The organism is Rhodopila sp., assembly GCF_965277165.1.
Lineage (GTDB): Bacteria > Pseudomonadota > Alphaproteobacteria > Acetobacterales > Acetobacteraceae > Rhodopila.
The window spans coordinates 2,085,347-2,140,398 of record NZ_CBDICE010000005.1; the positions used below are offsets into that span (position 1 = coordinate 2,085,347).

Genomic DNA, 55,052 nt, shown 5'->3' on the forward strand with positions numbered 1-55,052 from the left:
TCCGGTTTGGTTTGGGCGCAGCCGGCGGACGGGGCGCCTGAGGCGGACGGCACACGTTTGCCGAAACAGGTGACGACGCATCAGGTGCTTGGGCTGGCCGGAGGTGCGCTGCGGTTCGACGCCACGGCGGGCGGTATCCGGCTGCGTGACGACCGGAACGCGGTGCTGACCGACGTCGCCTTCATCGCCTACCAGGTCGAGGGCGCCGCGGTGGCAACTCGTCCGGTGACATTCGTCTTCAATGGCGGTCCGGGGATGGCGTCGGCGTGGCTGCAGATGGGGGCGGTGGGACCATGGCGCGTGCGGGTGGATCCGGCGACAGATGGCCCTTCTGCATCGCCGGTGCCGGTTGCGAACGCCGACACCTGGCTTGATTTCACCGACCTGGTGTTCATCGATCCACCGGGGACCGGATATTCTCGGATCGTTACGACTGACGGAGCGGCTCGGCGGCGGCTGTTGTCGGTGGGTGGCGATGTCGATGTGCTGGCCCAAGCGATCCGGCGGTGGCTGGATCTGAGCGGCCGCGGACTGTCGCCAATCTATATCCTGGGCGAAAGCTATGGCGGTTTTCGCGGACCGCGGCTGGCGCGCAAGCTGGAATCGGATGAGGGCGTGGGCGTCAGTGGGCTGATTCTTTTGTCGCCCTTGCTCGATGCGCACGTGATGAGCGGCTATGCCGACCCGCTGACCTGGGTGGATCTGCTGCCGTCGGAGGTGGCGGCGACACGGGTTCGGCATGGACCGGTGACGCGGGCCGATCTGTCCGATGTCGAGGCTTACGCGGCCGGCGATTATCTGCGGGACGTGCTGCGCGGTGGCGACGATGCCGCTGCGCTGGATCGGTTAACTGAGCGGGTCAGCGGGCTGACCGGGCTGGATCCCGGGCTGGTCAGGCGCATGGGCGGGCGTATCGACCGGTCGGTGTTCCAGCGGAAACTGACGCCGGGGCGAGTCAGCAGCGCCTATGACGGGTCGATCACCCGCGCGGACCCGGAGCGGCGGGCGCTGGAAAGCGAGTTTCCCGATCCGCTGCTGAGCGGGCTTCAGGCCCCGGTGACCGCGGCGATGGTGGCGATCTATTCGGGCAAGCTGAATTGGCATCCGGATACCGTCTATCACCTGTCGAACGATGCGGTGTTTGCGGCATGGGACTGGGGCCATGGCATGGGGCGGCCGGAGTCGTTGAGTGCGCTGCAGGCGGCACGTTCCGTGGATCCGCATCTGCGGGTGCTGATCGCGCACGGGATGTTCGACCTGATCACGCCGTATTTCACCACGGTGCGGACGCTGCGGTTGCTGGGTCGGATGCCGGGGTCAGCGCCGATCGAATTGCGGGTCTATCCGGGTGGTCACATGTTCTATTTCGACGACGCCTCGCGCGCCGCATTGCACAGTGATGTCCGCGCCGCGTTGCGCGGCGACGCCAAAGCGGTGTTCGATTCGGCCGACGCACACGGAGGATCGCAATGAACATCGACTTTACCGGCCGCAAAGCCATCATTTGTGGTGGTAGCCGCGGCATCGGGCGCGCCATCGCGCTGGGGCTGGCGGCCAGCGGCGCCGACGTGTCGATCTGCGCGCGTGGGGCGGAGACGCTGGAACAGACGCGGGCGGAGATCGCCGCGTATGGCCGCACCGCGCACGCCGCCTCGGTCGATTTGGGCGACGAGGGTTCGGTCAGGTCCTACATCGCCGAGGCGGGCGCCGCGCTGGATGGCATCGACCTGCTGGTGAACAACGCGTCGGCGTTTGGTGCGGCGGATGACGAGGCGGCATGGGTGGCCAGCCTGGCGATCGACATGCTGGCGATCGTGCATGCCACGCAGGCGGCGCTGCCGATGCTGAAACAGTCGAAGGGCAGCGTGGTGAACACGTCGTCAATCTCGGCGTTGCGGGCGGCGGCGCGGCAGCCGCCGTATGGGGCGATCAAGGCGGCGGTGATGCATTACACCAACACACAGGCGGCGATGTATGCGCGGAGCGGGATCCGGGTGAACGGGGTAGCGCCGGGGTCGATCGAGTTTCCCGGCGGGGTTTGGGACCGGCGCAAGACGGAGAACCCTAAGCTTTACGCGGCGGCGCTGGGCTCGATCCCGTTCGGGCGGATGGGGTTGCCGGACGAGGTGGCGAACGTGGTGCTGTTTCTGGCATCGCCGTTGGCGTCGTGGGTGACCGGGCAAACCATCGTGGTCGATGGCGGGCAGTTGCTTTAGCCGGCGGTCAGGTCGGCCAGCAGCGGCAGCGCCTGTTGCGCGAACCAGGTGATCTGATCGGTTTTTTGTTCGTACGGGCCGAGCATGTCGAGGATGACGTGGCGGACTCCGGCGGCGTGGAATTCGCGGATGCGTTCGGCGACCATTTCCGGTGTGCCGAGCGCGCAGTAGCGCTGGGCGGCCTTGCGGAAGTCCATGGCATAACGGACGCTGAGGGTTTCGGTGGCGCGATCCAATGCTGCCTCGTAGGTGTGATCGAGGCGGGTGAACAGCAAGTGGCCGGTGCCGAACGGGATCTGGCCGCGGCCGGCCTGTGTCGCGGCCTGGTCGATCGTTACTAGAGCGGCGCGATACATCTGCGGCGAGACGACGTAGGCCAGATAGCCGTCGCCGAGCCGGCCGGTGCGGCGCAGGGCCGGGTCCTGACGGCCGCCGAACCAGATCGGCGGGCCGCCCGGCTGGCGCGGCGGCGGGTTCATCGGAACGTCCTGGAACGGGCCGTAGAACTTGCCATGGTGGGTGACCGGCGTGCCGGTGAAGAATTTGCGCAGTACCGTTACGCCCTCGGCCAGGCGGGCGCCGCGTTCGTTGTGGGGGATGTCGCAGGCTTCATATTCGCGGGGGAATTCGCCGCCGACGCCGACGCCGAGGATGAGGCGGCCCTCGGTCAGGTGATCCAGGGTGGTGATTTGCTTGGCGACCGGCGTGGGGTGGCGCAACGGCAGCAGCAGCACCGAGGTGCCCAAGGTGAGGCGGCGGCTGACGACGGCGGCCTGGGCAAGTTGCAGCAGCGGATCGAGGATCGCGACCGGGAAGGAGATGTGGTCGCCGGTCCACAGCGAATCGTAGCCGCAGTCATCGACCAGCTTGACCAGGTCGGCCAGTTCGTCGATCCGCGGCAGCCACGGCGCGTCGGCCGGTTCGGTGCGGCGATGGATGGTCTGGATGCCGACGCGCAGGCGGCTGTCGAGGGTCAGGGTCATGCGGCGGTCGCTCCGTTGGGTTGCCGGGCGGAGTGTTGCAGGCGACGGCCTGCCACGCCAAGCTGGGATCTTGTTGTTTCGGCGCGCCGACCCTGCGCGCATCTCGCGGAGAAACGTCCATGCCCGATCTGATCGAGACCGTCGAAGACGGCGTCGCCACGCTGACCTTGAACCGGCCTGAGAACCTGAACGCGCTGTCGGACGAGATCCGGCTTGGGTTGTTGGAGTCGATCGCGCGGCTGGGGGCGGACACCGGGATCGGCTGTATCGTGCTGACCGGGGCGGGGCGAGGGTTCTGCGCCGGCGGTGACGTCAAGACGATGGGCAGCCGCTCGGTTCGGCCGTTCGAGGAGCGGGCGGGGGGGATCCTGCAATCGGGCCGGGTGCCGATGCTGATGCATAATACGGCGAAGCCGATCATCGGCATGATCAACGGCGTGGCGGTCGGTGCGGGACTGGGCATGGCGATGGCGTGCGATGTGCGGGTGGCGGGGCGGTCGGCTCGTTTTGGAACCGGATTTATCAAGATCGGTCTGTCGGGCGACTGGGGCGCCACCTGGACGCTGACCCGGCTGGTCGGCACCGCCAAGGCCAGGGAACTGTTTTTCACCGGCGACATGATCGACGCCGAGGAGGCGTTGCGGATCGGGCTGGTGAACAAGATTGTCGATGACGTCGAGCTGATGACGACGACGATGGCGATGGCACGGCGGATCGCCTCGATGCCGCATGTCGCGCTGGGTTACACCAAGCGGAACCTGGCGGCGGCGGAGACCGGCGATTTCGTCGGCTGCATGGACATCGAGGCGTTCAATCAGGCGCGGTGCTCACAGTTGGAGGACCATCGCGAGGCGGTGGCCGCGTTCAAGGAGAAGCGCCGTCCGGTGTTCACCGGGCGCTGAGAGATGCGGGTGCTGAACACGCTGCCGCAGGCCGATCTGCGGTTGACCGCGGCGTCGGCGATCGGTTCGGAGGCGGCCGGGTATGACGGTCTGCTGACGATGGAGAACAAGCACGATCCGTTCCTGGCGCACGCGATTGCCGCGGTGAACACGAGACGGGTGGAGCTGGGGACGTCGGTGGCAATCGCGTTTCCGCGTAGCCCGATGGTCGTGGCGAATGCGTGCTGGGATTTGCAGAATGCATCGCTGGGGCGGTTCGTGCTGGGGATCGGGCCACAGATACGTCCGCATAACGAAAAGCGGTTCAGCGTGGGGTGGACCGCGCCGGCGCCGCGGCTGCGCGAATACGTGCAGGCGCTGCGGGCGATCTGGACTTCGTGGCAGCAGGGCGAGAAGCTGGATTTTCGCGGCAAGCATTACACCTTCACGCTGATGCCGCCGTATTTCGTGCCGCCGTCCAGCGGACAGCGGATGGTGCCGATCACGTTGGCGGCGGTGGGCGAGCATTCGTTGCGATTGGCCGGGGAAGTGGCCGACGGGGTGCGCCTGCATGGGTTCTGCACCAGGCGCTACATCGAGGAGGCGATCATCCCCAGGGTGCGCGAGGGCATGGCGCGAACCGGGCGGGTGCGGGAGCATTTCGAGATCACCGGCGGCGGTTTCGTTGCCACCGGCAAGGACGCCGAGGCGGTGGCGAAGGCGTTCGAGATCGTGCGCGGGCGGGTGGCGTTCTACGGGTCGACGCCGGGCTATTGGGGCGTGCTGGAACTGCACGGATACGGCGATCTGGGACGCGAGCTGAATGCGATGTCGAAAGCGGGGAAGTGGGACGAGATGGCCGGTCGGGTGTCGGACGATCTGGTGCATCTGTTTGCCGCCGTCGGCACTCACAAGGAGATCGCGACGCGGATCGATGAGCGGTTTGGCGGCCTGAGCGACGCGCTGAATTTGCGAGCGGATTCGTCCGCTGCCGGGGGCGATGTGCCGCCGGGTGTGATCGCGGAGATCAAGCGGATCGCGACGCCGTTCCGGGGCTATCGGACGGCGTGGTAATCGCGGTCATGGTCGTTTCCACTGCAACCAGTCGGTGACGGCCTGTCCCATGACCTTTTCCTGGTCCTTGGGGTTGAGCCAGGGCAGTTCCTCGGTGAAGAACGTTACGCATTGCCTGTAGCTGCATGGCATCCGGGTCAGGTCGGTGCCCCAGAAGAAGCGGTCCGGGCCGAAGGCGTCGAAGATGCGGTGGAGGCCGTCCTGGATGTCGCGGAATGGATAGGCCTGTTGAGAATATCCGGGCGCTCCGGTTGCCTTGATGGCGACGTTGGGCAGCTTGGCCAGCGGCAGCAGCTCATCGAGGGTGGCGAAGGCGTCCTGGCCCTGGGCTGAGCGCACCAGGCCGAGGTGATCGACGATCAGTTTGAGATGCGGATGGCGCTCAGCGATCTGCTTGAATAGCGGCAGGAAGCGCCAGGCCATGGTGGCGATCGGGGTGCCGGCTTTTTCGGCGGCCGGCCATAGCCAGTCCATGGTGCCGTCCTGGTGCCATGTTTCCTGTCCGTCGCGGGTCAGCGACCAGCGCAGGCCGACCATGCCGGGCTGCTGTTTCCAGGTCTCGATCCGTTTGCGCTGCGACGGATCATCGAGCGGGAACCAGCCGAGGCTGCAGAATTTGTCGGGGTATTTGACCGCTGCGTCGATCGCCATTTCGTTTGAGTGCGGGTCCCAGCTTGGCGGATGCAGCACCGCGCCGTCGACGCCGGCGGCATCCATTTCGCCGATCAGTTCCTGGGCGGTGTAGACCGAGGTCTGGCGGTGGTGGCCGCTGGGTTTGCCGCTGCCCCAGATATGCGCCTGGGCGTCGATGATCCGCATGGGCGTTGCTCCCTATCGTTGTGGCGGATGCTGGCCTCTTGCCGGGTGGGATGCAACCGGGCCAAACAGGGACTGCAACAGGGAGTGTGTTCGGTGCTGGATCGGGTACTGTTGACAAACGATGACGGGATCGACGCGCCGGGCATGGCGGTGATGCAGGAGATCGCTGCGCAAATTGCGCGTGAGGTCTGGGTGGTTGCGCCGGAGCACGACCAGAGCGGGCAGTCGCACGCGATCAGCCTGCATCATGCGTTGCGGATCAGCGAGCGCGGCGAGCGGCGCTTCGGGGTGACCGGCACGCCGGGTGACTGCGCCGCGATCGGGCTATGCCATCTGATGAAGGATACGCCGCCACAACTTCTGCTGTCGGGGGTCAATCGCGGGCTCAACCTGGGGATGGAGACGGTGTTTTCCGGAACGGTGGGCGGGGCGATGACGGCGATGATGCTGGGCTGCCCGGCGCTGGCGCTGAGCCAGGCGTTCAGCAACCGCGATGCGGTGCCGTGGGACACCGCGCGGACGCTGGGACCTGACACTATCCGCCGGCTGTGGGCCATGGGGTGGGGCAAAAGCGCTGTGCTGAACATCAACTTTCCACCGGTGCCGGCGGCCGAGGCGGGGCCGATGACATTGGCTAGGCAAGGCGAGGGCGCGGTGGCGGGGATGGATGTGGAGACCAGGGTCGATCCGCGCGGGATGACGTATCACTGGCTGAATTTCAAGCGCGGCAACATCCAGCAGGGACCGGAGAGCGACTATCGGGCTTTGCGGGCGGGCAAGATCGTTGTGACCCCGTTGCGATATGATCGCACCGATGATGAGGCGTATGGCGAACTGGCGGCGCATCTGCCGCGGCTGGTGGATGGCGGATCAGCCTGACTGACCGCCGGTGACGTCGATCGTCAATCCGGTGACGAAATCGGCGTCCGATGATGCCAGGAAGCAGATTACCCTGGCCTGGTCCGACGCTTCGGCAACCCGGCGCAGCGGGGTGGCCTCGAGCTGGGCGGCCTGCGCCTGGGGCGAGCGCTGGTTCCAGTGCGGGCGGATGCGTTCGGTCAGTGTCAGGCTTGGCGCGATGGCGTTGATGTTGACGCCGAACGGGCCGAGTTCGAAGGACAGCTTGCGGGTGAAGGCGATGATGCCGCCCTTGGCGGCGGCATAGGCGCTGCCGCTGGCGACGCTGACGCCGCGACCGGCGATCGAGGCGAGATTGACGATCTTTCCCGATCGCTGCTGTTTCATGACCGGCACGACCGCATGGGTGAACAGGAAGGTGCCGTCGAGGTTGAATTTAATCACTCGTTGCCAGTCGTCCAGCGAGTGTTCCTCGACGTTGGCGGATGGTTTGTCGATGATGGTGCTGCCGCCGACCGCGTTCACCAGGATGTCGATGCGGGAAAATTGCTTGACTGTGTCGGCGACGATGGCATCGACCTGGGGCTGATCCAGCGCGTCGCACAGACGCGGATGGGCACGATCGCCGAGCGCGGCGATGGCGGCATCGAGTCGTTTCGGGTGGTTGTCGACGCAAATGACGGTGGCGCCCTCCCGCACCATGATCTCGGCGGTTGCTCGGCCGATGCCGTTGGCCGCGGCGGTGACAAGGGCGATCTTGTTTTCAAATCGCATGAAGCTGCCTTGGGTTTTCAGTTCAAGCGGGCGGCTTGCGCCATCACTTCGATGGCCTCGGGCTGACGCGAGCGGACGGTGAGGCTGGTGGCGCCGGATGATTCCCAGGCGCGGAAGCGGTCGCGGATGCGCGCGGATGGCCCGACCAGCGATTTCATGTCCACCCATTCATCGGGCACCGCGGCGATGGCTTCTTCCTTGTGGTGGGCGAGGTAGAGTTCCTGGATGCGGTCGGCGGCTTCGGCGAAGCCGCGGCGGATCATCTGGTCCTTGTGGAAGTTCTTGTCCTTGTGACCCATGCCGCCGACATACAGCGCGACCTCGGGCTTCAGCTTGGCCAGGGCTGCCTTGACGTCGTCGGCGATCTCGACATGGATCGAGGCCTGGATCTCGAAATTCTTCAGGCTTTTGCCGTTGCCGGCGCGGCGGAAGCCTTCCTGCAGCCAGGGTCCGTATTCCTCCATGCAGCCGGGGACGAAGCCCATCGGCAGCCAGCCATCGGCGATTTCCGCAGTCAGCTTGACGGTAGATTCGCTGCCGGTGGCGAGGTAGATCGGGATATCGGGGTTCATGTGCAGGATGGATTTCAGCGGTTTGCCGACCCCGGCGGCGCCTTCGCCGGTGTATGGCAGGGTGATTTCGCGCCCGGTATGGGTCAGCGGTTCCTGGCGCCGGAAAATCTTGCGCATGATGGCGACGTAGTCCTTCAGGCGGTAGTACGGGCGTCCCCACGGCTGTCCATACCAACCCTCGACTATCTGCGGTCCAGAAACGCCGAGGCCGGCGATGAAGCGGCCGCCGCCGGCCATCGCATCGATAGTTGCCGCCGACATCGCGGCGTTGGCCGGGGTGCGTGCTGCCAGTTGCATGATGCCGGTTCCGAGGCGGATTTTCTGGGTGACCGCGGCCAGGAATGCCAGCGGGGTCACGGCATCCGATCCATAGGCTTCGGCCGACCAGACCGAGTCGTAGCCGAGTTGCTCGGCGCGCTGGACGAGTGCCACCGGCAGATCCATTTGGGCTTTGGAATATCCTATCGACAGACCCAGCTTCATGGTGCGCTCCCCACTGCTTAACCGGCGGCGGCCAGTCGTTCTTTTTCCGCCATGCGCTGTTTGAGTTGTTCCGGGGTCATCCGGACGATGTCTTCGTTCTGGTGGGCGTAGAGGTCGTATCGATCGGTATCCAGATCCTCCAGCACGATGCGTCCGGACAGCACGTCCTGCTTCCATGCATCCTGGGCGTCCTGTCGGGCGTGAAATTCGGGCATTACCTCGCGGGCGAACAGGTCGAGGCTTTCGCAAATGTCCTGATGGCTGGTCTTGCCGGCCTGGTTGAGCAGGATCACCTGATCGACATGGGCGGCTTCGAATTGGCGGAGGCGTTGGCGGATGGTTTCGGGCGATCCGATCAGGCCGTTGCGCAATGCGGCCTGGGCTTTCTCGGTGTGGCGCCAGTCCTGGTATTCACGCCACAAATCGCCCTTGCCCGGCGCATCGACACCTTTTCGCCCGTAATAGGACAGCGCGAATATGAAGAAGGTCCAGCCGGCAGCCTTTTCCAGCGCTTCCTGATCGGTGGGGGCGCACATGAAGCCGTTGACGATCGCGACGTTCGGGTTTGTCGCGTAGTCGGCCAGGCGGCGCGGCTGATGCAGGAACATGTTGTAGTATTTGTGCACCCAGGCCTTGGCGGCATCGGGGGAGACGAAGCTGAAACCGAGCGCACCCATGCCCCACTGTCCGGCCTCGCCGATGGTGCGGATGTTGGAGCATGCGACCCAAAGCGGCGGGTGGGGTTTCTGATACGGTTTCGGTACAACATTGCGGGCCGGGAAGTCGTGGTACTTACCATGAAATTCCCAGCTGTCCTGGGTGAACATCGGGACGATGGCCTGCACCGCTTCCTCCCAGCGGTCGCGTTTTTCGCGCACGCGGACGCCGAACGGGTGCAGTTCGGCGGGGCCGGCGCCCTCACCCATGCCGAGTTCCACCCGTCCGCCGGAGATCAGGTCGAGCGTTGCCACCCGTTCGGCGACCCGGTGCGGTTGATTGGTGGTGAGTTGGACGATGCCGTGGCCGAGGCGGATACGGTTGGTGCGCTGACTGGCGGCGGCGAGGAACACCTCAGGCGCCGGGGAGTGGGAATATTCTTCCAGGAAGTGATGCTCGACTTCCCACATGTAGTCGTAGCCGAGTTGGTCCGCGAGTTCGACCTGGGACAGCGAATTCTGCAACAGTTGATATTCGCTGTCCGCCGTCCATGGGCGGGGCAACTGGTGTTCGTAGAAAACTCCGAACTTCATTGACGTCTGCCTGTCATATGGGTTGATCGACGCTTGCACTCGACCCGGCGAGCGTCAAGGTTGTGCTGGCACCGGGTTGCACTGGCACCAGCGCGCGTCTAGCGTTCGCGGAACGATAAAGGCGGGGGAGGCGAACAATGAACACGCGCGCGGCGCTGATGCTATCCGGTGGGCTGATCTTCTATCGGTTGATGGCGGCGACGCCCGCGTTTGCCGGTGTCCATGACTTGCTGATCGGGTTGGACCAGAAGGTAACCTACGGGGCGAATGGTCCGGTGACCGGGCCGTCCGGCAAGGATGCGGTGCTGGTGATGGACGTCTCCGATCCCGCCAAGCCGCGAATCAGAGCGTCTTTGCCGCTGATGAATTCGTTGCTGGGGCCGCCGACCAATCTGCAGATCACGCCGGACGGCAAGTTGGGGCTGGTGGCGAGCTCCGTGGTGACGCAACAAGAGGGCAGCGTTTGGAAGACCGCGCCGGACGACAAGCTGTTCGTCATCGACCTGAATGCCACTCCGCCGAAGCTAGCCGATACTGTAACGGTAGGAAAACAGCCATCGGGGCTGGCGATTTCCCGTCAGGGCGACCTGGCGCTGATCGCCAACCGAGCGGGCAAGAGCGTGTCGGTGCTGTCGATCGAGAACGGGGTGGTGAAGTCACTTGGCGATGTGCCGCTGGAGCAAGAGGCCGCGGCGGTGGTGATCACGCCCGACGGCAAACGGGCGTTCGTCTGCCTGAACCTGGTCAACAAGATCGCTGTGCTGAGCATCGACGGCCAGAAGGTGACCTATGACAAGACGATGGACATTCCGTCCGCGATCTTTCCGTACAACATCGACGTCACGCCGGACGGCAAATATGTCATTGCGTCCAATATCGGTGCGATGAAGAACAACGGCGACGCCGAGGTGGTGATCGAGGCCACCGGGGCGCACCCGCACGTCATCGGCATCATGTCGCCCGGTAACTCACCCGAGGGTTTTGCGATTGCCCCCGATGGCAAGACGGCGGCGACGGCGATGGCGATGGGGTCGGGCGCGAAGCAAGGCGACTGGTTCAAGACCAAGGGCGGCGAATTGGCAGTCATGGCGATCGAGCCGAATGGCGGTCTGACGGTTTCCGGCTTCGCGTCGCTTGGGGCCTTGCCCGAGGGCATCGCATACAGCGCTGACAGCCAGTATCTCTACGTCGGTAACTACATCGACGAGGACCTTCAGGTGTTCCGGTTGGCCAGGGGCAAGCCGACCCAGGTGGGGCCGGCGATCAAGCTGCCCGGTCAGCCGGCGTCGATGCGGGGTCCGGCGCGCTAGACTATCCCGGGTGGTGGTTTAGGGTGGCCGGCAAAGTTCGGGAGGACAGTCATGAAGCTGGCATTTTTCGACGAGTTCAAGCTTGGCGTGGTCAAGGGCGACGCGATCCATGACGTGTCCGCGGTGGTGAAGGACATCCCACACGCGGGACCGGGCGATCTGATGAACAGCCTGATCGGAGAGTTCGACCTCTATCGGTCCAAGCTGGAGGCGGCGGCGACCGGGTCCGGCACGAAGCTGGCGAGCGTTCGCATCCGGGCGCCGCTGCCGAAGCCGGGCAATATCGTCTGCATGGCGGTGAACTACATGGAGGACGGGACGCTGGCGAAGCCGGCGCCGATCAACGCGTTTCACAAGGCACCGAGCGCTATCATCGGCCCTGGGGATACGATGGTGCTGCCGGATGTGCCGGCGACCATCTTCGAGGGCGAGGCGGAGATGGCCGTGGTGATCGGCAAGCGCGCTAGCGTGGTGTCGGCCGCCGATGCGATGGATCATGTGTTCGGCTATATCAACTTCATCGACGGGTCGGCGCGCGGCCTGCCGCCGCCCGGCAACGTTTTCTTCCAGATGAAGTCGCGCGATACGTTTGCTCCGATCGGTCCCTACCTGGTGACCAAGGAGGAGATCGAGGACCCGCAGAAGCTGCCGATCAAGTTGTGGGTCAATGGCGATCTGAAACAATCGTTCAACACCGACGACATGGCCCACAACATTGCCCGGTGCATCGAGTGGGTGACGTCGATCCATACGTTGGAGCCGGGCGACATTCTGGCCACCGGCACCAACCATCGTGGCCTGTCCAGTTTCATGGATGGCGACGTGGTGGAACTGGAAACCCAGGGTCTTGGGCGGCTGCGCTTCAACATTCGCGACCAATTGAAGCGTACCTGGTCACGCGAGACTCGGTTGGATCGGCAGAAGAAGAACGAGGAAGGCCCGACGCATCAATTGACCGGAAAACACGCCAAGACGGCCTGAGGGGCCTTGAAAGCAGGAGCCATGGCCGATCCCGAAATCGCCAAAGTGCGTGAGATGCTAGCTGCTCGGCCGCGGGCGACCGAAGTCGCGCAGATGCGCATCGATGCCGATGAACGTTCGAAGGCGTTCGGTCTGCCGGACGATGTGACGGTGCAGGCGGTGAACGCCAACGGTGTCAAGGCTGAATGGACATCAACGCCGGATGCGGATGCGTCGCGCGTGATCCTGTATCTGCACGGCGGCGGCTATGTGATCTGTTCGCTGCAGAGTCATCGGCACCTGATCGCCGAGATCGGGCGCGCGGCCGGCGCGCGAACCCTGGGGATAGATTATCGACTGGCGCCGGAGCATCCGTTTCCCGCCCCGGTGGAAGACAGCCTCGCGGCGTATCGGTTTCTGCTGGACAGCGGGATCAAGCCGAACCGTATCGCCCTTGCCGGCGACAGCGCGGGTGGCGGCCTGGTGGTGGCCGCCATGCTGGCGATCCGCGAGGCCGGCTTGCCGATGCCAGGGTGCGGCTGGTGCATCTCGCCCTGGGTGGACATGCAGGCGCTGGGCGGGTCTTTCGTCGATCGCGCCGAGACCGATCCGACGGTGCAGAAGGCGACTATCGAAATGATGGCGCAATGGTACATCGGCGATGCCGATCCGCGCCATCCGCACGCCTCGCCGATTTACGGCGACCTACAAGGGCTGCCGCCGTTGCTGATCCAGGTTGGGGCGGTGGAGACGCTGCTGGATGACTCGATCGCGCTGGCGCGGCGCGCTGGTGTAGCGGACGTGCCAGTCGAGTTGCAGATCTGGCCGGAGATGATCCACATCTGGCACATTTACTTCCCGATGCTTTCGGCCGGGCGGCGCGCGATTGCCTCGGGTGGGTCGTTCGTGCGGAACGTTATTCGCGAAACCTGATGGCGCGCTACTCGGCGGCGATGCGGGACTGTTGGGAGGCGTTGGCTTTCACCACGACCTTGATGGCGTCGTCGATACGGTCCTTGGCGTAGCGCAGCGCGGTCGGCAGATCGGCCAGCGGGAACGTGTGGGTGTGGATTTTGGTGGCGTCGAAACGCTTCTGCCGCATGAAGGCCTCGGCGCGGTGGGTGGCGCTTTTTCCCTCGCCGCGAATGCCGTAGAGAGTGATGTTGTTGCGCACGATGTTGGCGATGTCGATTGCCGCCGGTTCGTGCGGGAAGGCGGCGAGGCAGATGCGGCCGCCGCGATTCAGCATCTGGGCTGCCTCGTTCACCGCGTTCGGCGCGCCGGAGCACTCGACCACGTAATCGACCCCGCGGCCGCCATTCAGCCGGCGCACCGCGGCAACAGCGTCTTCAGTGCGGGCGTTGATGACGTGGTCGGCGCCGAGTTCGGTGCCCATTTTGAGGCGATTGTCGCGGGTGCCGGTGAGCAGGACCGGGGATGCGCCAAGCGCCTTGGCAACGGCGACGGCCATCAGGCCGATCGGGCCGGGGCCAGTGACGACCACGCTTTCGCCCGCCACCAGGCCGCCGAGTTCGGTCAGGCCATACATCGCGGTGCCGGCGGTGACGACCAGCGTGGCTTCCTCGTCTGACATATCGTCATCGAGATGAATTAGCGTGTTGATGTGGTTGACGGCATATTCGGCAAATCCGCCATCGGTGGTGAAGCCGTTGGCGCGGTGACCTTTGTTTACGTCGCCGTAGTTCAAGCCATAGTTGTGGCAGGAGGTGTACATTCCCTCGCGGCAACGCTTGCACTGGCCGCAGCCGGCGTGGATCTCGACCGTTACCCGGTCACCGATGGCGTATTCGTCGACGCCGGCGCCGAGCGCGGCCACGGTTCCCATGTATTCGTGGCCGGGGGTGAATCGTTTGTTGAACGGCAGGCCGCCCTGGATCATCGCCGGCGGCCCATGATGGATGATTTCCAGGTCGGTCGCACAGATCGCCACTGCGTCGATGCGAACCAGCACCTCGGCGCGGGCCGGCGCGGGGGTTGGCTTTTCGCCGAGGGTCAGTTGGCCGGGATCGCCCAGGACCCAGGCCCGCATCGTGTCGGGAATCGGGAATTCGGCCGCGGTCTTGACGTTTGGATGCTGATACATCGGCGTGTCCTGACGGTGTCTTGGTTGCGCCCACTCACCGCAATCATGACACGCGACGGCGGCGGACGGAAGCGGCACGGCCGACGCCGGGTGTTGCCGTGTGTGGTCGGGCGCGCTATCGCGGGTCTCTTGCTCATAAAAAGAGGAACCGACCGATGGACGTTCGTTTTGATGACCGGGTGGCGATCGTCACCGGCGCCGGTGCCGGGCTGGGCCGTCAACATGCGCTGTTGCTGGCGTCTCGTGGCGCCAAGGTGGTGGTGAACGATCCGGGCGGAGCGGTGGATGGAACCGGCGGAGCCAACGCGGCGGCAGACGCAGTAGTGACCGAGATCAAGGCGGCGGGTGGGGAAGCCGTGGCCAGCTATGCCTCGGTGGCGGATGAAAAGGCGGCGCAAAGCATTATCGATACGGCTATGGGTGCCTGGGGGCGGCTGGATATCCTGGTGAACAACGCCGGCATCCTGCGTGACAAGGCTTTCAATAACATGGCGATTGAGGACTATGAGTTTGTCAATCAGGTGCATCATTTCGGCACCGTTTATTGTATCAAGGCGGCCTGGCCGATCATGCGCAAGCAGTCGTATGGGCGGGTGGTGGTGACCACCTCGGGGTCCGGCACGGTGGGCAATTTTGGCCAGGCCAACTACGGTGCGGCGAAGATGGCGGTGAACGGGCTGATCAATGTGCTGCGGCACGAGGGTGCGAAATACAATATCCGCTGCAACGCGATCTCGCCTTCGGCCTATACACGGATGACCGAATCGCTGCTGCCGCCGGATATCGCGCCGTGGATGAAGCCGGAGCTGGTGTCGCCCGCGGTGGCGTGGCTGTGCAGCGAGGAATGCGACCAGAACGGCGAGATCATAGCCGCCACGGCGGGCGGCTACGCTCGGGTGCAGTATTTTGTCACCGAGGGCAAGCAGTTCGATCCGGCGGAACCGGTGACGATCGAGATGGTGCGCGATTCACTGGGCCAGATCCGCGAGCTTTCCGGTGCGAAGCCGTATTTCGGCATGATGGGCAACGTAGTGGAGAAGCTGCGCGAGATGGGGCGGATCAAGTAGGGCGTCCGCGGCGCGGACATTGACTCTGTCGCTATTTCCAAAGGCTTGGGTTCCTGGGTAAGCTGAATGGTGAGCGCGCCGTCGAGAGCAGCGCCGGCACGGAGGATGGGAATGGGACAGACCGCTGCGGCTGCCGGGTGGGGGTGGGTTCGCGACATCACGCGCTATCAGTGGATGGTGTTCCTGGTTGCCTGGCTGGGGTGGTCGCTGGACAACACCGATTTCGGTCTGTTCGCCTTGGTATTAAGGCCGGCGACGATCGAACTGCTGGGCGGTCATCCAACCGCCGCGGATATCGGGCGGGTCGGCGGCCTGCTGAGCATGGTCGGGTTGCTGGGCTGGGCATTCGGCGGCTTCGCATTCGGCATTATTGGCGATTACTTTGGCCGGGTCCGAACGCTGATGGTCAGTGTCGCCGTGGTTGCGGTGTTCACCGCGCTGCAAGGCTTTAGCCAAAGCACTCTGACGTTCGGCATCTGCCGATTCATGACTGGCGTCGGCACCGGGGCGGAGGTCATTTTGGGCATCCCGCTGGTGGCCGAGGCGTTCGCTGACATTCATCGCGCTAAAGTGCTGGGTATCATGATGACCGGTGGCGGCTTCGGCAGCCTGATCGGTGGGCTGCTTTATGCCTTGGTCGGACCGTATGGGTGGCGCTACGTCATGTTCGCCGGTGTGCTACCGGCGATCATTCTGGTGCTGCTGCGCCGCGGTCTCGACGAACCCGAGCATTACCAGGCGGTGGAGGCTCGGCGCCGGGCAATCCGAGCGCAACGGGAACAATCGCTGGCGGATCAGGATTACATGCGGTTCACTCCGGCCCAGTTGTTCACGCCGGCGCTGCGCTACAGCACCTTCATCGGGGTGCTGTTCTGCCTGGGCACTTTGCTGGCGATCTGGACCAGCGCGATATGGCTGCCGACCATCCAGGGCCAATTGCTGGCGCTTCAGGGCATCACTGGGCCGGCAGCGGCACCGTTCATCGGCCATGGCATGATGTTGTGGGGACTGGGCGGGATCATCGGCTATGCCACATTCGGCTTCATCGCGGATGTGGTAGGACGGCGCAGCACGATCATCTTCTATAATGTCGGGACGATCGCAGTCGGGCTGTATATGTATCTGTGGGTCGATACGTATGACCTTTATCCCTATCTGTTGCCGGTGTTCGGGTATTTCGTGTTTGGCGTGTTCTCGGGTCATGCGGTCTATTTGCCTGAGCTGTTCCCAACTCATGTGCGGGCAACGGCGGTGTCGTTCTGCAACGGAACCGGTCGGGTGATTACCAGCTTTGGACCGCTGGTTGCCGGATTGCTGGTCGGCGCGATGGGCGGGTCGTTCACCAAAGCCACCGCGGTGATCACCTGTTTCGCCGGGCTTAGCATCATCGCGGCGCTGTTGGGTCGGGAGACGAAGGATGAGATACTGCCGGAGTGAAGGAGAGTAAGCATGCTGAAGGTTCTGGCTACTGGCCCGCTGGCGTTGCTGCTGACCATGGGTTTCGCCCAGGCGGCTGATGCGCCGCACGTCTTGCCGGCCCCGGCGGTGGACGCGCCGGCGGTTCATGCCCCTGGAGCGCGGACGGCGGTATTTTCCGGCGGCTGTTTCTGGGGCGTGCAGGGCGTGTTCGAGCACGTGAAGGGGGTGACGCGGACGGTGTCGGGCTACACCGGCGGCCATGTCGTCAATCCTAATTACGAACAGGTCAGTTCGGGCGACACCGGCCACGCGGAATCGGTTCAGGTGACGTTCGATCCGGCCCAGGTGAGCTATGGCAAACTGCTGCGGATCTTTTTCTCGGTGGCATTGGATCCGACGCAAAAGGACCGCCAGGGCCCTGACTGGGGCAGCCAGTATCGGTCCGAACTGTTCGTGGATGGGCCCGAGCAGAAGCGGATCGCGACGGCCTACGTGGCCCAGCTTGACGCGGCGCACGCGTTCAGCCGTCCGATCGCAACTCGTATCGATCCAGCCGGTCCGTTCTACCCGGCCGAGGCGTATCACCAACATTACCTCGACCTGCACCCTGACGCGGCCTACATCGTGATCAACGACTTGCCGAAGGTGCAAGCGCTGCGGACGTTGTTTCCCGAGTGGTGGCAGCCGGCGCCGGCCAAGGTAGGCAAGCTGGCGTCGGGGGATTAAAGCCGCAAAAAGGTTTCAAACGAGGCCTTGTAGTCGGGGTGCCAGCGGGACAGCGGCGGGCGATTCTGGGTGATGTCCTGGGTGGCCCATAGCATGCGCTTGTTGTCGATCGCGCGCGTGACGTCGTTGTCCGGGCAGATGATGTAGAAGTCACCCCGTTCCATGCCTTGCAGCAGCATCTCCACGACCTGGTCCGGGGTCCATGCGCCGGGCGGCTTTTCGGTGCGGCCGCCGCTGGTCATGCCGGTGAAGGTCGAACCAGGCACCAGCAGATGAGCACTTATGCGGGCGACTTCCTCGTTGCGCAGGCTGTGGGCGAGCGCTTCGGTAACGACCTTTATGCCGGCCTTGCTGACATTGTAGGCAGTGTCGCCGGGCGGGCAGGTGATGCCTTGTTTCGATCCGGTGTTGATGATGGCGCAGGGCTTTCGTTGCGCCAACATCGGTGGGGTGAAGGTCTGCACGCCGTTGATCACACCCCAGAGGTTGACCTCGAGCACGGTTCGCCAGCGCTCGATGTGGTCGTAGGGGCCACCGCCGGGTGCGGTGCCGGCGTTGTTCATCAGCACAGCGACCTCGCCGAACCGGGCGTAGGCGGCGTCGCGCAGGGCCTGAACGGAGTCGAGGCAGCTGACGTCGGTGGGTACGGTCAGCACCGCGTCGGGACCGCCGGGCGCGGCGGCGGTGACTTGTTCGGCGGCGCGGCGCAACGCCTCGGGCGACAGGTCGGCGAGGCAGACCTTGAGACCCATGCTGGCGAAACGGGTTGCGGCGGCGAGCCCGATACCGCTGGCAGCGCCGGTGATGACCGCGACGCGGCCGCGAGCGAGGGCAGGGTGCTCGTTCATGCCGGGTCCGGTGTGAAATTCATTGCGATTCCGTTGATGCAATAGCGCTGGTGGGTTGGCGGCGGCCCGTCGGGGAAGACGTGTCCGAGATGGCTGCCGCAGGTGGCACAGTGAACCTCGGTGCGGATCATTCCGTGGCCACGGTCAACCGTGGTTTCGACCGAGCCTTCGATCGGGTCGTTGAAGCTGGGCCAGCCGGTGCCGCTTTCGAATTTCAGCTTGGTTTCGAACAAGGCAGTGTCGCAGCCGGCGCATGTGAAGCGGCCGTGGCGTTTTTCGGCGAGCAGGGCGCAGCTTCCGGGCGCTTCGGTGCCGTGGGCTCGCATTACGTAGTATTGTTCGGGGGTCAGCAGGCGGCGCCATTCGCCATCGCTATGGGTGACGGGATAGGTTTTCTCCAGCATCATCGGTCTCCTGTGGGCTGACCGACGCTACATCGGTTCGACACATCGGCGCTACAAGCGGCCAGCGGCTCGGTTATCCGGCAGGTGGGTCGCGATGTAGCAATGGCCATAGAGCTGTTGGGAGGACTGGCGTTTCTTCGATCCGCCGGATCGCAGCGGATTTTCGCAGATTTCGGCTATTTGCCGGCGGCCTGACCGGCGGATCACCTGAAACGCGGGATGACGTCCGATGCGAGCAGTTCGAGCGTTTCAGTGTCGTTCTTGAAGACGCTGCTGATCAACGTGTCGACGCCGGCGTCCTGATATTGTCCGATAAGATCGGTGACGCCAGCCACCGTGCCGGCGAAGCCTGGAAACGACTGGGCGACGTCAAGGCGGCGGCGCTTCGCGGCCAGCGCCGCCTCGTCGGGCGCCAGCAGGAAGCTGATGATGTTGGTCTTCTCGATTGCCTGATAGGGCCGCTGCTCGGCCTCGCAGTGGCGGCGGAGGATATCGAACTTGTGCTTCACTCCGGCCGGGTCGCCGGACACGTTGCAGGCGTCGGCCAACCGAGCGACGACGCGCAAGGTGAGTTGCTCGCCGCCGCCGGCGATCATGATCGGGGGATGCGGCCGCTGCGCCGGCTTCGGTTCGAGGATCGCGTCCTGGACGTGGAAATACTTGCCATCGAAGCTGGTGCGCCGATCCTTCCACATCGCCAGGATCAGCCGGACGGCTTCCTCCAACTGGCGGATGCGTACCGCCGATCGTTCGGGGAATTCCCAGCCGTATTGGCGATATTCGGTTTCGAACCAGCCGGCACCGATCCCCAGCGTGAGCCGGCCGCGCGAGATCAGGTCGACGCCGGCGGCGATCTTGGCGAGATGCGCCGGGTTGCGGTAGGCGACCGAGGACGCCAGGGTGGCAAGTCGGATCCGGCTGGTCACCGCGGCAAGGGCCGATAGCGCGGTCCAGCCCTCGATGAACGGTTCGTCCGCCGCCCCCACCGGCGGGATCTGGATCAGATGGTCCATCACCGAGAACCAGGTGAAGCCGTGGTTCTCGGCCCACTGCGCCTTGGCCTTGAGGGCGTCGAACGCGTCTGCCGGGTCGGGACCGAAGACAAACGATGGGTTGTGGATGCCAAACTTCATCAGCAACCTCCTGTTGATCGCTATGCTTCAACGTTCCGACCCGACGCGGCGTTCCGGGTCTAGTCAGTCTTGATCCAGACCGCCTTGACGTTGAGGTATTCTTCCAGGTGCTGGACGCCGGATTCTCGGCCGTAGCCGCTCATTTTGTAGCCGCCGAACGGCACTGCAGGGTCCATCGCCTGGTAGCAGTTGATCCAGACCGACCCGGCGCGGATGGCTTTCGCCAAACGGTGTGCCTTGCCGACGTCGCGTGTCCAGACGCCGCTGCCGAGGCCAAACTGGGTCTGGTTGCCGCGCTGGATGACTTCATCGATGTCGGTGAACGGGATGGCGGAGATCACCGGGCCGAAGATCTCCTCCTGCGCAATCCGCATGTCATCACGTACGTCGGCGAACACTGTCGGCGGCACGAAGAAGCCTTTTGCCATCGCGCCGTCGGTCAGCCGCTCGCCGCCGGACAGCGGACGGGCACCCTCTTGCCGACCGATGTTCAGGTAGTTGGTTACGCGGGTCAGTTGTTCTTGTGAAACCAGCGGGCCAACCTGTGTCTGCGGGTCGATGCCGGCGCCGACGCGCAGCGTCTTGGAGAAATCGGCGACGCGGCCGACGAATTCGTCGTAGATCTTCTTTTCCACGAACAGCCGGGTGCCGGCACTGCAGATCTGTCCGGTATTGGCGAACACCGCCATTCCCGCGCCTGGCACGGCCTGCGCCAAGTCGGCATCGGCGAACACGATGTCGGGCGACTTGCCGCCGAGTTCCAGCGATACCCGCTTCAGATTTCCCGCCGACGCCCGGATGATGGACTGCCCGGTGAGGTGCGATCCGCTGAACGCGACCTTGTCGACATCGGGATGCTCGGCCAGCGCGGCACCGGCGGTTTCGCCCATGCCCGTCACGACATTCACAACCCCGGGCGGCACCCCGGCTTCCAGGCACAACTCGGCCAGGCGGAGTGGAGTCAGCGGGGCTTCCTCGGCGGGTTTCAGCACCACGGTGCAGCCGGTCGCCAACGCCGGGCCGATCTTCCAGATCGAGGCCGTCAGCGGGCCATTCCAGGGGATGATCGCGCCGACCACGCCAATCGGTTCCTTCAGGGTGAAGGACACGATCTCACCCGGCAGCGAATTCTCGATAGTTTCGCCGTGCAGCGCGGTCGCCATGCCGGCATAGAACCGCAGCATGCCAACGGCACGTGCCCTGTTGGCGCGCGTGCGGGTGATCGGGGCACCCATATCGAGCGTGTCGAGGGCGGCGAATTCCTCGATGTCGCGTTCCACCAGGTCGGCGAGCTTCAGCAGGATCGCCTGGCGCTGGGCGGGCTTGAATTTGCTCCATGGGCCGTTGAAGGCTTCGCGGGCAGCGGCGACCGCGCGGTCGATGTCCTCGGCGTCACCTTCGGCGACGCGGGCAAGGACTTCGCCGGTTGCCGGATTGTGGGTTTCGAAGGTCTTGCCGGACGCGGCTTCCAGCCATTTGCCGCCGATCAGCATGCGTTTGGCTTTGCCATCCAGGAACGGATGGACCTGTGTCATGACGTTCATCGTTTGCAACTCCATACGCTATTCCTTTACGGACATAGCGCGGGCGGCGCGAAGAGTCTATCCGGGGGGCCTGCGATCCGGCTTGAGATCTATCAACGGCGTGCCATCCAGGCAGTCCAGGCCTCGGACTTTCAGCGTGGCGCCATCGATGGCAACCAACGCGACGACGGAGGACGCGATCGGGTTGGGTCGCACCGGAGACCGCAGGGCGAAGCTTCCGGTGGTCTGGCCGGTGCGGATCGGCGTCTGCAGCACCAGATCGCGGCGGGCGCGGTGCATCCAGTACAGCACCTGGATACGCGGATGGTCGGCGAGGTCTGTCAACGCCTGCTGCCAGCGTGGATCAATGACGATCGAACAGATTGGGCCATCGAGGGTGCCACGTTTGGGGCAGGCACCGCGGGCGCGCCAGGGGGTATGGATGGTGCCGATGAAGAACACCCCGGCATTGGTGTCAGGGGGAAGCACGACCGCGACTTCCCCCGCGCGAAGCTGGTTGTCGTCATCTGGACGGGACATGGGCGGACGGTGGCATCCGCGGCGCGCCCCGTCCAGGGGGCTGTGAGGCCGCTATAACGCGGCGGTGACGGATTTTACCTTGGTGTAGTTGTGAAACACCTCGGCGCCCATCTCGCGGCCCTAGCCGGACTGTTTTCGGCCGCTCCGTGCTTGGCAGATGCGGCGCGGTGGGCCAATATCGTTGTAGCCAATTAAATACTACGATGCGGCTTTAGCGAACGCGAGTCGTTATATCCAGGTGGGATTAGCGTATGATAACCAGGGGACCCGCGCCGTCGATCGCGATCAAGACCAGCCCGGTGCTGTCGCGCCCGCTTGATCTGAGCGCTATCCCGCCGACGCTGGTCAGGCGCCAGGCGGCACCTCGGCGCACGAAAATCTGGGAGTTCAACACCAATCTGCACTGCTCGATCATCGGCACGTGTCTGTCGACCGCTGAACTGCGGCAGGTGTTGCAGAAGCTCGGCATGGCGTCCGCCGGCTGCACCGATCATGAATTGCATGGCGTCGCGGTTGGAGTGGCGGGACGTCACGACGACGCCGCTCGGCGGTTGCACAAGTCGCTGGATCATCGTCACAAGCTGGCGGTCAGTCAGTTTGCCAAAGCCAGCACCGAGGACGCGGTGCGTGGGTTGTGGCGCGATGGCGTGAGGCGTGGCGACATTCCAGGCGCCTATTGGGCGGTGCTGACGCACCCACTGACCAGTCAGGACATCGTGCGGGAGGCCTTCGGCGAGGTGCATATGCTTTCGCACCTCATCGGATCTGCAAACCGGGCGGACATCAGAAGACTGTGTCAGTTGGAGGCGGAGAAGGCGGTGCTGGAGGCCAAAGTCGGGCGTCAGCGGCAGGCGCTGCATGAGGCGGTGGTGACCCGTGATGAGCAGATCCGGCAACTGCGGCAGGCGCTGACCGAACGGATCGTTTCGGCAGAGGCGACCTGTGCGCCAACCGACGATGCGGCGTTGCACGGTGTGATTGCCGACACCGAGCGGCGCCTGGCGGTCGAGACGCGTCGGCGGATCGCACTGCAGGAAAGGCTGGCCGTGACGCAGGCCGAACGCGATGGCGAACGCGCGGGCCGTGTCTCGGCGGAGCGGACGGGCGTGGCGTTGCGCCAGGAGGTCGATGCGATCGAAGCCTCGCTGGGGGCGCCCCCGGAGAACCTGCCAGCGTTGCGGCTGGATGGCATGGTCCTGCTCTATGTTGGCGGCCGTCCGAACCAGGTCGCGCACCTGCGGGCGATGGTCGAGCGGTTGGGCGCGGAGTTGCTGCACCATGACGGCGGGGTCGAGAACCATCAGAATCTGCTGCCCGGACTGGTCAGCCGGTGCGATTTTGCGCTGTTTCCGGTGGATTGCATCAGCCACGACGCAGCCGGCATGGTGAAAACTTTGTGCCGGCAGGCGGGCAAGCGATTCAGTCCGTTGCGGTCGGCCAGCGTGACGTCGCTGTTGGCTGCGCTGCAGGCCCGGGAAATGGCAGGAATCGCCGAAGCCGCCGAGTGATTGTGACCGCTGTGTTTTCGCGGCTATACCGTGACCATGAGGATGCTGTCGGCGGAGGAGTGGGAGGCGGTCCGGCTGACGCTGGCGGTTGCCGCGCGGGCGGTCGGGTTCGGATTGCCGGTGGCGGTGCTGTCGGCCTGGGTGCTGACGCGCTTGCGTTTTCCTGGACGAGCGGTGCTGAACGCGCTGGTGCATCTGCCGATGGTGCTGCCGCCGGTGGTCACCGGCTGGCTGCTGCTGATCGTGTTCGGTGTTCGCGGCCCGATCGGGTCGCTGCTGCAGGAATGGTTTGGCGTCCGGCTGGTTTTCACCACGGCGGGGGCCAGCCTGGCCTGCGCGGTGATGACGTTTCCGATCATGGTGCGGTCGATCCGACTGTCACTCGAGTCGATGGATCGCGGACTGGAACAGGCAGCCCAGACGCTGGGCGCCGGTTGGCTGGACCGGCTGGTCAACGTGACCTTGCCGCTGGCATCGCCCGGCATCCTGGTCGGCGGCGTTGTCGGATATGCCACGAGCCTGGGTGAGTTTGGCGCGGTCATCACGTTTGCCGCCAACATTCCGGGACAGACACAGACTTTGCCGTTGGCGATCTACTCCGCGCTGCAGGTGCCGGGCGGGGAATCCAAGGCGGCGGAGTTGTCGATGGTCTCGGTGCTGCTGGCGCTGGTCGGGCTGCTACTGTCGGAGTGGCTTAGCAAGCGTCTGAATGCCGTGCTGGGGCGATGACTTTTTCTGTTGCGTTACGGCATCGCTTCCCCTTGATTCAGATCGACGTCGGCTTCGAGGTTCCATCGCCCGGTGTGACGGCGCTGTTCGGCCCCTCCGGCTCCGGCAAATCGACCATCATCAATGCCGCCGCTGGCTTGTTGCGGCCGGACGCTTGTCGCGTAGCGGTCGATGGCACGGTGCTGGCCGACACTCGTTCGGGCGTGTGGCTGGCACCAGAGCGGCGCCGCGTCGGGCTGGTTTTCCAGGACTCGCGGCTGTTCCCCCACATGTCGGTGAAGACCAATCTACGGTTCGGCATGCGCCGGGTCGCGCCGGGCGCGGTCCGCTTCGACGAGGTGGTCGAACTATTGGGGATCGGGCGGTTGCTGGACCGTCGCCCGAACACGCTGTCGGGCGGCGAGCGTCAGCGGGTGGCGATCGGGCGGGCGTTGCTGGCGCAGCCGCATCTGCTGCTGCTGGATGAGCCTTTGGCAAGCCTGGACAACGAACGCAAGGCGGAGATCCTGCCGTTCCTGACGCGGCTGAAGACAGCGCTGCGGCTGCCGGTGCTCTATGTGACCCATTCCCTGGATGAGGTTGCCGGGCTGGCAGATTCCCTGGTGCTGATCGAGGCGGGGCAGGTGATCGGCTTTGGTCCGGTGTCGGAGGTGGCCTCGCGTGCCGACCTGCCGTTGGCTCGGCGTGACGATGCCGGCGGCCTGTTGCTTTGCCGAGTGGACCAGCACGACACGTCTCGCGGGCTGACCAGACTGCTTGGCGGCGGCGTGGAGCTGTGGGTGACCTCACTCGATATGCCGCTGGGGACGGACTGTCGGGCGCGGATTCCGGCCCGCGAGGTGATCCTGGCGGCGCGGCCGCCGGAGGCGATAAGCCTGCACAATATCGTTCCCGGCACAGTACGGCAAATCGCCGATGACCCGGCCCGCCGATCGGTTGTCATCGAGATTGGTCTGCCGGACGGCGGACTGTTGTCGCGGGTGACGGCGGACGCGGTGGCGCGACTGGAGCTGGCGCCCGGGCGCCCGGTGCTGGCGTTGATCAAATCGACATCGATCGAGGTATTGGGGATGTAGGTTGCGCTCGGTCGCTATATCCGGTTGGATATCGCGTTATGGCTGTTGTGGAAGCTTTGCCCTGATGAATGCGCCATTCGATCCGTCGCTGCTGACGGCCCAGAAGTTTGCTGTCGGCCAACCGGTATCGCGCAAGGAAGATCCGGTGCTGCTGCGCGGCGAGGGCCGCTACGCCGATGATCTGAACCGGCCGCACCAGTTTTACGCGGTGATGGTGCGCAGCCGCATGGCGCATGGGATTATCCGCGACATCGATGCCGCGGCGGCGCGCGGAATGCCTGGGGTGCGCGCGGTGATCCTGGCCGAGGACCTCGACACCGCCGGCGTGCGTGACATGCCGGCGGCGGCGGCGAAGCACCGCGATGGTTCACCTACGCCACGTCCGTCGCAACGACCGCTTGCTGCCGGCCGGGTGCGCTATGTCGGCGAGCCCATCGCGATGGTGGTGGCGGACACCAGCAAGTTGGCGAAGGATGCGGCGGAGGTGGTGTTCGCCGACATCGACCCGTTGCCCGCGGTGACGACAGCGGCCGAGGCGGCCGCGGCCGGAGCATCGTTGGTGCATGACGATGCGCCAGGAAATATGTGTCTGGATTTTCATTTCGGTGACGCTGAAAAGGTGTCCGCGGCATTCGCCGAGGCAGCCCATGTCACGCGACTATCGCTGCGCAACAATCGGGTGGTGGTGTGTCCGATGGAACCGCGATCGGCGATCGCGGAATACGACGCGGATCAGGATCGCCTGGTCTTGCGTCTGGGATGTCAGGGGGTGTTCGGGCAGCGCACGCTGTTGAGCGGCATCATGGGCGTGCCGGTCGAAAAGATGCATATCCTGACCGGCAATGTAGGCGGGTCGTTCGGGATGAAGGCCTCGGCCTATCCGGAGTACGTCTGCTTGCTGCATGCGGCGCGTTCGTTGGGTCGGCCGGTCAAGTGGACCGATGAACGTTCCGAAAGCTTCATGTCCGATAGCCATGGACGAGACCATGAAATGGTGGCGGAGCTGGCGCTGGACGCAGGCGGAAAATTCCTCGCGGTGCGGGTGACCGGCTACGGCAACCTGGGCGCCTGGCTGAGCAACGCGACGACGATTCCGCCAACGCTGAACGCGGTCAAGAACATCGTCGGTGTCTATGCGACGCCGCTGATCCAGGTATCCACGAAGTGCATGTTCACCAATACCACGCCGGTGGGCGCCTATCGCGGCGCCGGGCGGCCGGAGGGCAACTACTACATGGAGCGGCTGGTCGAAACCGCGGCCCGCGAACTTGGGATCGATCGGCTGGAGCTGCGGCGGCGTAACCACATCCGGCCGGAGCAAATGCCCTACAAGGCACCCTCGGGAATGGTGTACGACGGCGGCGAATTCCCGGCTATCATGGACCGGGCGTTGCGCGCCGCGGATTGGGACGGCTTTGCGGGCCGCCAGGCTGAATCGCGGGCGCGCGGCAGGATCCGAGGCCGCGGCATCGGCCACTACCTTGAGGTCACGGCGGACGCTGGCAACGAGATGGGCGGCATCCGATTCGGGGATGACGGTCACGTAACGATCGTCACCGGGACGCTGGATTACGGGCAGGGACATGCCTCGCCGTTTGCCCAGGTGCTGGCCGCCCAGCTTGGCGTGCCGTTCGAGCGGATCAAGTTGCTGCAAGGCGATTCGGATCAGCTTGTGGCGGGCGGGGGAACCGGTGGTTCGCGTTCGATCATGCAGAGCGGCGGGGCCATCGTCGCGGCGAGCGAGCTGGTGATCGAGCGCGGCCGGCAGGCGGCGGCGTTTTTTCTGGAGGCGGCGATGGCCGATATCGAGTTTTCTCGGGGGCGGTTCAGCATCGTCGGCACGGATCGCAGCATCGGGATCATGGACCTTGCGGAACGGTTGCGGCTTCAGGTCGAGTTGCCGGACGGAATGCCGCGCACGCTGGATGTCAGTCACGTCTTCAAGGGAGTGCCGTCGGCGTTTCCGAACGGATGCCACATCGCCGAGATCGAACTCGATCCCGATACCGGCGTGGTGGAGGTCGTCGGCTACACGACGGTCAACGACTTCGGCGTGCTGGTCAATCCGATGCTGGTGGAAGGTCAGGCGCATGGCGGTATTGCACAGGGTATCGGTCAGGCCTTGATGGAGAGGGTGGCCTATGACGAAGACGGTCAGTTGATCACCGGGTCGTACATGGACTACGCGCTACCCCGAGCAAATGATTTCCCTGGCCTCGGGTTCGAGAGCCATCCGGTTCCGGCGCGCACCAATCCATTGGGGGTCAAGGGCTGCGGAGAGGCGGGATGTGCCGGATCACTGCCGGCGGTGATGAACGCGGTGGTCGATGCGCTGGCGGAGTTTGGCATCGACCATATCGACATGCCGGCGACACCGCATCGCATATGGCAGGCCATCCAGGCGGCACGGCCATGATCGAGGCAACGGAATTGATCAGCGTGCTGGCCTCGCCCGATGGCACCCGGCTTCGGCTGCGGATTCGTGACCAAGATGGCCGCACGGTCTCGTTTACTTTGCCGGCGTGTTGGCTGAGCAGCATGCTGAACGCGCTGCCCCGGTCCTCGGGCGCCGATCGGGTGCATCCGCTGGATAGCTGGAACATGGATCGCTCGGGTCAGGACCTGGTGCTGACGCTGCGCACGGCGGACGGCCAAGAAGTTTCATTTGCAATGAAGCCGTGGCAGGTCGAGGGGATGGCGACGATCGCCACGTATGGCGGTTCGGGGCGGACCTTGGGCACGACGATTCATTGAGGCTGGTCATTGAGGCTGGACGTCATTGGTCGTCGACTCGATCGACAACGCCCGCACCTGGAACCGGGCGCTTGGATCGCTATGTCGGCTTAAACAGGTAACGGAGGATCCCATGTCGATCACCGAGCAGAGCCGTCCCGCCTCAGCGGGCAAATCGCGGCAGGCGCGTATGCTGATCGATGGTGCCTGGGTGGATAGCGCCTCGGGTGCGACGCTGATGGTGGAAAATCCGGGGCGCCGCACGCCGATCGCCTCGATCCCGCGTGGTGCCAAGGAAGACGTCGATCGCGCGGTGCGCGCCGCCGAGAAGGCGTTCCCGGGCTGGAGCAAGGTGCCGCCACGCCAACGCGGGCGGTTGTTGGGTCGGATCGCGGAGGCGATGGAGGCCCGGATCGAGGAGATGGCGCGCGCCATCGCCGAGGAGACCGGTAACGCACTCCGCACCCAGGCGCGGGCGGAGGCCACGTTATCGGCCGATATATTCCGGTATTTCAGCGGTTTGGGTGGTGAATTAAAGGGCGAAACGATCCCGCTCGGTGACCAGGTGCTGAGCTACACACGGCGCGAACCGCTCGGCGTTGTCGGCGCCATCATCCCTTGGAACGCGCCGGTGCTGCTGGGCGCCCTGAAGATCGCCCCAGCGCTTTGCGCGGGCAACACGCTGGTGCTGAAGGCTGCCGAGGACGCGCCTCTGGGTGTGCTGCTGATGGCGGAAATCTGCCAGCAGTTCCTGCCGCCTGGCGTGCTGAACGTGTTAACCGGACTGGGTGAGGAGTGCGGAGGTCCGCTAGCGCAGAATCCGACCATCGGGAAACTTTCTTTCACCGGGTCCACCGAGGTCGGCAAGGTCATCATGCGTGCGGCGGCCGAGCGGATCGTTCCGGTCTCGTTGGAGCTCGGCGGCAAGAGCCCGTCGATCGTTTATCCCGACGCGGATGAAGACTGGGTGGTGGACGGGGTGATTGCCGGCATGCGCTTTACCCGGCAGAGCCAGTCTTGCACGGCGGGATCGCGGCTGTTCCTGCATCAGGACATCTTCGACAGTTTCCTGGAAAAACTGACCGCCAAGACCCAGGCGCTGAAACTGGGCGATCCGCTGGACGAAGCCACCGACATCGGCGCCATCATCAACGAGAAGCAATTCCGCAAGGTGTGCGGCTACGTCGACGACGGTTTGCAGCGCAAGGACGCGAGGTTAGTATTTGGCGGGCTGCCGCCGAAGGACGGTCCACTCAGCAAGGGTTATTTCGCGGTTCCCACGGTGTTTGCGGATATCTCGAACGACTGGCGGCTGGCGCGGGAGGAGATCTTCGGTCCGGTGCTGGTGGCGATCCCGTGGAAGGACGAGGACGATGCGATCCGCATGGCGAACGACAGCCATTACGGTCTTGCGGCTTATGTCTGGACGCACGAGATCGGCAGCGCGCTGCGGGCCGCGCACGCGATCGAATCCGGTTGGGTGCAGGTCAACCAAGGGCTGGGGCAGCAGCCCGGGCATTCCTATGGCGGTTACAAGCAAAGCGGCATCGGCCGGGAGTTCTCGCTGGAGGGGATGCTGGACAGCTTCACCCAGCGCAAGAATGTGACGGTGAACATGAACGTGCCGAGACGGGGGTAGCTGAGGCCGAGCCCGATGGCCCCGCCCTGCCTATGCTTCCAGGTCGGCGTCCCAATACAGGAAGTCGAGCCATGTGCGGTGCAGGTTCTCGCGGGATACGTGCCACTTCGCAGCCTCATCGATCTGGTGCGGCGTCGGTTCAGCCGGGGCGCAGCGCAGGCGCAGGCCGCTTTGTTTCAGCGAGCGGCTGCCCTTGAACAGATTGTCCGCCTGGCAGCAGGTCACGACGTTGTTCCAGGTGGTGATCCCGCCCTTCGAGCGCGGCACGATGTGATCGAACGTCAGGTCCTTCGCCGGCAGCGTGTCGCCGCAGTATTGGCAACTGAAGCGGTCGCGCAGGAACACGTGGTAACGCGTGAACGCCACCTTGCGGCGCTTGTGGAAGCGCTTCAGCGCCACGACCGATGGGATCGGGAAGGCCCGGCGCGTCGAATGCACCTCGACATCGTAGTTGATCACCGGATTGACGCGTTCCTGCAGCACCGCGACGAGGGCGTCTTGCCAGGACCACACCGATAGCGGGCCCCAGCTCAAGGGCTGCATATCGGCGTTAAGCACCAGGGTCTGAAGGTTGGGGATGTGGCTCACCGGCCGCCCCCAGCGCGAAAAAGGCGGTGTTTCAGGCCTGGGTAAGGCACTTTGTTCAGCACCAGATCGGGAAACTGCGGTCCGCCGAACGGCAATAGCGACTCCCTTGCAGGCGGAGCGCAATACCTTCGGGTTCAGCTATCGTACGGTGCGCCGCCGGAAACCTAAGGGTTTTATGACAGAGCGCCAAGCGCGCCGCAACCCGAGATGCCAACGTTGTTGCCGACTTCATTGTTTCGTCATGCAAATCCTTTCTGCAAGGCAAGCGCACCCAGCGAAATTCCGTTGTCGTCGATGCCGTGACCGAGGCGCGGGATGTAGTGCGCGCCCACCGGCACGGCCGCTGCCGTCAGCGCGGCCTCGGCGTCGTGCGAGCGGGATACCGGCACGGCCTCATCGGCTTCGCCGTGCACCAGCAGGACGGGTGCGCGGTTCGCAAGCTCGGCGGCCAGGCTGTCGGGGGCGACCAGTGCACCGGAAAATCCCAGGATGGCGCGCGGGGCCACGGGGCGACGCAGTCCGGTGAACAGCGACATCATCGCCCCCTGGCTGAAGCCCATGATCGCGTAGGCTTCGGGCGGCAGGTCGAGCCGGGCCAGTTCGGCATCGATGAAGCCGTGCAGATAAGGGGCGGCGGTGCGAACCCCGGCCTCGACCACCGGGGGCGAGCGATCGGCGACACTCCACCATTGACGGCCGAAGCCGGAATCATGGGAGAACGGCGCGTGGACCGAGGCGAACAGGGCATCCGGGCAGGCATGTTGCCAGGCCGGTGCGAGATCGATCAGGTCGAACGCGTCGGCGCCTAGTCCGTGGCAGAGGATGACCAGTTGGCGAGGCTTAGCCTTGGAGGCGGGACCCCAGTGGATCGCTTCGAGCGTGGGCATGATGCAGTCTCCCGGTTGGGTGGCGACAGAGGTAGCTGTTCTGGATGATTGTGACACGCTTCGCGCCCAGCCCGACGGGCCATCTGCATCTTGGCCACGCGTTCTCGGCGTTCAATGCATGGCGGCGGGCGCGAGCGGCGGGCGGGCGGTTTCTGCTGCGGCTGGAGGACATCGATCCGGGCCGCTGCCGCCCCGAATTCGGGGCTGCGATCCAGCGCGACCTGGGCTGGCTGGGCCTGACCTGGGACGAGCCGGTCCGCGTGCAGTCCCGGCACCTGGCGGAGTATCAGGCGGTGTTGGACGGGCTGGCGGAACGCGCGCTGGCGTATCCGTGTTTCTGCACCCGAGCGGATATCGCGCGCGAGATCGCCGCCTCGGCGGGAGCGCCGCATGGGCCGGATGGGGCGGTGCTGTATCCGGGGACTTGCCGGTGTCTGTCATCGTCGGAACGGGCGGATCGTATCGCCGCCGGTGAGCGGTTCGCGTTGCGGCTGGATATGCAGGCGGCGCTGCGATCGGCGCCGTCGTATCCGGCGCTGTGGTATGAGGAGGACGGCGAGGGGCGTATCGCGTGCCGCCCCGAATGCTTTGGCGACGTGGTGCTGGCGCGCAAGGATGCGCCGGCCAGTTATCATCTGTGCGTGACGCATGATGACACGGTGCAGGGCGTGACGCTGGTAACCCGTGGCGCCGACCTGAAGCCGGCGACCGATCTGCACCGACTGTTGCAGGACCTGATGGGCTGGGCGCCCCCGCGCTATGCGCACCACCGCCTGCTCACCGATACGGCGGGCAGGCGGCTGGCGAAGCGAGACAAGGCGATGACGCTGGATGCGCTGCGCGCCGAGGGGGTTTCGGCGCGCGCGATTATCGAGCGGTTCGGATGATCACCAGTAACGCCAATGGTTATGTTCCCAGTGGCGATGACGATAGTGATGATGGTTCCAGTAATAATCCACCTGAGTGACGGCGGGATGGGACGGCGCGACGTGGATCGCGGCAACCGTGGGGGCGGCCGAGGCGCCAGCCGCGGTCAGGGCGGTCAGGCCGCCGAGTGCCACGGCCGCGAGAAGCATTCTACGCATTGAGACGACTCCTTATTCAGCAACGATGAGTTTGGTGTCGGATTCGGACATAACCAAGACAACATCTGGGCATCATTGGGACAAGGGATTACATCTGTGACAGATTCGCATACACAAGCAACTGCCGGGACGCAGGGTCGTTGATCGGCCGGAGGGCCGCCATGCCGGGTCTGATCGTCCGATCTGAAACGCCGTTCAATGCAGAAACGCCGCTTCACCTGTTGCGCGACGTCTTCACCACGTCGCAGCGCGATTTTTACGTCCGCAGCCATGGCTCGGTGCCGAACCTTAACGAGGAAACCTACCACCTGGCAGTGCGAGGCCGGGTCGATCGGCCGCTCGATCTGTCGTTGGATCAACTGCGGTCCGACTTTCCCCGGCGGGCGGTGATGGCGGTGATGCAGTGTGCGGGCAATCGCCGGGCCGATCTGCACGAGGTGCGCCCGGTGATGGGCGACCCATGGTCGGCCGGGGCGATCGGCAACGCCCTATGGGGTGGGGTTTCGCTGGTCGATGTGCTGCGTGCCGCGGGCGCCGAGACCGATGCCGGGCTGCATGTTGCCTTCGATGCCTGCGACAGCGTGGCGGAAGGTGGCCGCTTTGGTGTCTCGATCCCGATGACCAAGGCGCACTGTCCCGACGTGGTGCTTGCCTTCGCGATGAACGACGAGGCGCTGGCGCCCGAGCATGGGTTTCCGTTGCGAGTTGTGGTGCCCGGATTCGCGGGGGTGCGCAGCCCAAAATGGCTGGCTGCGATCACGGTCCAGGACGCTGCCTCGGACAATGCCATGCAGCAAACCGATTACAAGATGCTGCCGCCGAAGGTGACGCGCGACACGGTGGATTGGGCAGAGGGAATCACGATCAACGAAATGCCTTTGAATTCCGCCATTTGTGTCCCGGCTGACGGAGCCGATGTGAGGTCCGGGCCAGTGCCGGTGCGCGGCTATGCGATGGCCAGCGGGCGCGGGATCGAGCGCGTCGATGTCTCGGCCGATGGCGGGCGAAGCTGGGTCCAGGCCGCATTGCAGCGCCAGCCCGAGGCGCCGTGGAGCTGGACGTTCTGGGAGACCGAGATCGTTCTGCCGGCGGGTGAGCATGAACTTGCGGTGCGGGCGTGGGATTCGGCTGGGCAGACGCAGCCGGCGGCGGCCGAGGATGTCTGGAATTTCAAGGGATATTTGTGCGCGGTGTGGCACCGGGTGCGGGTCCAGGCGGGCTAGGCGCTTCCGGGTTGGCCGGCTTGCATTGTAGCATCACTGGATGCAATCCGGAGGTTTCCAGGGATGGGTCCGACAGCGCTGATGCCTCGGTGGCTGACGATCTTCCTGATCATGGCGTTTCCGGTTTCGGCGTTACCGGCCTGGGCGCAGGACCGCGTCGTCAACATCTACAACTGGACCGACTATATCGATCCGTCGGTGCTGTCGGAGTTCACCGCGCAAACCGGGATCAAGACTCGCTACGACGTGTTCGACAGCCTGGAGACGCTGGAAGCGAAAATGTTCGCCGGTCATTCCGGATATGACATCGTGGTGCCGAGCAACGAGCCGAGCTTTTCTCGGTTGATCAGGGCTGGGGCGTTGACGACGATCGACCGGGCGAAGGTCCCAAACTGGAAAAATCTGGACCCGGCGTTGATGCGGCGCGTCGGGTCCTCGGACCCTGGCAATCGGCACGGCGCGATCTATCTCTGGGGGTCGATCGGGCTGGGGATCAATCCGGACCGTATTCACGCGCTGGCGCCGGATGCGCCGGTCGATTCGTGGTCGCTGCTGCTGGATCCGGCCTGGGCGAAGCGGGTGGCACCTTGCGGGATCATCATGATGGATTCGGCGATCGATGTGATTCCCTCGGTGCTTCGCTACCTTGGGCGTAACCCGGACGGTTCGTCCCCGGACGATCTGGCCGCCGTGCTGAAGGTGCTGATGGCGATACGTCCGTATATACGAGAGTTCGCCAGCGGCGGCGCGCTTGAAGCGCTGGCGACTGGTCAGGCGTGCCTGGCGCTGGACTACTCGGGCGATGTCGATCAGGCGGGGGTGCGGGCGAAACAGGCCGGCAATGGTGTCGACGTCGAGTATGTGGCTCCGAAGGAGGGATCGGAGATCGGCTTCGACATGCTGGCGATCCCGGCCGATGCGCCGCACCCGGACGCAGCGCTGGCGTTCATCAATTTCGTGCTGCGGCCCGACATCATGGCGCGGATCACCGACGCGACGCGCTATCCGAATGCAATACCGGCGACGCGGGCATTGGTGCGACCGGCGTTGCTGGACGATCCGAACGTATTTCCGACGGATGCGATACAGAAGCGATTCTTCACCATCGGGCCGTCGGCGCCGGCCGCGGATCGGGCTCGGAGCAGGCTGTGGGCGCGCTTCAAGGCTGGCAGCTAAAGGCTTGGACGGTTCTGCGCCGGCATGAGCGACTTGCTGACCGTCTCGGGGCTGACGGTTCGCTATGGGACCGCGCTGGCGTTGGACCGTTTGACCCTGACGGTGGCGCGCGATGAGTTGTTCGTTCTGCTGGGTGGGTCCGGGTCTGGCAAGACGACGCTGTTGCGGGCCATTGCCGGGTTTGTGCGGCCGTCATTGGGACGCATTCTGCTGGATGACGTCGATCTGACCGGCTTGCCGCCGCATCGGCGGCCAGTGAACATGATGTTCCAGTCATACGCGCTGTTCCCGCATATGACCGTTGCCGCGAATATCGCATTTGGACTGCGTCGGCGCGGTGTTTCCCGCGTGGACATCCGCCGCCGCGTCGAGGCGATGCTGGCACTGGTGCGCCTGGAGGGCTTCGGCGATCGCCGACCAGAGGCGTTGTCGGGAGGCCAGCAGCAGCGCGTCGCTCTGGCTCGGAGTCTGGCACCGAGTCCACGGCTGCTGCTGCTGGATGAGCCGCTTTCGGCGCTCGATCAGGCGCTGCGGCGGGACACCAGGGCGGAACTGGTGCGGCTGCGGCGTTCGCTGGGGATCAGTTTTGTTCTGGTAACGCACGACCAGGACGAGGCGCTGGGCGTGGCGGACCGCATCGGGGTGATGCGTGACGGCCGCATGGCTCAGGTCGGCACGCCGGTGGAGTTGTACGAATCGCCGGCGGATCGTTTCGTGGCGGGGTTTCTGGGAGCGGCAAATATTCTGCCCTGCGTGGTGGATGGTTGTTCGGTCGCCTTGCCATCGCTCGGCGTCGCGGTGCGTTCGGCTCGGCCGGGCGTGGCGGGACCGGGATTGCTGGGATTACGAGCCGAACGTCTGCGGATTGGAGAACAGGGGCTGGTCAATCAGGTGGTTGGGGTGGTGGCCGAGAGCGCCTATGCCGGCGACGCGCTCTCGGTTCTGGTCCGCCTGGCGGATGGGTCGGTGCTGCGGGTGAACCGGTCGCTGACCGATGGGCTGGGAGCGGCGGCGGTGGAATCGGGGGTAACGGTGCGGGTGGGCTGGCAGCCTGAGGCCTGCATGCTGCTGCCGGAATGACCGGGGTTTCGCGCTCGCTGTCGCGGGGGCGTTCCTGGGTGCTGGCGCTGCCGGTGGCGTGGTTGATTGTGCTGCTTGGCGCCCCGCTGGGGATCGTTGTGCTGATTGCCTTCGCGGTGCCGGCAGATAGTGTGCCGCCGTACAGCCTGGGTTTCAGCCTGGACAATCTATGGCTGGTGGCGAGCGATCCGATGTATCGCGATGCGTTGGGGCGCAGCGTGCGCGTCGCCGGTATTTCCACCGCGATCTGCCTGGTGATCGGATTTCCCATGGCGCTGGCCATCGCCCGGGCCGCGCCGCGGCGGCAGAATGCCTTGCTACTGGCGGTGATGCTACCGTTCTGGACCGGCTTTCTGATGCGGATCAATGCCTGGATCGGGCTGCTGGCCGATGATGGGTGGATCGTGCGCCTGCTGGGGGTTTCGCATCTGCTGTATACCGATGCCGCGATGTATATCGGTATCGTCTATACATACCTGCCGTTCATGGTGCTGCCGGTGTACGCGCGGTTGTCGCGGCTGGACCCGGCGCTGATGGAAGCGGCGGCAGACCTGGGTGCCGGGCCGTGGCGGGTGCTGCTGCGGGTGATCCTGCCGTTGTCGCTGCCCGGCATCGCGGCGGGGTCGGCTCTGGTGTTCGTTCCGGCGATCGGGGAATACGTGATCCCGGCGCTGCTGGGCGGCCCTCAGGCGCAACTGGTCGGGATGGTGCTGTGGCAGGAGTTCTTCGCCAACCGCGACTGGCCGACGGCTTCCGCGGTGGCAGTGGCGTTGCTGGTGGTGCTCGTGGTGGTGCCGGTCGTCGCAGCGCGGGTGTTCGGCTGGACGCGGCGGCGGATCAGCGGCTGAGTTCGCGGGTCATCTCGTCGATGCCGTTCACAGTCAGCGGATACATCCGGCCCTGCATCAGGTCGTTGACCATGCTGATCGAGCGAACATGTCCCCAGCTTTGGCGGGGCGTCGGGTTGAGCCAGGCAGCGTGGCGATAGTGCGAGGACAGCCGATCCAGCCAGACGGTCCCGGCTTCTTCGTTGTAGTGCTCGACCGAACCACCCTGCATGGTGATCTCGTAGGGGCTCATGGCAGCATCGCCGACGATGATCAGCTTGTAGTCCGGGCCATAGGTGCGCAGCAGCTCCGAGGTGGGGATCACCTGTTCGAAGCGGCGGCGGTTGTTCTTCCAGACTTTTTCGTATGGGAAGTTATGGAAGTAATAGTATTCCAGGTGCTTGAACTCGGTCTTGGCGGCCGAGAACAATTCCTCGGTCAGGCGGACATGGTCGTCCATCGATCCGCCGACGTCGAGGAACAGCAGCACTTTTACGGTGTTGTGCCGTTCCGGCACCATCTTAAGATCCAGGGTGCCGGCGTTGTTGGCGGTGGATCGGATCGTATCGGGGATGTCGAGTTCCGTGGCGGCGCCTTGCCGGGCGAAACGCCGCAGCCGGCGCAGCGCGATCTTCATGCCGCGGGTGCCGAGTTCGACGCTATCATCCAGATCCTTGTAGTCACGTCTGTCCCACACCTTCACCGCTCGGCGGTGGCGTGATTCGTCCTGGCCGATGCGTACGCCCTCGGGGTTGTAACCGTAGGCGCCGAACGGCGAGGTTCCGGCGGTGCCGATCCATTTCGAGCCGCCCTGGTGCCGGCCTTTTTGTTCCGCCAGCAATTCCTTCAACCGTTGCATGATCGCTTCGAAGCCGCCGAGCGCGTGGATCTTCGCCATTTCCTCCGGCGATAGCAGTTTCTCGGCTAGCTTGCGCAGCCATTCCTCGGGCAGGTCCTGGACCGCTGTGCCTTCCGGCGGTTCAAGGCCTTTGAAACAATGGGCGAAGACCCGGTCGAACCGGTCCAGGTGACGCTCGTCCTTCACCAGCGTGGCGCGCGCCAGGAAGTAGAAATCATCGACGCTGTAGTCCGCCACGCCCGCCTTCATCGCCGCCATAAGGGTCAGGTATTCGGTGATCGAGGCCGGCAATCCGGCGGAGCGCAGGGCGAGGACCAGATGCGAGAACATTATCCGCCCCGGCGCGCCAGGAAGGCCAGGCGCTCGAACAGATGGACGTCCTGCTCGTTCTTCAGCAGCGCGCCGTACAGCGGGGGGATCACCAACTGCTTCTCCTTGCTGCGCAGCGCCTCGGCGGGCAGGTCTTCGACCATCAGCAGCTTGAGCCAGTCGAGCAGTTCCGAGGTGGCGGGCTTTTTCTTCAGTCCGGGCACGTCACGCACCTGGAAGAACACGTTCAATGCTTCGCGGGTCAGATCCTTGCGGATGTCGGGGTAATGGGCTTGCACGATCCGTTCCATGGTCTCGCGGTCGGGAAAGCGGATGTAGTGGAAGAAGCAGCGGCGCAGGAAGGCGTCGGGCAGTTCCTTTTCGTTGTTCGAGGTGATGATCACCACCGGGCGGGTCTTGGCCACCACGGTGTTGCGGGTCTCGTAAACGAAGAACTGCATCCGATCGAGTTCCAGCAGCAGGTCGTTGGGGAACTCGATGTCGGCTTTGTCCACCTCGTCGATCAGCACGACGGTCTGGCGGTCGGCGTCGAACGCGTCCCACAATTTGCCACGCACGATGTAGTTGCCGATGTCGTGCACCCTGGGATCGCCGAGTTGGCCGTCGCGCAGGCGAGACACGGCGTCGTATTCATACAGACCCTGTTGTGCCTTGGTGGTGGACTTGATGTGCCACTCGATCAGTGGATGTCCAAGCGCCTCGGCAACTTCGTGGGCGAGGACGGTCTTGCCGGTGCCGGGTTCGCCCTTGACCAGCAACGGCCGTTGCAGCGTGACGGCGGCGTTGACCGCCACCTCCAGATCGCGCGTCGCGATGTATCGATCGGTGCTTTTGAACCCGGCCACGCGCAGTTCCTATAACGGTTTGCCGGATTGTCGGGGGAATAGCGGCATTCGGCAAGCACAGGGTCGTGCCGGTTGGCCGCGGCGATAACGCGGACGGTGTTTCACCGGCAAGCGGACAGCCGACACGATCCCGAGGTCGAGTCGGCCAGGTTAGCTGTTCAGCAGGACATTCTCCGGCCGGGGCGGGATTTCACCGCGTTCGACGCGAAGCACCTGACGGGTCAGCATCTCGTGGGTCGGGGCCTGCATCCCGACCCTGTTGGCCTCGCTGGCGATGAAGCCATTCATGAACTCGATTTCGGTGCGGCGGCGCTTTTCCATGTCCTGGGCCATCGACGGGCGCTGGTAATCGCTGCGTTCGGCCTGGCCGGCGCCACCTTGGGTCATCAGGCGCTCGATTTCACCGTACGCGACCGAGTCACCCTGGGTCGCCTTGACCAGCATCTCGAAAGGCAATGCTCCGACCTTGCCGAGCCGGTACCCGAGCTTTTGCCCAACGAGGACCGACTCGCCGGCCAGTTGGATGCAGACGCGGCGGACCGCGGAGTGATTGTCGCGGGCATTGCCGCCCATGCCGGTCGCGGCCGACACGCCATTGCGCATGCCGTTGACGCACAGCTTGGTCCAGCGCTCACCCCATAGATTGTCGGTCGCCTTGGCGGCATCGACGCTTGACATGATCTCGGCGATGGCCTGCGAGCGCTTGGTGATCTTGCCGCTGGGTTCGCCGATGTAGAACGAGGTGATATCGGCCCGCTTGGCGTATCCGCGCCTGATGTGGCCCGGCTGGTAGAGATCGACGCCGACGCCGCCGGTAACGATGCAACCCAGCGTTCGGCCCCAGCCGACCACGCCGGCGACGCGTTCCTCATTGATGCAATTCTGCATCGAAACCACGCAGCCCGAAGCCGACAGATACTGCCGGATCATCGTCGTCGCCCATACCGTGTCGTACGACTTGACCGACACGAAGGCGATGTCGATCGGCTTCTGCTTGGCCAGGTTCTGCACCTCGGTCAGGTGCATGGCGTTGACCTTGACGGTCATCCGTTCGGCCGGCGTCATGCCGTAGATTTCCAGGCCGTGCGCCTGCATCTGGGCGACATGGTCCGGCCATGGATCGACCAGTGTCACGTCGTGGCCGGCCGCGGTCAAATGAGCACCGACATAGCCGCCGACTGCTCCGGCGCCGATCACCGCGATACGCTTGGACATGTTCTGGTGTTCCCTTTGACCTTGTTGCAACCCCGACCGCGAACGTCAGGCACGCATCTGTTTGCCGGTCTCCCGCATCAGGATCGCCGCGTGGGCGCCGGTCACCATCTGATGGTAGGCCACCGCGCGCGGCGACATATCGGCATCCGGTCGCTGTTCGGGTTCGAAATGGCCATGGCGGTCCTCACCGCGCACCAGGGTGGCGTGGTCGTGCGATCCGGCGACCTGGCGCACCGTTGTCGGGATGTAGCGAATGGCGAAGCCGATGCGGCGCAGATCGGACGGATTGGGGTCCGATCCGTGGATCAGGCGGACGTGGTGCAACGACATCTCGCCGGCGGCCAGCGGCAGCATCGCCGCCTGGCGTTCATCAACCTCGACCATGACCTCCTGCCCGCGGCTGAGAAGGTTTTCAGGCCGGAAGGTATCCTGATGCGGGACCTGGTCCAGTTTGTGGGTGCCGGGGATGACCCGCATCGCGCCGTTGGCCGGTGTGCTGTCGGACAGCGCCACCCAGGCGGTCACCACATCGGCGGGATCGAGGCCCCAATAGGTCGAATCCTGATGCCACGACACGAAGCCGGGGTTTCGAGGTTCCTTGATGAAGAACGAGCTTCCCCAGCACAGGATGTTTGGACCGATCACGTCCTCGACCGCGTCCAGGATGGCGGGATGACGGACCAGATCGTTCAGCCAGGTGAACAGCAGATGCGACTTGTGGCGCAGCGGCCCTGCCAGCGTGCCGGCGCCTGCCTCGAAGGCCTCCAGTCTGGCGCGCAGGGCATCGGCTTCGCTGCGCGGCATCACCCGGATCGGGGCATAATAGCCTTGTTCCTGATACTGGCGGATCGCCGCCTCGGTTAACATCTTCATGGTCGACCCTCCCGGCCCCGCGCTGGCTGTTGCCGCGAGCATGAGAAACGGATGCGATGAAAGTCAACCCGCCCGACCCCGATCGCGGTGCGCCCGACGCGATCATCATCATCTTCGGTGCGGCGGTGCGACCGGACGGCCGCCCGAGCCAGACGTTGCTACATCGGGTCGAGGCTGCCGCCCGCTTCGGGGTGCGGTTCGCCCGGCCATTGTTCATTCCGACCGGGGCCAAGGGCCGCCACGGCGACGCCGAAGCGGTGGTGATGCGGCGAGTGCTGACTGATGCCGGCTATCCCGCGGCGGATATCCGCGTGGAGCTCACCGGCACCGACACGCTGTCATCGGTTCGCGCCGTCGCGGCGATGGTGGGCGGGAGCACGCCGGTCTATGCTTGCTCCAGCGCCTATCATCTGCCGCGATGCCTGCTGCTGCTGCGCCTTGCCGGGGTGCACGCCCGAGCTTGTCCGCCACCGCCGGTGCCGGCCGCGACAAGCCGGTGGCTGCGCTGGTACTGGCGTCTGCGGGAAACTCCGGCGGTGCCCTATGACGCGCTGCTGATGCTCTGGCTGCGGGTTTCCGGGAGGCTGTAGCTGGGTGCGGGGGCCTTGCGGTGGGCGGCCCTACCGCTCGTTCTCGTCGGCGTCGTTTTCCACTTCGATGTCGCCGCTGATGACGTCGGCGTCGTCCTCAAGGTCGTCGGCGGTTTCCAGGACATCTTCTTCCTCGACGTCCTCGACGCCTTCGACTTCCACGTCCACGTCTTCGGGCGCGGGCGCTGGCTTCTTCGGGCGCTTGTCCTCGACGACGTTGCCGCCGGTGCGGCGCGGGCGCGGCTGGTCGACCGGCTGTTCGGTGCCGCATTTGGGACAGACGGCGGGGGACTTCGTCAGGTCGTAGAACCGCGTGCTACAGGCGACGCAGACCCGTTTGGTGCCGAGTTCGGGCTTGGCCATGAGTATGTAAGGCCCTTCGTGACAGCGTCGTTGCCCATCTAGGGGCCAACGGCAAGAGCGGGCGCCCATGCCATCACGGCGGCGGCGTGTCAAATGCCGTCTCGGCGGTCGAAGCGGTATCCGCTGCGCTCGAAAGCCGATATCAAGCGGCATGGACACCACAGCCACCGCCGTATCATTCGCCCTGGCGTCGACTGGACCCGTGTGATGGATGAAGCCGCTCCGCGCCCGCTGAACTCTGGCAGAGCGTCCCGGCCGTTGCACGGCCGGATCGCCGTCCCGGGTGACAAGTCGATCAGTCATCGTGCCCTGATGTTCGGCGCGCTGGCGGTCGGCGAGACCCGCATTACCGGCCTGCTCACCGGTGAGGACGTGTTGCGCACCGCTGCCGCGATGCGCGCTCTGGGCGCCGAGGTCAGCCGCGATCCGGAGGGCGGCTGGCGGGTTGCCGGGCGCGGCATTGGCGGACTGATCGAACCGGCCGATATCCTTGACATGGGTAATTCCGGCACCGCCGCTCGGCTGCTGTGCGGTATCCTGGCCAGCCATCCGATGTTCGCGGTGATGACCGGGGACGCCAGCCTGCGGCGCCGTCCGATGCGCCGAGTGATCGATCCGCTGACCGCGACCGGCGCCCGCTTCAGCGCCCGCGAAGGCGGCCGCCTGCCGCTGGCGATCGAGGGCGCCCGCGATGCCCTGCCGCTGGACTATCGGGTTCCGGTTGCCTCGGCGCAGGTCAAGTCGGCGGTGCTGCTGGCCGGACTGAACGCGCCCGGCATCACCCGGGTGGACGAACCGCAGGCGACGCGTGATCATAGCGAGAACATGCTGCGCCATTTCGGCGCCGACGTCAGTGTCGAGGTCGCCGGCGCCGGCCGTGTCATCGAACTGACGGGGCAACCGGAATTGCGTGCCGCCGACGTGGTGGTGCCAGGCGATCCGTCGTCGGCGGCGTTCCCCCTGGTTGCCGCTCTGCTGGTCGCCGGCAGCAAGGTCACCATTCCGGGGATTGGCCTGAATCCGCTGCGCACCGGCCTGCTGGTCTGTCTGCGGGAAATGGGCGCCGACATCGTGGTGCGGAACAGCCGCACCGAGGGCGGCGAGCCGGTCGGCGACCTTGACATTGCCGGCGGCGCGCTGCGGGCGGTTGATATTCCCCCCGAACGCGCGCCCAGCATGATCGACGAGTATCCGATCCTGGCTGTGGCCGCCGCCTGCGCCGCCGGAACAACTCGGTTGCGCGGATTGCAGGAACTGCGGGTCAAGGAGAGCGATCGGCTGGCTGCCACCGCGGCCATGCTGAGCGTCAACGGTGCCAAGATCGAGATCGTTGGTGACGACATGATCATCCACGGCACCGGTGCCCCGCCGGCGGGCGGCGGGGTGGTCGAAACCCATATGGACCACCGTATCGCGATGTCGGCCCTGGTGCTGGGCCTGGTCGCGGCTTCCCCGGTCACCGCCGACGACGCCGGCTTCATCGACACCAGCTTTCCCGGCTTCGTCGAGCTGATGAACGGCCTGGGCGGCTCGATCCGGACGTTGCCGGCGGCATGACGCCCGTCATCATCGCCATTGACGGTCCGGCCGGGGCGGGTAAAGGCACGCTGGCGCGCCGGCTGGCCGCGAGCCTTGGGCTGCCGTACCTGGACACCGGCCTGCTATACCGCGCCGTTGGTCGGTTGGTATTGGATGCGGGCGGTGACCCGTCCGATCCTGTGGCAGCCGAAGCGGCAGTGGGTTCATTACGGCCGACGGACTTGGATCGTTCCGACCTGCGCGGCCCGCTCGCGGATGCCGCGGCGGCCGCGGTCGCGGCGATCCCGAGGGTTCGAGCCGGCTTGCTGGCGTTTCAGCAGGCGTTCGCCAGTCGGGACGGCGCCGTGCTCGATGGCCGCGACATTGGGACGGTGATTTTCCCAGATGCGGTCGCAAAACTTTTTGTGACCGCCAGTTTGCGGGAGCGCGCCCGCCGGCGTTGGCTGGAACTGCGGGCAAACGGCGAGGACGCCGATATCGCTATCGTCGAGGCGGACATGAAACAGCGCGACGACCGCGATTCGGCGCGCGTCGTCGCACCGTTGCGAGAAGCCGATGACTGTTACCGGCTTGATACCAGCGAAATGGATGCCGACGCCGTGTTCCGGTCGGCGCTGAGCTTCGTGCGAACCCGCCTTGCCGGGTCTTGCTGATTGGGGCTGTAGTGATTTGCCGAACGCTGGGCGCGGTTAACGCAGGCGGCAGGACACCCGTCGATGAGTATGGTGTCCGATGACGGTATGCGTTACATTTACGTGATGTCCGCGAGGGAATGATGGCAGACTCCACCAGCAGGCTCTCCGCTACGTCGTCAGCGACCGGCGCACTCGACCATGTCATCGTGCGGCTCCGGCTGATCGGCCAGATGGAAGCCTGGACGGTGCGGAGCGAAAGCGTGCTGCCCGCCGGGCGCAAGACCCGCGCGTTGCTGGCTAGCATCGCGTTGGCCGCGCCGAGGCAGGTGTTGCGCGGCCGCCTCGCCGAACAGCTCTGGAGTCGCCGCCCCGAAGAGCAGGCTCGGGCGTCGTTGCGGCAGGAAATCCATCGGTTGCTCGATGCATTATCGCTGGCCGAGACCGACATTCTGATCGTCACCCGGGATCATCTTACGCTGCGACCCGGCGCGGTCTGGATCGACGTCGAGGAGGTGATGAAGGCGACGACGGCTGAGCCGGCTTCGCTGGCACTGCTCGACGGCGACCTGCTGGAGGATCTGGACGGGATCGACCCTAATTTTGACGCCTGGCTGATCACCGAACGCGAACGCCTGCGCGACCGCGCCCGCGGTATCGCCGAGACGATGCTGACCGACGACCTGGAGCCCGACGCCGCCATCGGAGCGGCACAACGATTGCTGACGATCGACCGCTCGCACGAGGGCGCCTGGCGCTCGCTGATGAAAGCGCACGCGCAACGGGGTGAACGCGGCCTGGCGGTGCAGGCGTACGACCGTTGTCGGGCGGTTTTGGCGGACATGCTGGACGCCGCCCCTTCGGTCGAGACCCAGAAGCTGTTGAACGAAATCCGCGGCCCCTCGCACAGTCGCTTGCCGTTGCGCCCGCCGCAGCCGGCTGAACCGGCCGCGCCGCCGATACCTGCGGCAAACGAAATGGACCCAGGTGCCGCTGCCCCATCGGCACCGAACCTCGCCGAGGCGCAACCGAGCGGGCGCAAGCGGGAAGCGGCGGCGGCCCGGGGCGGTGCCCATATCGGCGTGATGCCGTTCCGTCTGGTCGGCATTCCCGACGAGGATGCGCATCTGGCGCCAGGCCTGGCGGATGAAATCACCAACGCGCTTTCGCGGTTCCGTTGGATGTTTATCGTGTCATCGAATTCGCTGGGCCGTTTCGGGGCCGAAAACCGCGATGAGGCGGCGATCCGGCGCGAATTCGGGCTGGACTTCCTGCTCGACGGATCGGTGCAGCGCGCCGGTAACAAGATCCGCATCAGCTTGCGGCTTTTGGATCTGCGGGCCAACAACCAGATCGTCTGGGCGCGCCGGTTCGATCGCGAGGCCAGCGACCTGCTGTCGCTGCAGGACGAGGTCGCCGCCGAGGTTGTCGCCCAAATCGATCCGGAAATCCTGCTGATTGAGGCCAAACGCAGCAAGGGCCGCAGTCAGATCGATGCCACCGCCTATGACCTGATGCTGCGCTCGATTCCGCTGATGGGACGGATGGAGCACGTGCCGTTCATGCAGGCCGGGCAACATCTGGTCGATGCGATCGCGCTGGAACCGGATTATGCCGCCGCCTATGCGTGGTATGCCTATTGGCACATCTTCCTGGTGGGGCAGGATTGGGCGGACCATCCCATGGCGATGATGGAAAAGGCCGGGGAATTGGCCGAACGCGCCATCGTCCTGGACCCGTTCGATGCCCGCGGCCTGTCGATCAGCGGCCATGTCCGGGCATTCCTGCACCGGCGGCTGCGCGAGGCGATGGTGCTGCACGAGCGGGCACTGTCGCTGAACCCGAATCTGGCGATGGCGTGGGCGTTGTCGGCGGTCACTCACGCCTATGCCGGCGATCCGGAAGAGGCGGAGCGCCGCAACAACCGCTACAAGAAGCTGTCGCCGCTGGACCCACACGCGTTCTTCTTCGACGCATTCTTCGTGCTGATCCACATGATGAAGCGCGATTACGAGACCGCGGTGGAGGCCGGCAGGACGGTCAGTCAACTCAATCCGTCTTTCACCGCCACCTACAAGCCGTATCTCGCGGCGCTGGGCCACCTGCACCGCGATCAGGAGGCTGCCATTGTCCGCCGCCGGTTGCTGACCTTGGAGCCCGACTTCACCATCGAGCGGTTCCTGAAGACCAATCCGATGGAGAGCGAAAGCGACAAGATGCACTACGCGGAAGGCCTGCGTCTGGGTGGCATCCGCGAACGTGACCCGCCGGTCGCCAATGCACCCATCATTCTGCGGCCGGGATTGAGTTGAGGCATTTTAGGGGCGCCAATTTCCGCGGCGCATGGATAGGCGAATTGGATACACAGCCGGCGCTGGCCGGCGACGGGCCGCGGGCGCAGCGTGGGGCGCTTTTGCTAGTGCTCGGCCGTCAGAGACGCCTTGCCGCCTGGCCACCGACAACCGGGCCGTCAGTCCGGGCCCGGACGCGAAGTCGGCTTGGCCGGGGCGCTCCGCCGCTTAGTTGCACCAGGGAAGGTTGAGACGATGCCGATGACGCGACGAGGGGCGATCGGTCTTGCCGCCTCTGTCACGTCGATTCCGGCGGCCACCGCCGCCGTCGGCGATGCTCCGCAGAACGGCAACGCGCACCTGTTTCCCGGTGAGGAAGTCATACAGGTGAATGGGTATCCCTCGCTGATCCGCTATCAGCCGTCCACGGGGGACGGTCCGCTGGTGGTGTTCGTTCCGGGAACCTCGTTCCTGGCCCGTATTGCCTATGGCTATCCGGGCGGTCGAAGCACCGATTTCCTCAGCCACTGGCTGGTCGAGGCGGGGTTCCCGTTCCTCGGCACCTCTTACCCGCTGGATAACCCTGTCTATAGTGTAAGGTATCCTGCGTTCACCATTACCGACTGGGGGCGGCAGGTTGCGGGGGCGGCGCGCCGCACCATCGATGCAAACCGGCTTGGCAACCGGATCATCGTCGTCGGTTGGAGCATGGGCGGCAAGATTGTGGAGAAAGTGGCACAAGCCGCGCGCGCCGCGGGGCTCGATCTGAGGCTGTTCGTTGCCCTGGATGCTCTGCCGCCGGGCCTCAATCTGTTTCCCGGCAACGCCGAACAGTTGGCGCTTGCACCGGACGGACTGGTGGACCAATCGGCCTCGCTGCTGCCGTGGTTCACCTCGATGGTCGGAATACAGGGCAGGATCAACGGTCATCCGATCATGTCGGCGGCCGATTTGCGCCGCCTTTTCACCGGCAACCCGCCGCTCGACCTGCAGGGCGAGGCGGCCCGATACCGCGACGGCCGTATCGTCCAGGACGTCGCGGCGGCGATGCAGGACGGCGGCGGCACGGACTATGGACAGTATCCGCCGGTCGCGCTGATCGTCAGCAACGGCGCCGCCGATTATCCCAACGTTCTACTTTGCCGCAGCAATTGGGCGCTGTGCCTGGGCCAGGGTCTGTATCGCCGTCTGGTTTATCCGCATCGCGACCGCATCCCGGCGCTTCCTGCCCAACGGTGGGACGCGTTGCAGGCGATCTTCGCCGGCGCCGCGCAGCGGTTGACCATTCAGGTGGCCGGCACGCATTTCCTGTTCCTGGGCGAGACAGGCGCGCGCGCCACCGCCGCGGCGATTACCGCGCTGGCCGAGCGTTCGGCCCAGACCGAGAACGAAATCGCCGGCCTGATCGGGTAGGCCGCCGCGGTTCTGGACCATTTTCGGCATGATCGTGCATGCCGAAAATGGTCCAGCTCTTTGTTTTGTCGCACGATTCACGCGCCTCGCGCGAACAGCGCGTCCGTCGGACGACGAACGTTCCGCCCAAGCCGCGATCGTGCTCTCTAGGCGTTGGCTTTCAAGTGCTCTGCCACGGTGAATGGAGCCTCGGTCTTTTCGCGCAGTTCAGCCAGGGTCACGCCCGGTGCGATGTCGACCAGACGCAGCCCGTCATCCTGACCCTTCGCGGTCACCTGGAACACGCCCAGATCGGTGATGATCAGATCGACCACCGCCGCCCCGGTCAGCGGCAGGTCGCAGCGCTTCAGCAGCTTGGGCTTGCCGCCGGCGGTGTGTTCCATCAGCACCACGACCCGGCGCACGCCGGCGACCAGGTCCATCGCACCGCCCATCCCCTTGACCATCTTGCCCGGGATCATCCAGTTCGCGAGGTCGCCGTTCTCGGCCACCTGCAAGGCGCCCAGGATCGAGATGTCGATGTGCCCGCCGCGCACCATCGCGAAGCTGGAGGCGCTGTCGAAGAAGCTGGTGGTCGGCAGTTCAGTCACCGTCTGCTTGCCGGCGTTGATCAGGTCGGGGTCTTCCTCGCCCTCGAACGGGAAGGCACCCATTCCCAGCATGCCGTTTTCCGAATGCAACTGGATCGACATCCCGTCGGGGATGTGGTTGGCGACCAGGGTCGGAATGCCGATTCCCAGATTGACGTAGAAGCCATCTTCCAATTGCTTGGCTGCTTGAGCGGCCATCTGGTCACGGGTCCAGGGCATGCTTGCTTCCTATGGTCGGGGCGCGCTTGCGCGGGATGATCTAGGCGCGTTTGCGTACGGTGCGCTGCTCGATCCGTTTATTGATCGCATCGAGTTTAACGATGCGATTGACGAAGATACCGGGGGTGATGATGTGATCGGGGTCGATCTCGCCCGGCTCGACAAGATGTTCGACCTGCACCACCACTGCTTCGCCGGCGGTGGCCATGATCGGGTTGAAATTCCGAGCGGTCTTTCGGTAGACCAGATTGCCTTCGGTATCGGCGATCGCGGCATGGATGATCGACAGATCGGCGCGTAATCCGCGCTCCTGCACATATATCCGTCCGTCGAATTCCTGCTGCGGTTTGCCCTCGGCGATCTGCGTGCCGGCGCCGGTGGCGGTGAAGAATGCCGGGATGCCGGCGCCCCCGGCGCGGATGCGTTCGGCCAGGGTGCCTTGCGGATTAAACTCGATTTGCAACTCGCCGGCGAGGAATTGCCTGGCGAAGGTGGCGTTTTCCCCAACATAGGAGCTGATCATCTTCTTGACCTGCCGGGTTTGTAGCAGCAGACCCAGGCCGACATCGTCGATCCCGGCGTTGTTGGAGATGATGGTCAGCTCCTTGACGCCGCTGTCGCGGATCGCCTCGATCAGGGCCGAGGGAATGCCGCACAGCCCGAACCCGCCGGACATGATCGTCATGCCGTCGCGCAGCAGGCCGTTCAAGGCCGCTGTCGGATCGGGAAAGAGTTTGTTGATCGACATACACGCCCCCGGGATCGCCGTTGCCCGCATCTAGCCGAAGCGATGCTGGGTCAGCAAGCGTGCCATAGGAACGGGTCGATAGCACACGATATGTCCGGTGATACTGGGCTCCTTTTGAGGGCCAGGATGCGCCGGTTGGACATTCTTCAGGGGGTACGAATAATCAAGTTCCGGAGCGTTTCTGATCGTTGCGAATCGAGCGAGATCAACCAGATCGATGCGGCTGACCTGCCTGGGGCAAGCGGCGGCTTCGGCCGTTGCGGGGTATGATGCTGCATCATCGCGAAGCGATCCGCCGGAGGCAAGCACGCGGAAGGCGTTATGTTCGGGGATATCAACAGAGACTCCCCGGGGCACGCCAAAGGGGGGGGGGCGCCGCACTCAATCCGGCCGGATCGCGATCATCACCCGCTGATGTCGCGGAAACAGCCGAGCATACAGGTCGAGGATCTGCTTCCAAGGCCAGTATTTGCGGTTGAGCGACTGCATGCCGCGGTCGAACTCCGCACTGCCCGTGATCCGAGCATGTGCAGCAACCCAGGCGCCTGTCACCTTGCCGCGGGCATCGCAGGGCGCAATCTTCACCACGCCGGTCCGACGGATCCGTTTCGCCTTGCCGGAGTCTGCGGTCGTATAGACATAGATCATCACGCCTTCGACCTCGGATGGCGCGGGCGCGAACCAGACTGGGGTGCGCACACCCTTGCCGCTTTTGCGGTAGGTTTCCAGATTGAGATACTTCTTGCCCTGAAGCGCATCCAGGGCCGCGGCGGCGTTCATCGACAGCCTCCTGTCTTGGCGTTCCGCCAAGATCGCGTCCGCGGAAGTCCGCAGGAACTCCGCGAAACAGATCACGGCTTTTGTCTGGTCGGCCCCAAAATCGAAGCGCTACTGGCGTTTTGACACAATAGCCATCAGACTTCGAGTTTGCCCGTGCGAGAGAGCGACCCGGCCGAGGATCGATAACCTGGCGATGTCTGCGACGGCGAATCAAGGGAAGACAACCATGCGTATTCTCGTTGTGGGCGCCGGATCCACCGGTGGCTATTTCGGTGGTCGGCTGGCACAGGCCGGCCGCGATGTGACGTTCCTGGTGCGCCCGGCACGCGCGGAACGACTTCGCGCCGACGGCCTGCGGATCGTCAGCCCGCATGGCGATGTCACCCTAGCGCCAAGGCTGATCACTGCGGGTAACATCGACGCACCCTATGACGCCGTGCTGCTAACGGTGAAAGCGTTCTCCCTCGACGCCGCGCTCGACGATCTGGCACCTTCTGTCGGACCCGAAACGATGATCCTGCCGGTGCTGAATGGCATGAAGCATGTCGACGCCCTGATCGCCCGCTTCGGCCGGCAGGCGGTCGTCGGATGTGTCTGCAAGGTCGCCACCATGATGGACGACCAGGGACGCATCGTGCAGCTCAATAAATTGCAGGACCTTGCATACGGAGAAATGAGTGGATCACCGTCGCCGCGCACCCGCGCTCTCGACGAGGTGATGAAAGGCGCAGGCTTCGATGCCAGCCTGTCACCGACCATCCTGCGCCAAATGTGGGAAAAATGGACCCTGCTCGCCACGCTCGGCGGCATTACCTGCCTGATGCGCGGCACGATCGGCGAGGTGGAGGCAGCCCCAGGCGGCCGCGAATTCGCCCTCGGGTTGCTGGCCGAGGTTTGCTCTGTGGTCACCGCGGCCGGGGTTGCGCCGAGCCCTGCATTCGTGACCGCCACCGAAGCGGCGGTTACACAGCAAGGCTCCCCGCTGACGTCCTCGATGTATCGAGACCTGCAGCAGGGTAGCTCGGTCGAAGCGGAACAGATCATCGGCGATCTTCTGACAAGGGGCCGCGACGCCGGTATCTCCACCCCACTGTTGGTCGCGGCCTTTGTTCATCTATCGGTGTACCAGGCCAGAATTTCGGCAGTGTGACCGCGATCGGCGATGAAGTGTTCAGCACCCGCTTGACAGCCTCGGCTCGGTTCGGTAGCGGTCAGCCTATGATCACCGACCGCGGCAAGCAAGCGGATGGCGGAAAAGTCCCTCTCCAAGGGGACTAAGGTTCTACGCGGATTTACGCTTCAGCGTTATCGGATCGATCACAGCCCCGCCATATTGACGGGGTTTTTTTCTGCCGATTGCTGTCCCTGGCGGCACGGTCCACCCGCGCCGCCGACCGAAAAGCTGGACTAGCTAGGCCGCCTTGGCGAGCGTCATCGCCCGCCATACCCGCTCCGGCGTCGCCGGCATGTCGATGTGCGTCACCCCATCGCCGCTCAACGCATCAATAATCGCGTTGATCACCGCCGGCGGACTGCCGACGGCTCCAGCCTCGCCCGCGCCTTTCACGCCCAGCGGATTGGACGCGCAAGGGATCTCCAGCAACTCCACCTCGATATCGGGGAACTCGTTGGCCCGCGGCATCGCGTAGTCCATGAAACTGCCCGACAGCAACTGGCCCGACGACGGATCATACACAGTGTGCTCCAGCACCGCCTGGCCGAATCCCTGGGCCACACCGCCCGCCACCTGGCCGCGCACGATCAGCGGATTGACGGTCTTGCCGAAATCGTCGCAGACACTGTAGCGAACCAGTTCAACCATTCCGGTCTCCGGGTCGATCTCCACCTCCGCCATGTGGCAGCCGTTCGGGAAGGTATGCGCGTCGATCGGCGCGACCTCGGCCGCATCCAGCAAGGTTGCCGGCTGTCCCGCCGAAGCCTTCTTCCGCTGGGTCGCCGCCAAGGCCACGATATCCACGCCGCGGTCGGTCCCGACGATCGAGAACCGACCATCCGCGAAGCCGATATCGGCCACCGCCGCTTCCAATTCCTCGGCTGCCGCCTGCTTGCCCTTGTTGATCACCGACTCCGACGTCAGCAGAATCGCCTGTCCTTCGGAATACAGGCTGCGAGCCCCGCCGGTGCCGCCGCCGACCGGGATGGTGTCGGTGTCGCCCTGGCGGATGCGAATCTTGTCGCCATCGATGCCCAGGTTGTGGGCGGTCAGCTGCACGTAAGCCGTCTCGTGCCCCTGCCCAGTGGACTGGGTGCCGACATAGACGTCCACGAACCCATCCTCGGCGAACCGGATCTCCGCCCGCTCGGTCGGATCGCCGCCAGTCGCCTCCAGGTAATAGGCCAGTCCCAGCCCGCGCCGCTTGCCACGCGCCACCGCCGCCGTTTGCCTGGCCGCAAAACCTGCATAGTCCATCCGTTTCGTGGCGGCATCGAGAACGCTGCGGAAGTCGCCGCTGTCATAACTCTTGCCCACCGGCGTCGAGTGCGGCATCGCGCTCGGCAGCACCATGTTTCGCCGCCGCAATTCCACCCGGTCGATGCCGAGCTCCCTGGCCGCGGCATCGACCAGCCGTTCGACAAGATAGTTGCTTTCGGGACGACCCGCGCCGCGATAAGCGTCGACCGGCACGGTGTTGGTGAACACACCCAGCACGTTGGCATAGATCGCCTTGAAGCCGTAAACACTGGCCAAGACGCCGGTGCCGGCGAAGGTCGGGATGAACGGTGCGAACGTCGATAGGTAGGCGCCCATGTTGGAGATGTTGCGCGTCCGCAAGGCGAGAAACTTGCCGTCCGCATCAACCGCCAATTCGCCCCGAGTAACGTTGTCGCGGCCTTGCGTATCGCACAGGAAAGCCTCCCCACGTTCCGCCGCCCACTTCACCGGACGGCCCAGCTTGCGGGCGGCGAAGCAGGTCAGCACATGCTCGGCGTACAGAAACAACTTCATGCCGAAGCCGCCGCCGACATCAGGAGTAATGACACGAAACTTCTCGGGCTCGACGCCGAACAGCGGACCGATCAAGTTCTTCACCATCCAGCCGCCCTGGGTATTCGCATGCAAGGTCCAGCGACCGGACGTGGCATCGAACTCCGCCACCGCCGCCCGCGCCTCGATCGAGTTGACGACGATCCGGTTGTTGATGATTTCGATTTTGGTGACGTGCGCCGCCTTGGCGAACTCGGCTTCGGTCGCCTGCTTGTCACCGATCTCCCAGTCGAACGCCAGGTTGTGCTCGACGTCGGGCCAGACCCTAGTCGCGCCTTTGTCCATCGCGGTCGCCGGATCGGTGTGCGCCGGCAGCGTATCGTAATCGACCTCGATCGCCTCGGCCGCGTCGCGCGCCTGTTTCGCGGTCGCGGCGACGACGAAGGCAACCGGGTCGCCGACATGGCGGACAGCGCCATCGGCCAGCACCGGGTGCGGCGGAGTGGCCTGCGGCGAACCATCGCGGTTGTTCACCGGCGCCGCGCAAGGCAGCGGTCCCACGCCCTCGGCGGCGAGGTCGGCGGCGGTAAAGACACCGGCGATGCCAGGAAGGCTGGCCGCCGCCGCAGTGTCAATTCGGCTGATTCTCGCCGCCGCATGGGGGCTGCGCAAGACGATGCCGAACAACATGCCCGGCAGCACGATATCGTCGGTATAGCGCCCAGAACCTTTCAGCAGCCTGGGGTCCTCCACGCGGCGGACGGGCTGCGCAAGTCCGAACTTGGTGGTGGCCATGATCGAGGCTCCTTTCATAGGCTGCTGTCCCGGCGCAGCATGTACTGCGGCGGGGGGAAACGCCAAGGGGTGAGGCACCATCGCGGCCCTTGCCCGACGAGCTATTCCGCCGTCATCAGCTGAACGACTGCACGATGTCGTGGTGCAGCCCGCCAATTTCGTGCTGCACGTAATCCAGGAACGGCGATAGTTTGCGCGAGGCCAACTCGGCGACGTTCTGATATGTCATCATACCGTTCAGGTGATCCAGTCGCTCCAGTGCCGCCGGCATGCGCAGCAGATAGCGCGCCCGCAACTGCGTCAGGTGCCATTCGGCTTGCGCCAGGTTTAATCCCACCGAGCGTGGAAACGCGGTATTGGCCAGCAGGAAGCAGGCTACCTGGCGAGCGTCGTAGCCGGCGGGATGTTCCCGCCGATAGGCATGATATCCCGCCGCCCCCCGCAGCAGTGCATTCCATTGTCCGGCCTCGACATCGGCATCCAGCGCATCCGACCGGGGCGCGCCAGCGTTGAACCGCGTATCCAGGAGGCGGGTCGTCTGGTCCGCCCGCTCCAGATAGCGGCCCACCATGTAGAAGTGCCAGGCCTGGTCGCGGTAGAGCGTGCCCTCGGTGATCCCGGTATGAGACTGGGCGCCGTCCTTGAGCATGTTGCAAGCGGCGGTGAAATGGTCGGGCGAGATGGTGGCGGCGCTCAACTGCCGAATCCGCTCGTGGAAAACATTGATCTGCAACCACATCTCGGTTGAGATCAGTGCCCGCAAGGTGCGCGCGTTCTCTCGCGCCGCGGCGACGAACCACTGCACCGAGGTCGGATTGTCGTCATCCAGCAGATAGAACTCGCCGACGCTACGCTGCGTCGCCTCGGTGTGCTTCTTGTAGAATTCGGTCAGGTCGCCGTTGATCCGCGGGATCGATAACCAGTTGCGGGTATCGTCGGCATCGCGCGCGAAGGTATTCGCGACATCGAGTATCCGCGCCATGTTCTCGATCCGCTCCATATAGCGGGCAAGCCACAAAGTGCTTTCGGCGTGCCGGGCGATCAGATGAACCTTGTGCGGCTGCGCAATGAAGGCCATTACACCGGTTCCGTACTCAAGCCAGGACCCAGGTGTCTTTTGAACCTCCGCCTTGCGAGGAGTTCACCACCAGGGTTCCGGCGCGCAGCGCAACCCGCGTCAGTCCTCCAGGCAGCACCCAGGTGTCCTTTCCGGTGACCGCGAACGGCCGCAGATCGATATGGCGCGGTCGCACGCCGTCGTCGCACAATGTCGGCGAAACCGAAAGTTTCAACGTCGGCTGGCTGATGTAGTTCGACGGCTCCGCCTTCAGCAGCGAGCGAAACGTCTCAAGCTCCTGCCGCGAGGCGTGCGGCCCGACCAGCAGGCCATAGCCGCCTGATTCCGCCACCGGCTTGACCACCAGCTCATGCAGATGCTCCAGCGTGTAGGCCAGCGCGTCCGGTTCGCAACAAATCCTTGTCTCGACATTTGGCAGGATCGCGTCCTCCGAGAGGTAATACCGGATGA

At 64.8% G+C, this 55,052-nt stretch carries 53 protein-coding genes (2 of these 53 running past the window's edge); 28 read left to right on the forward strand and 25 right to left on the reverse strand.

The window, feature by feature from the left end:
- Together ACQY4Y_RS10320 and ACQY4Y_RS10325 are read left to right on the forward strand one after the other, a co-directional pair.
- Positions 1–1,473 carry the 3' portion of a S10 family peptidase gene (locus ACQY4Y_RS10320; RefSeq protein WP_428490457.1) on the forward strand. It extends 21 nt beyond the left edge of the window, so only the last 1,473 of its 1,494 coding nucleotides appear in the window; its start codon lies beyond the left edge, outside the window; it ends in the stop codon at positions 1,471–1,473.
- Entirely contained in the window at positions 1,470–2,216 is a 747-nt protein-coding gene (locus ACQY4Y_RS10325; RefSeq protein WP_428490458.1) for an SDR family NAD(P)-dependent oxidoreductase, read from the forward strand. The genes ACQY4Y_RS10320 and ACQY4Y_RS10325 overlap by 4 nt, the downstream gene beginning before the upstream one ends.
- Here ACQY4Y_RS10325 and ACQY4Y_RS10330 read toward each other — a convergent pair.
- Positions 2,213–3,199 carry an LLM class flavin-dependent oxidoreductase gene (locus ACQY4Y_RS10330; RefSeq protein ID WP_428490459.1) on the reverse strand — a complete coding sequence of 329 codons (987 nt, stop codon included), beginning with the start codon at positions 3,197–3,199 and terminating at the stop codon, positions 2,213–2,215. The two genes, ACQY4Y_RS10325 and ACQY4Y_RS10330, sit on opposite strands and share 4 nt — an antisense overlap.
- A 119-nt stretch (positions 3,200–3,318) precedes the next feature.
- Between ACQY4Y_RS10330 and ACQY4Y_RS10335 the strand changes: the two genes are divergently transcribed.
- Together ACQY4Y_RS10335 and ACQY4Y_RS10340 are read left to right on the forward strand one after the other, a co-directional pair.
- On the forward strand, positions 3,319–4,101 hold the full coding sequence (locus tag ACQY4Y_RS10335) for an enoyl-CoA hydratase (RefSeq protein ID WP_428490460.1): 783 nt from the start codon (positions 3,319–3,321) through the stop codon (positions 4,099–4,101).
- A gap of 3 nt (positions 4,102–4,104) precedes the next feature.
- Positions 4,105–5,154, forward strand: coding sequence for a TIGR03617 family F420-dependent LLM class oxidoreductase (locus ACQY4Y_RS10340; protein ID WP_428490461.1), 1,050 nt, complete (start codon positions 4,105–4,107; stop codon positions 5,152–5,154).
- Between the two features lie 6 nt (positions 5,155–5,160).
- Here ACQY4Y_RS10340 and ACQY4Y_RS10345 read toward each other — a convergent pair whose 3' ends face one another.
- The gene (locus ACQY4Y_RS10345; protein ID WP_428490462.1) at positions 5,161–5,973 is read right to left on the reverse strand and encodes an amidohydrolase family protein; all 813 of its coding nucleotides are present in this window, start codon (positions 5,971–5,973) and stop codon (positions 5,161–5,163) included.
- 111 nt (positions 5,974–6,084) lie between these two features.
- Here ACQY4Y_RS10345 and surE point away from each other — a divergent pair, with 111 nt between their 5' ends.
- Entirely contained in the window at positions 6,085–6,852 is a 768-nt protein-coding gene (gene surE, locus ACQY4Y_RS10350) for a 5'/3'-nucleotidase SurE (protein WP_428490463.1), read from the forward strand.
- On the opposite strand, the gene ACQY4Y_RS10355 is transcribed toward surE, so the two are convergent.
- From ACQY4Y_RS10355 to ACQY4Y_RS10365, 3 genes are read right to left on the reverse strand one after another with little or no spacing between them, the layout of a single operon-like run.
- Positions 6,844–7,605, reverse strand: a complete 762-nt coding sequence (locus ACQY4Y_RS10355) for an SDR family NAD(P)-dependent oxidoreductase (RefSeq protein WP_428490464.1) — start codon at positions 7,603–7,605, stop codon at positions 6,844–6,846. The genes surE and ACQY4Y_RS10355 overlap by 9 nt on opposite strands.
- Before the next feature lie 17 nt (positions 7,606–7,622).
- The gene (locus tag ACQY4Y_RS10360; RefSeq protein ID WP_428490465.1) at positions 7,623–8,660 is read right to left on the reverse strand and encodes an LLM class F420-dependent oxidoreductase; all 1,038 of its coding nucleotides are present in this window, start codon (positions 8,658–8,660) and stop codon (positions 7,623–7,625) included.
- Between the two features lie 17 nt (positions 8,661–8,677).
- On the reverse strand, positions 8,678–9,910 hold the full coding sequence (locus ACQY4Y_RS10365; RefSeq protein ID WP_428490466.1) for an LLM class flavin-dependent oxidoreductase: 1,233 nt from the start codon (positions 9,908–9,910) through the stop codon (positions 8,678–8,680).
- A gap of 137 nt (positions 9,911–10,047) precedes the next feature.
- On the opposite strand from ACQY4Y_RS10365, the gene ACQY4Y_RS10370 reads away from it, so the two are divergent.
- The 3 genes from ACQY4Y_RS10370 to ACQY4Y_RS10380 are packed head-to-tail and all read left to right on the forward strand — an operon-like array spanning position 10,048 to position 13,113.
- Positions 10,048–11,220: a beta-propeller fold lactonase family protein gene (locus tag ACQY4Y_RS10370; protein WP_428490467.1), complete on the forward strand. Its 1,173-nt coding sequence runs from the start codon at positions 10,048–10,050 to the stop codon at positions 11,218–11,220.
- Between the two features lie 51 nt (positions 11,221–11,271).
- The gene (locus tag ACQY4Y_RS10375; RefSeq protein ID WP_428490468.1) at positions 11,272–12,201 is read left to right on the forward strand and encodes a fumarylacetoacetate hydrolase family protein; all 930 of its coding nucleotides are present in this window, start codon (positions 11,272–11,274) and stop codon (positions 12,199–12,201) included.
- 21 nt (positions 12,202–12,222) lie between these two features.
- On the forward strand, positions 12,223–13,113 hold the full coding sequence (locus tag ACQY4Y_RS10380) for an alpha/beta hydrolase (RefSeq protein WP_428490469.1): 891 nt from the start codon (positions 12,223–12,225) through the stop codon (positions 13,111–13,113).
- Between the two features lie 7 nt (positions 13,114–13,120).
- Here the strand turns inward: ACQY4Y_RS10380 and ACQY4Y_RS10385 are convergent, their stop codons facing one another.
- Complete coding sequence (locus tag ACQY4Y_RS10385) at positions 13,121–14,284, reverse strand: zinc-dependent alcohol dehydrogenase (protein WP_428490470.1); 1,164 nt, start codon at positions 14,282–14,284, stop codon at positions 13,121–13,123.
- 155 nt (positions 14,285–14,439) lie between these two features.
- On the opposite strand from ACQY4Y_RS10385, the gene ACQY4Y_RS10390 reads away from it, so the two are divergent.
- From ACQY4Y_RS10390 to msrA, 3 genes are all read left to right on the forward strand, one after another.
- Positions 14,440–15,351 (forward strand): SDR family oxidoreductase, encoded by a 912-nt coding sequence (locus ACQY4Y_RS10390; protein WP_428490471.1) that lies wholly within the window; start codon positions 14,440–14,442, stop codon positions 15,349–15,351.
- 111 nt (positions 15,352–15,462) lie between these two features.
- Complete coding sequence (locus ACQY4Y_RS10395) at positions 15,463–16,788, forward strand: MFS transporter (RefSeq protein WP_428490472.1); 1,326 nt, start codon at positions 15,463–15,465, stop codon at positions 16,786–16,788.
- 12 nt (positions 16,789–16,800) lie between these two features.
- A complete protein-coding gene (gene msrA / locus ACQY4Y_RS10400) occupies positions 16,801–17,496 on the forward strand; it encodes a peptide-methionine (S)-S-oxide reductase MsrA (protein ID WP_428490473.1) in 696 nt (231 codons plus the stop codon).
- On the opposite strand, the gene ACQY4Y_RS10405 is transcribed toward msrA, so the two are convergent.
- From ACQY4Y_RS10405 to ACQY4Y_RS10425, 5 genes are all read right to left on the reverse strand, one after another.
- Positions 17,493–18,344 (reverse strand): SDR family NAD(P)-dependent oxidoreductase, encoded by an 852-nt coding sequence (locus ACQY4Y_RS10405; protein ID WP_428490474.1) that lies wholly within the window; start codon positions 18,342–18,344, stop codon positions 17,493–17,495. The genes msrA and ACQY4Y_RS10405 overlap by 4 nt on opposite strands.
- A complete protein-coding gene (gene msrB / locus ACQY4Y_RS10410) occupies positions 18,341–18,751 on the reverse strand; it encodes a peptide-methionine (R)-S-oxide reductase MsrB (RefSeq protein WP_428490475.1) in 411 nt (136 codons plus the stop codon). The genes ACQY4Y_RS10405 and msrB overlap by 4 nt, the downstream gene beginning before the upstream one ends.
- Positions 18,752–18,951: 200 nt before the next feature.
- Positions 18,952–19,881, reverse strand: coding sequence for an LLM class F420-dependent oxidoreductase (locus tag ACQY4Y_RS10415; RefSeq protein ID WP_428490476.1), 930 nt, complete (start codon positions 19,879–19,881; stop codon positions 18,952–18,954).
- A 59-nt stretch (positions 19,882–19,940) separates the two neighbouring features.
- Positions 19,941–21,425 carry an aldehyde dehydrogenase family protein gene (locus tag ACQY4Y_RS10420; RefSeq protein ID WP_428490477.1) on the reverse strand — a complete coding sequence of 495 codons (1,485 nt, stop codon included), beginning with the start codon at positions 21,423–21,425 and terminating at the stop codon, positions 19,941–19,943.
- 57 nt (positions 21,426–21,482) lie between these two features.
- On the reverse strand, positions 21,483–21,944 hold the full coding sequence (locus ACQY4Y_RS10425) for an SAM-dependent methyltransferase (protein WP_428490478.1): 462 nt from the start codon (positions 21,942–21,944) through the stop codon (positions 21,483–21,485).
- 251 nt (positions 21,945–22,195) lie between these two features.
- Between ACQY4Y_RS10425 and ACQY4Y_RS10430 the strand changes: the two genes are divergently transcribed.
- The 6 genes from ACQY4Y_RS10430 (at position 22,196) to ACQY4Y_RS10455 (ending at position 29,629) form a co-directional block, all read left to right on the forward strand.
- Complete coding sequence (locus ACQY4Y_RS10430; RefSeq protein ID WP_428490479.1) at positions 22,196–23,452, forward strand: DUF2325 domain-containing protein; 1,257 nt, start codon at positions 22,196–22,198, stop codon at positions 23,450–23,452.
- A 36-nt stretch (positions 23,453–23,488) separates the two neighbouring features.
- Complete coding sequence (gene modB, locus ACQY4Y_RS10435) at positions 23,489–24,181, forward strand: molybdate ABC transporter permease subunit (RefSeq protein WP_428490480.1); 693 nt, start codon at positions 23,489–23,491, stop codon at positions 24,179–24,181.
- Positions 24,178–25,257: a molybdenum ABC transporter ATP-binding protein gene (gene modC / locus ACQY4Y_RS10440; RefSeq protein ID WP_428490481.1), complete on the forward strand. Its 1,080-nt coding sequence runs from the start codon at positions 24,178–24,180 to the stop codon at positions 25,255–25,257. The genes modB and modC overlap by 4 nt, the downstream gene beginning before the upstream one ends.
- A 64-nt stretch (positions 25,258–25,321) precedes the next feature.
- Positions 25,322–27,673, forward strand: a complete 2,352-nt coding sequence (locus tag ACQY4Y_RS10445; RefSeq protein ID WP_428490482.1) for a xanthine dehydrogenase family protein molybdopterin-binding subunit — start codon at positions 25,322–25,324, stop codon at positions 27,671–27,673.
- The gene (locus ACQY4Y_RS10450) at positions 27,670–28,011 is read left to right on the forward strand and encodes a hypothetical protein (protein WP_428490483.1); all 342 of its coding nucleotides are present in this window, start codon (positions 27,670–27,672) and stop codon (positions 28,009–28,011) included. Before ACQY4Y_RS10445 ends, ACQY4Y_RS10450 begins: the two co-directional genes overlap by 4 nt.
- Before the next feature lie 112 nt (positions 28,012–28,123).
- A complete protein-coding gene (locus ACQY4Y_RS10455) occupies positions 28,124–29,629 on the forward strand; it encodes an aldehyde dehydrogenase family protein (RefSeq protein ID WP_428490484.1) in 1,506 nt (501 codons plus the stop codon).
- 30 nt (positions 29,630–29,659) lie between these two features.
- Here the strand turns inward: ACQY4Y_RS10455 and ACQY4Y_RS10460 are convergent, their stop codons facing one another.
- Both ACQY4Y_RS10460 and ACQY4Y_RS10465 read right to left on the reverse strand, forming a co-directional pair.
- Entirely contained in the window at positions 29,660–30,217 is a 558-nt protein-coding gene (locus ACQY4Y_RS10460; RefSeq protein WP_428490485.1) for an HNH endonuclease, read from the reverse strand.
- A 239-nt stretch (positions 30,218–30,456) separates the two neighbouring features.
- Complete coding sequence (locus ACQY4Y_RS10465; RefSeq protein ID WP_428490486.1) at positions 30,457–31,104, reverse strand: alpha/beta hydrolase; 648 nt, start codon at positions 31,102–31,104, stop codon at positions 30,457–30,459.
- 44 nt (positions 31,105–31,148) lie between these two features.
- On the opposite strand from ACQY4Y_RS10465, the gene gluQRS reads away from it, so the two are divergent.
- Positions 31,149–31,991: a tRNA glutamyl-Q(34) synthetase GluQRS gene (gluQRS, locus tag ACQY4Y_RS10470; RefSeq protein WP_428490487.1), complete on the forward strand. Its 843-nt coding sequence runs from the start codon at positions 31,149–31,151 to the stop codon at positions 31,989–31,991.
- On the opposite strand, the gene ACQY4Y_RS10475 is transcribed toward gluQRS, so the two are convergent.
- Positions 31,992–32,189 carry a hypothetical protein gene (locus tag ACQY4Y_RS10475; protein WP_428490488.1) on the reverse strand — a complete coding sequence of 66 codons (198 nt, stop codon included), beginning with the start codon at positions 32,187–32,189 and terminating at the stop codon, positions 31,992–31,994.
- A gap of 161 nt (positions 32,190–32,350) precedes the next feature.
- Between ACQY4Y_RS10475 and ACQY4Y_RS10480 the strand changes: the two genes are divergently transcribed.
- The 4 genes from ACQY4Y_RS10480 (at position 32,351) to ACQY4Y_RS10495 (ending at position 36,516) form a co-directional block, all read left to right on the forward strand.
- Complete coding sequence (locus tag ACQY4Y_RS10480) at positions 32,351–33,412, forward strand: molybdopterin-dependent oxidoreductase (protein ID WP_428490489.1); 1,062 nt, start codon at positions 32,351–32,353, stop codon at positions 33,410–33,412.
- 63 nt (positions 33,413–33,475) lie between these two features.
- Positions 33,476–34,588 (forward strand): extracellular solute-binding protein, encoded by a 1,113-nt coding sequence (locus ACQY4Y_RS10485; protein WP_428490490.1) that lies wholly within the window; start codon positions 33,476–33,478, stop codon positions 34,586–34,588.
- A 24-nt stretch (positions 34,589–34,612) separates the two neighbouring features.
- Positions 34,613–35,668, forward strand: a complete 1,056-nt coding sequence (locus tag ACQY4Y_RS10490) for an ABC transporter ATP-binding protein (RefSeq protein WP_428490491.1) — start codon at positions 34,613–34,615, stop codon at positions 35,666–35,668.
- Complete coding sequence (locus ACQY4Y_RS10495) at positions 35,665–36,516, forward strand: ABC transporter permease (RefSeq protein ID WP_428490492.1); 852 nt, start codon at positions 35,665–35,667, stop codon at positions 36,514–36,516. The genes ACQY4Y_RS10490 and ACQY4Y_RS10495 overlap by 4 nt, the downstream gene beginning before the upstream one ends.
- Here ACQY4Y_RS10495 and ACQY4Y_RS10500 read toward each other — a convergent pair.
- The 4 genes from ACQY4Y_RS10500 to ACQY4Y_RS10515 form a co-directional block, all read right to left on the reverse strand.
- A complete protein-coding gene (locus ACQY4Y_RS10500; RefSeq protein ID WP_428490493.1) occupies positions 36,506–37,684 on the reverse strand; it encodes a vWA domain-containing protein in 1,179 nt (392 codons plus the stop codon). The two genes, ACQY4Y_RS10495 and ACQY4Y_RS10500, sit on opposite strands and share 11 nt — an antisense overlap.
- Positions 37,684–38,529: an AAA family ATPase gene (locus ACQY4Y_RS10505; RefSeq protein WP_428490494.1), complete on the reverse strand. Its 846-nt coding sequence runs from the start codon at positions 38,527–38,529 to the stop codon at positions 37,684–37,686. Before ACQY4Y_RS10505 ends, ACQY4Y_RS10500 begins: the two co-directional genes overlap by 1 nt.
- A 150-nt stretch (positions 38,530–38,679) precedes the next feature.
- A complete protein-coding gene (locus ACQY4Y_RS10510; RefSeq protein ID WP_428490495.1) occupies positions 38,680–39,744 on the reverse strand; it encodes a ketopantoate reductase family protein in 1,065 nt (354 codons plus the stop codon).
- Between the two features lie 45 nt (positions 39,745–39,789).
- Entirely contained in the window at positions 39,790–40,617 is an 828-nt protein-coding gene (locus tag ACQY4Y_RS10515) for a phytanoyl-CoA dioxygenase family protein (RefSeq protein ID WP_428490496.1), read from the reverse strand.
- Between the two features lie 56 nt (positions 40,618–40,673).
- On the opposite strand from ACQY4Y_RS10515, the gene ACQY4Y_RS10520 reads away from it, so the two are divergent.
- Positions 40,674–41,207, forward strand: a complete 534-nt coding sequence (locus ACQY4Y_RS10520; protein WP_428490497.1) for a YdcF family protein — start codon at positions 40,674–40,676, stop codon at positions 41,205–41,207.
- A 30-nt stretch (positions 41,208–41,237) separates the two neighbouring features.
- Here ACQY4Y_RS10520 and ACQY4Y_RS10525 read toward each other — a convergent pair whose 3' ends face one another.
- A complete protein-coding gene (locus ACQY4Y_RS10525) occupies positions 41,238–41,570 on the reverse strand; it encodes a TIGR02300 family protein (protein ID WP_428490498.1) in 333 nt (110 codons plus the stop codon).
- A gap of 207 nt (positions 41,571–41,777) precedes the next feature.
- Between ACQY4Y_RS10525 and aroA the strand changes: the two genes are divergently transcribed.
- The 4 genes from aroA to ACQY4Y_RS10545 all read left to right on the forward strand — a co-directional run bounded on the left by aroA (position 41,778) and on the right by ACQY4Y_RS10545 (position 47,445).
- Positions 41,778–43,127, forward strand: a complete 1,350-nt coding sequence (gene aroA / locus ACQY4Y_RS10530) for a 3-phosphoshikimate 1-carboxyvinyltransferase (protein WP_428490499.1) — start codon at positions 41,778–41,780, stop codon at positions 43,125–43,127.
- The gene (gene cmk, locus ACQY4Y_RS10535; protein ID WP_428490500.1) at positions 43,124–43,762 is read left to right on the forward strand and encodes a (d)CMP kinase; all 639 of its coding nucleotides are present in this window, start codon (positions 43,124–43,126) and stop codon (positions 43,760–43,762) included. Before aroA ends, cmk begins: the two co-directional genes overlap by 4 nt.
- Before the next feature lie 122 nt (positions 43,763–43,884).
- The gene (locus tag ACQY4Y_RS10540) at positions 43,885–46,053 is read left to right on the forward strand and encodes a BTAD domain-containing putative transcriptional regulator (protein ID WP_428490501.1); all 2,169 of its coding nucleotides are present in this window, start codon (positions 43,885–43,887) and stop codon (positions 46,051–46,053) included.
- A gap of 234 nt (positions 46,054–46,287) precedes the next feature.
- Entirely contained in the window at positions 46,288–47,445 is a 1,158-nt protein-coding gene (locus ACQY4Y_RS10545) for a hypothetical protein (protein WP_428490502.1), read from the forward strand.
- Positions 47,446–47,591: 146 nt separating this feature from the next.
- On the opposite strand, the gene ACQY4Y_RS10550 is transcribed toward ACQY4Y_RS10545, so the two are convergent.
- The 3 genes from ACQY4Y_RS10550 to ACQY4Y_RS10560 form a co-directional block, all read right to left on the reverse strand.
- Positions 47,592–48,254 (reverse strand): CoA transferase subunit B, encoded by a 663-nt coding sequence (locus ACQY4Y_RS10550; RefSeq protein ID WP_428490503.1) that lies wholly within the window; start codon positions 48,252–48,254, stop codon positions 47,592–47,594.
- Positions 48,255–48,294: 40 nt separating this feature from the next.
- A complete protein-coding gene (locus tag ACQY4Y_RS10555; protein WP_428490504.1) occupies positions 48,295–49,002 on the reverse strand; it encodes a CoA transferase subunit A in 708 nt (235 codons plus the stop codon).
- A gap of 381 nt (positions 49,003–49,383) precedes the next feature.
- Positions 49,384–49,782, reverse strand: coding sequence for a PPOX class F420-dependent oxidoreductase (locus ACQY4Y_RS10560; RefSeq protein ID WP_428490505.1), 399 nt, complete (start codon positions 49,780–49,782; stop codon positions 49,384–49,386).
- Between the two features lie 226 nt (positions 49,783–50,008).
- Between ACQY4Y_RS10560 and panE the strand changes: the two genes are divergently transcribed.
- The gene (gene panE, locus ACQY4Y_RS10565) at positions 50,009–50,932 is read left to right on the forward strand and encodes a 2-dehydropantoate 2-reductase (RefSeq protein WP_428490506.1); all 924 of its coding nucleotides are present in this window, start codon (positions 50,009–50,011) and stop codon (positions 50,930–50,932) included.
- Between the two features lie 261 nt (positions 50,933–51,193).
- On the opposite strand, the gene ACQY4Y_RS10570 is transcribed toward panE, so the two are convergent.
- From ACQY4Y_RS10570 to ACQY4Y_RS10580, 3 genes are all read right to left on the reverse strand, one after another.
- Entirely contained in the window at positions 51,194–53,524 is a 2,331-nt protein-coding gene (locus ACQY4Y_RS10570) for a xanthine dehydrogenase family protein molybdopterin-binding subunit (protein ID WP_428490507.1), read from the reverse strand.
- A gap of 115 nt (positions 53,525–53,639) precedes the next feature.
- Positions 53,640–54,602 carry an alpha-E domain-containing protein gene (locus ACQY4Y_RS10575; RefSeq protein ID WP_428490508.1) on the reverse strand — a complete coding sequence of 321 codons (963 nt, stop codon included), beginning with the start codon at positions 54,600–54,602 and terminating at the stop codon, positions 53,640–53,642.
- A 16-nt stretch (positions 54,603–54,618) separates the two neighbouring features.
- Positions 54,619–55,052, reverse strand: partial view of a circularly permuted type 2 ATP-grasp protein gene (locus tag ACQY4Y_RS10580; RefSeq protein ID WP_428490509.1) — the final stretch only. Its footprint extends 1,063 nt past the window's final position; the window shows 434 of its 1,497 coding nt (coding positions 1,064–1,497); its start codon lies off the right edge, out of view; it ends in the stop codon at positions 54,619–54,621.

Excerpts from the sequence above, each read along its gene's own strand:
- ACQY4Y_RS10425 (WP_428490478.1), bottom strand. The coding sequence starts at position 21,944 with ATGTCCCGTCCAGATGACGACAACCAGCTTCGCGCGGGGGAAGTCGCG.
- ACQY4Y_RS10340 (WP_428490461.1), top strand. The coding sequence starts at position 4,105 with ATGCGGGTGCTGAACACGCTGCCGCAGGCCGATCTGCGGTTGACCGCG.
- ACQY4Y_RS10405 (WP_428490474.1), bottom strand. The coding sequence starts at position 18,344 with ATGAACGAGCACCCTGCCCTCGCTCGCGGCCGCGTCGCGGTCATCACC.
- modB (WP_428490480.1), top strand. The coding sequence starts at position 23,489 with ATGAGGATGCTGTCGGCGGAGGAGTGGGAGGCGGTCCGGCTGACGCTG.
- ACQY4Y_RS10500 (WP_428490493.1), bottom strand. The coding sequence starts at position 37,684 with ATGTTCTCGCATCTGGTCCTCGCCCTGCGCTCCGCCGGATTGCCGGCC.
- ACQY4Y_RS10465 (WP_428490486.1), bottom strand. The coding sequence starts at position 31,104 with ATGCCCACGCTCGAAGCGATCCACTGGGGTCCCGCCTCCAAGGCTAAG.
- ACQY4Y_RS10545 (WP_428490502.1), top strand. The coding sequence starts at position 46,288 with ATGCCGATGACGCGACGAGGGGCGATCGGTCTTGCCGCCTCTGTCACG.
- ACQY4Y_RS10475 (WP_428490488.1), bottom strand. The coding sequence starts at position 32,189 with ATGCGTAGAATGCTTCTCGCGGCCGTGGCACTCGGCGGCCTGACCGCC.
- ACQY4Y_RS10365 (WP_428490466.1), bottom strand. The coding sequence starts at position 9,910 with ATGAAGTTCGGAGTTTTCTACGAACACCAGTTGCCCCGCCCATGGACG.
- ACQY4Y_RS10575 (WP_428490508.1), bottom strand. The coding sequence starts at position 54,602 with ATGGCCTTCATTGCGCAGCCGCACAAGGTTCATCTGATCGCCCGGCAC.
- ACQY4Y_RS10495 (WP_428490492.1), top strand. The coding sequence starts at position 35,665 with ATGACCGGGGTTTCGCGCTCGCTGTCGCGGGGGCGTTCCTGGGTGCTG.
- ACQY4Y_RS10330 (WP_428490459.1), bottom strand. The coding sequence starts at position 3,199 with ATGACCCTGACCCTCGACAGCCGCCTGCGCGTCGGCATCCAGACCATC.
- ACQY4Y_RS10560 (WP_428490505.1), bottom strand. The coding sequence starts at position 49,782 with ATGAACGCCGCCGCGGCCCTGGATGCGCTTCAGGGCAAGAAGTATCTC.
- ACQY4Y_RS10345 (WP_428490462.1), bottom strand. The coding sequence starts at position 5,973 with ATGCGGATCATCGACGCCCAGGCGCATATCTGGGGCAGCGGCAAACCC.
- ACQY4Y_RS10525 (WP_428490498.1), bottom strand. The coding sequence starts at position 41,570 with ATGGCCAAGCCCGAACTCGGCACCAAACGGGTCTGCGTCGCCTGTAGC.
- ACQY4Y_RS10390 (WP_428490471.1), top strand. The coding sequence starts at position 14,440 with ATGGACGTTCGTTTTGATGACCGGGTGGCGATCGTCACCGGCGCCGGT.
- ACQY4Y_RS10510 (WP_428490495.1), bottom strand. The coding sequence starts at position 39,744 with ATGTCCAAGCGTATCGCGGTGATCGGCGCCGGAGCAGTCGGCGGCTAT.
- ACQY4Y_RS10450 (WP_428490483.1), top strand. The coding sequence starts at position 27,670 with ATGATCGAGGCAACGGAATTGATCAGCGTGCTGGCCTCGCCCGATGGC.
- msrB (WP_428490475.1), bottom strand. The coding sequence starts at position 18,751 with ATGATGCTGGAGAAAACCTATCCCGTCACCCATAGCGATGGCGAATGG.
- ACQY4Y_RS10480 (WP_428490489.1), top strand. The coding sequence starts at position 32,351 with ATGCCGGGTCTGATCGTCCGATCTGAAACGCCGTTCAATGCAGAAACG.
- ACQY4Y_RS10540 (WP_428490501.1), top strand. The coding sequence starts at position 43,885 with ATGGCAGACTCCACCAGCAGGCTCTCCGCTACGTCGTCAGCGACCGGC.
- ACQY4Y_RS10395 (WP_428490472.1), top strand. The coding sequence starts at position 15,463 with ATGGGACAGACCGCTGCGGCTGCCGGGTGGGGGTGGGTTCGCGACATC.
- ACQY4Y_RS10380 (WP_428490469.1), top strand. The coding sequence starts at position 12,223 with ATGGCCGATCCCGAAATCGCCAAAGTGCGTGAGATGCTAGCTGCTCGG.
- cmk (WP_428490500.1), top strand. The coding sequence starts at position 43,124 with ATGACGCCCGTCATCATCGCCATTGACGGTCCGGCCGGGGCGGGTAAA.
- ACQY4Y_RS10335 (WP_428490460.1), top strand. The coding sequence starts at position 3,319 with ATGCCCGATCTGATCGAGACCGTCGAAGACGGCGTCGCCACGCTGACC.
- ACQY4Y_RS10415 (WP_428490476.1), bottom strand. The coding sequence starts at position 19,881 with ATGAAGTTTGGCATCCACAACCCATCGTTTGTCTTCGGTCCCGACCCG.
- ACQY4Y_RS10555 (WP_428490504.1), bottom strand. The coding sequence starts at position 49,002 with ATGTCGATCAACAAACTCTTTCCCGATCCGACAGCGGCCTTGAACGGC.
- ACQY4Y_RS10325 (WP_428490458.1), top strand. The coding sequence starts at position 1,470 with ATGAACATCGACTTTACCGGCCGCAAAGCCATCATTTGTGGTGGTAGC.
- ACQY4Y_RS10520 (WP_428490497.1), top strand. The coding sequence starts at position 40,674 with ATGAAAGTCAACCCGCCCGACCCCGATCGCGGTGCGCCCGACGCGATC.
- ACQY4Y_RS10455 (WP_428490484.1), top strand. The coding sequence starts at position 28,124 with ATGTCGATCACCGAGCAGAGCCGTCCCGCCTCAGCGGGCAAATCGCGG.
- ACQY4Y_RS10550 (WP_428490503.1), bottom strand. The coding sequence starts at position 48,254 with ATGCCCTGGACCCGTGACCAGATGGCCGCTCAAGCAGCCAAGCAATTG.
- ACQY4Y_RS10370 (WP_428490467.1), top strand. The coding sequence starts at position 10,048 with ATGAACACGCGCGCGGCGCTGATGCTATCCGGTGGGCTGATCTTCTAT.
- ACQY4Y_RS10355 (WP_428490464.1), bottom strand. The coding sequence starts at position 7,605 with ATGCGATTTGAAAACAAGATCGCCCTTGTCACCGCCGCGGCCAACGGC.
- aroA (WP_428490499.1), top strand. The coding sequence starts at position 41,778 with ATGGATGAAGCCGCTCCGCGCCCGCTGAACTCTGGCAGAGCGTCCCGG.
- panE (WP_428490506.1), top strand. The coding sequence starts at position 50,009 with ATGCGTATTCTCGTTGTGGGCGCCGGATCCACCGGTGGCTATTTCGGT.
- ACQY4Y_RS10485 (WP_428490490.1), top strand. The coding sequence starts at position 33,476 with ATGGGTCCGACAGCGCTGATGCCTCGGTGGCTGACGATCTTCCTGATC.
- ACQY4Y_RS10385 (WP_428490470.1), bottom strand. The coding sequence starts at position 14,284 with ATGTATCAGCATCCAAACGTCAAGACCGCGGCCGAATTCCCGATTCCC.
- ACQY4Y_RS10430 (WP_428490479.1), top strand. The coding sequence starts at position 22,196 with ATGATAACCAGGGGACCCGCGCCGTCGATCGCGATCAAGACCAGCCCG.
- ACQY4Y_RS10515 (WP_428490496.1), bottom strand. The coding sequence starts at position 40,617 with ATGAAGATGTTAACCGAGGCGGCGATCCGCCAGTATCAGGAACAAGGC.
- msrA (WP_428490473.1), top strand. The coding sequence starts at position 16,801 with ATGCTGAAGGTTCTGGCTACTGGCCCGCTGGCGTTGCTGCTGACCATG.
- ACQY4Y_RS10420 (WP_428490477.1), bottom strand. The coding sequence starts at position 21,425 with ATGAACGTCATGACACAGGTCCATCCGTTCCTGGATGGCAAAGCCAAA.
- gluQRS (WP_428490487.1), top strand. The coding sequence starts at position 31,149 with ATGATTGTGACACGCTTCGCGCCCAGCCCGACGGGCCATCTGCATCTT.
- ACQY4Y_RS10375 (WP_428490468.1), top strand. The coding sequence starts at position 11,272 with ATGAAGCTGGCATTTTTCGACGAGTTCAAGCTTGGCGTGGTCAAGGGC.
- ACQY4Y_RS10490 (WP_428490491.1), top strand. The coding sequence starts at position 34,613 with ATGAGCGACTTGCTGACCGTCTCGGGGCTGACGGTTCGCTATGGGACC.
- ACQY4Y_RS10570 (WP_428490507.1), bottom strand. The coding sequence starts at position 53,524 with ATGGCCACCACCAAGTTCGGACTTGCGCAGCCCGTCCGCCGCGTGGAG.
- modC (WP_428490481.1), top strand. The coding sequence starts at position 24,178 with ATGACTTTTTCTGTTGCGTTACGGCATCGCTTCCCCTTGATTCAGATC.
- ACQY4Y_RS10445 (WP_428490482.1), top strand. The coding sequence starts at position 25,322 with ATGAATGCGCCATTCGATCCGTCGCTGCTGACGGCCCAGAAGTTTGCT.
- ACQY4Y_RS10360 (WP_428490465.1), bottom strand. The coding sequence starts at position 8,660 with ATGAAGCTGGGTCTGTCGATAGGATATTCCAAAGCCCAAATGGATCTG.